The organism is Vicinamibacteria bacterium (assembly GCA_035570235.1).
Lineage (GTDB): Bacteria > Acidobacteriota > Vicinamibacteria > Fen-336 > Fen-336 > DATMML01.
The window spans coordinates 57,210-114,880 of the sequence record DATMML010000042.1; the positions used below are offsets into that span (position 1 = coordinate 57,210).

Below are 57,671 nucleotides of genomic sequence, written 5' to 3' on the forward strand. Positions count from 1 at the left end.
TTCTGCCCCGCTGTCAAGAAGATGGCCAACGTGGGCAGGGGTCTACCGTTCACGTGACAACGGGGCCTGCCTGGGGACCCATGCTCGCCCATGGGACCGCGCCGTTGACCCAAGAAGGCACTCCTCGTCGACCAGACCCTCTCGACGAGCCCTTGAAGAGGTCGCGAGAACGCGAGATGGGCGACAAGTTGTTGACCTGATTCGACTCCAGACAATTGACGGCCTTGAGGTCTGGGTGGTTCGCGGGGCGCTCGAGTCCGTGCTCCTCTCCGGCACCCGTCGTGGTCTAATAGAGAGGCGGTCCGTGCCGCTCTTTGGGAGGCGTTGTCATGATCGAAGGTTTGCTGCAGCCGATGCACTTGCTCCTGATCCTCGGCATCGCGCTCATCATTTTCGGGCCCTCGAAGCTGCCGGAGTTGGGCAAGGCCCTGGGTGAGTCGATTCGAGGGTTCAAGAGCGCGATGCAGGGGGACGAGCCGGGTGCCAAGAACACATCCCGGGACGACTCCGCGGCGCTGCCCGCGCCCCCCGACGACAAGAAAGCCTGATCCTCGGTTCTGCCGGCACCGGGGTCCGGGCCCGCCGCACTTCGTGCACGGTGGCGGGATCCCCCGCTTCGGAGCTCACCGTCGCGCGCCTCCTTGAGGACGGGCCTCGCTCGCCTCAACGCACGGAAGCGGGCACGAAGATCGCTTTCGGGATCATGGCATGCACTCCCTTGTTGCCATCCGCCAGCTGAGTGATGCTCAAATCGGCGGCCACGCTCGCCAGCATGTAGGCGTCGTCCCGGGACATGTGCTTCTCCGTGGCCAGGTAGTCGAGCATCTCCCGCAGCGCCATTCGCGTCGCTTCGGTGAGGTCTTCGTGCAGGCCCATGGTGATGACGTGGGTGGGGGTCTCCGCGCGCGGCCAGCGCAAGTGCAGGTCCTTTCGCACCACGAGCTGGAAGGTGCCGAGGAGCGAGGTCTCGAGGGCAGTGATGTCGACCTCGCCGTTGCCCTGCCCCGCGTGGCCATCGCCCACCAGTAGAAGCGCTCCCCGCGCGTGCACGGGAATATAGAGGGTCGTGCCCGCCACGAGCTCCTTGTTGTCGAGGTTTCCTGCGTGTATCCAGGGCGGTGCGCTGCTGATACGACCCGACACCTCCGGCGGGGCCACCCCAATGCTGCCGAAAAAGGGCCGCAAAGGAATCTCGACGCCGTCCGCGAAGCGCGCCACCATGCGCCGCTCGTCGAGGGGGATGATCCGCATCCGGGGGTAGGGGAAGTCCTCGGGCAGGAAGCCCCGACCGGGAGCAAACGCATTGTAGGCGTAGGGGAGGGCGAGGCGGACGGTCTTGATACGGACCTCGAGCACGTCGCCCGGCTCCGCTCCCTCGACGAAGATGGGCCCGGTGAGGATGTGTCCACCCGGGCCCTTATTCGTCACCTCTCGGTAGATCTCGCGCAGAGCCGGCTCCACCTGCTCCGGAGGGAGGCCCGCTCCCTCGAGCCGAGCCGGGCTCGAGGTGATCAGTGTCTTGATCTCGACCAGGTCGCCGGAAGCCACGCGTAGCGCGGGCGGCGTGGCCGCGTCGTAGTATCCCCAGGCCACGGTCCGCGGGGTGGGAGCTAGGCTGAGCGGCGTGCGGGCAGACTCCCCGCCCGAGGCCGGCTTTACCCATCCCGTGGAGGCCAGGCTGGCCAAGGTGGCCACGGCCGCGATCAAGGCTCGTGTCGACATAGATCCTCCTGAGCCAGGCGGAGAGGGGCACCGACCCACGATTCCGCGCCGGCCCGCGCTGAAGCCAGGGGGAGCTGGCGTCCCCGCACGCTACCCCCTTGCCCCAAAAAACGTCAAGCGGAGTCCCGAGGCAGATCGCGGCCCGACCGCGTAGAGTGACGCTCTCCCCCGGACGGGAAGCATGCTTCGCGCGCACCTCGCGCGAAGCCTACAAGATCCGTACACTGAGGGTGGTGATGACGAGCCTCTTCCGCCTACCCGGTCTGCTGTGCTGGCCCTTGGCCGCGTTCCTGGGCGGCCCCGCGACCCCGGGCGTCAAAGACTACCGTATTTTCTTCGCGACCTGCCGAGCACCACAGTGCGAAAGACCGTGGGTGTCGCTCCGGGCCTTCCGCCGGGGCGCTCAGGACTTCGTGCTGGTCGTCGACCCCGAAAGCCTCGACACCCTGCTCCTCCCCACCGCGGGCCTGAAGGTCAAGAAGTCGTCCTGGCGGGAGGTGCGGGACGCGACCAGAGCCACCCCCTTCGGACGGGCGCTGAGCGACGCGGAGAGGACTGCGACCGCCGAGCAGGATGCCGGCATCCGCCACGCCCTGCCCGCGGGAAAAGGTGTTGTGCTCACCATCGACCTCTGTCCGTCGACCCGCCCCCTCGACCAGCGCCTGTTTACGACCATCCTTGCCGAGTTCGAGCCCGAGGAGAGGCCGGTCCCCCTGGGGATCGCCATCACCGGCCGCTGGATGCTCGAGCACCCCAAGGACCTCGCGTGGCTAAGGGAGCTCGAGGGGGAGGGCCAGATTGCGGCGACATGGATCAACCACTCGTTCAACCACCGCTACAGCCCGGACCTGCCGCTGTCCCGGAACTTCTTACGCGAGGCCGGTACCGACCTCGACTTCGAGGTTTTGGCCACCGAGTCGGCAATGATCGACAACGGCCTCCGCCCATCCGCCTTCTTCCGCTTCCCCGGCCTCGTGTCCGACCCGAAGCTGGTTCACCGCGTGATCTCGTACGGCCTAATCCCGGTCGGATCCGACGCCTGGCTGGCCAAGAACCAGGCCCCGTTGCAGGGCAGCATTGTGCTCGTGCACGGCAACGGCAACGAGCCGATCGGGATCGCCAAGTTTCTCTCCCTCGTCCGGACGGAGCGGAAGGCCATACGCGAAAAGGACTGGCTCCTCTTTGATCTCAGGCAGAGCGTGTCCCGGGCGGAAGAGGTACCGTGACCCGGCCCGCGCGGGGGCGCATCTGCCCGTCCGTCGGCGAAGGCTTGGCCGCCGGAGGTTCCGCTCCCGATCCGCTAGCGTTTCTGGTAAGTGCCGACGAGGTCCGCTTGAGCAAGCACGTGGCCCTTCATCGCCTGTTCCAGCGCACTCTTCGTGGGCATCCCCAGATCGGCTAAGACCACGTCCAAGGCGTACAGCTTGTGAAAGTACCGGTGGCGTCCGATGGGCGGACACGGACCGCGGTATCCGCTGCTCTGCCAGTCATTCCGACCCTCGTGAGCGCCGGCCGGAAGGTCGTGGGCCCGGGCCCCCTCGGGGAGGCCGTTTGCGGCCGGCGGAATGTTGTAGACGACCCAGTGCACCCAAGTCGTTTGGGGCGCGCTCGGGTCGGGAGCGTCCGGATCGTCCACGATGAGGGCCAGGCTCTTCGTCCCCGGCGGGAGGCCGGACCACGAGAGGGCGGGCGAGGCGTCCTGCCCCTCGCACGTGTGTCGGGAGGGAATCTCTCCCTGGGGGGAGAAGCTGGAGGAGGCCAGGTTCATCGCCCGCGCATCCGCTCCGGCCAGCGCGAGGAGCCACGACAGAAAGACGGTGAAACCGGGGCGGACGAGTGTATTCATGAGGCCCCTCCCCGGGACCACGCTATGCAAGGCGCGGCAGTGCTGTCAAGAGCGCGTATCGAGCCATTCAAAATGAACCGGGGGAGGTATCGTCGCGCCATTCAAGAAGTAACCCTCGTCCTCGCGAATGGCGTTCGCGCCCTTGACCTCCGGAGAAGGAGCCGACTGATTGGTGGCGCCGCTTACTTCGACCCCCCGAACCTCCGCAGCCACCCCTCGATGTCATCCTCTCGATCGGGCTTCTCGGAAGACTCACCCCCGTCCCGCCCCCGACCGGGTTTTCGCTCAAGGAGATTCCACTCGTGGGCGCGGAGCACGGAGGCGCCCGCGGTCTTCGCATAAGAGTAGAGGGCCTTGTCCGAAGTCACTACGATGAGCTCCGCGGGCCGGGGAGCCCGGTCCAAGAGCTCGCGGATCACAGTGTCCGCGTCCACGCCGGCCGGGGGAACCCGCAGGGAGACGGGGCCCAAGTCCTGGGCCGCCATTTCCGGTCGTAGGGGATGCCCATCGAACACAATTGTTGCCTTTACATTGCGGGCGCGGCAAAAGGAAGCGACCCTCCGGACGACCTCGGCGCGACGGTCGTTCCCTCCGACCGGGCCGCCCCAAGAGCCAAGGAGATTGTTTCCGTCGATCAGGTAAGGCAAGGGCCCACCCCTCCGGGATGCCGAGGCTGTCCCCCCCGCGTGTTAATATACTGAATCTGCGCGTGATGCGCCCTTGGGTTAAGCCGGGTCTTCGGGCGCCGGGAGGGTAGATGGCTGAGGCGTTCCCGACCAGCGGGAACATCGATCCCAAAGTATTTCCCTTCATCCTCATGGATCTCCACCAGCGCGGGGCCACTGGCTCGCTCAAGGTGGACGGGCCAGCCTATCCGAAGGCCCTTTATCTCCGGGGCGGCCGCATCCTCTTCGGGTCATCCAATGATCCCAAGGACCAGCTCGGCTCGATCTTGATCGAGAACGGGAAGATCACGACCGAGCAACTGGAGGATGTCAACGTCAAGGTGGGGCCGGGCAACCCCCTCGCCAAGGTGCTGTCGGAGAGCGGGTACGTCAACCAGCGTGAGCTGGGTGAAGCGGCCCGGATCAAGGTGGAGCGGATCCTCTCTGACGTGATCGCCTACACGTCCGGGACCTTCGAGTTTGAAGACGGGGTCCTGCCGAAGGGGGCGGTGGATCTCAAGCTCTCCACCGAGCGTCTCCTCCTGGCCGCGGTGCGCCGCATCCCCGACCGGGGGTTCGTCTTGCGGCACTTGGAGAGCCTCGGGGTCGTGCTGAAGCCGGCCGAGGCCATGAATCCGCGCCTGCTCGAGATCGGGGCCGAGACCGGGGGCCTGCCCGAGCGGCTCGACGGGCAGCGCTCGCTGAAAGAGGCGGCGTCCCTCACCCGGCTGGATGAGTTCGAGGCGGCCAAGGTGGCCTGCGGCTTGCTTTTCCTGGGCCTGGTGACGCGGGCGGAGGACGCGGTTGAAGGGGGGGCGCCGCGAGCGGGGGCGGGTGGGGAGGGAGAGTTGGACCTGGCCCAGACCGCCCGCGCCGCCTTCGGAGACGACTCCCAGGGCGAGACTCCGGCCGCTCCCCACCACGCGGAAACGGATGCGCCGTTCTTCGTGTCCGAGCCGACCTCGTCTTCCCCCGAGCCGGCTCTCCCTCTCCCCGGTGCCGAGCCCCCCGCCTTCGCAGCGTCCGGGCCCGCGGGCTTCCCGATGCCCGAGCCCGACCCGAGCCAGTTCGCCATGGTGGAGCCCGGGTCGCCGGCGTTCGCCGATTCGGAGGCCCCGGTCTTTGCCGAGCCGGCAGCATTCGCGCCCCCCGCCCAGCCGGCGAGCCCCCTGACGCTGGGCGTGGAGCCTGAGCCCACACCCGCCGTCACTTTCGGCAGCATGGATTCCACGCCCTCCAGCCCGGGGCTGGCGGAATCAGCCCCCGGCTTCGAGATCGCGACCACTTCCGGCTTTGCCTCGAGCGCACCTTCGCTTGCTCCCCGCGCGGCACCCGACACGTTCGAAGACGTCACGCCCCCGCCGGCCGTGACCTACCCCGATCCGGGGCCCATCGAGGACCACACTTCCGAGCCCGTCCCCACCTCGCGCCCCTCCAGGGATGACCTGGCCGCCCTCGATGCCCTTTTGAACCCATCCGGCTCGGGGTCCGCCCTCGGTTCCGGGGAGAAGCCGAAACCTCAGGAGCGCTGGGAGCCCCAGTTCCGTCCGACGTCGGCAGGTCGGCCGAACCGCAAGCGGAGCTCGCCGGCGCTGGCCTGGGTCCTCGGGGGGCTGGGAGTGACGGCGGCGATTGCCGGAGCTGGGTTCTACTTCTTTGGATCGCAGATCCTGAGGGTTGTCGCCCGGGCCCGGCCGGCCCGTACCCCGGCGCCGGTGGCCGCCCCCACGGCCTCCCCGTCCGTGCCTCCGGAACGCCCGGTGACCCCTGCCCCTGCGCCCACCGCCAGCGCATCAGCGGCCGCTCCCGCCACCACCGCGCCTCCCCCTTCCCCGCCGGCCACGCCTGCTCCCGCCCCCACCGCCAGCCCTCGCCCGTCCACCGCGACCGCAGACGCGCACAGCCTGCTCCAGAGCGGCTCCTATCTGGAGGCGGCTCAGGCATTCGCCTCCGGCCTGAAGAAATCCGGGCCGCGGTTCAGCATCCAGATCCTCGTGGCCTGCTCCACCGAAACCATCCAGAAAGCCAACCAGTCCGTGCCGGGAGACGAGCTCTACATCCTGCCCGTCACCTTCAAGGGGCGGAGCTGTTATCGCATCTGCTGGGGCACGTATCCGACGGAGGAGGCCGCCGCTGCGGGTCTGCGCGCGCTGCCCGAATACTTCCGGAGGGGAGGAGCCACTCCCAAGGTCGTGCCCACGGCCGGGATGCTCAACTAACCTTGCCCCAGTTTTCCCCCCTCCCTCCCTCCCGCGCCCTCCGCGCGGGCCTGCTCGGCCTGCTGCTGGCCGCCCCGGTGGGGGCCGACGTCATCACCCTGACCAACGGGCACGTCATCGAAGCGGATCGGGCATGGTACGAGGGCTCGCAGCTACGCTACGAGAAGAACGGCGGGGTTTTCGGACTTCCCCGCGACCTCGTCCAGAAGGTCGAGGCCGGCCCGCGAGGGGAGCCGATCACCGACTCCGAGGTTCTCCGGAGCCGGGAGAAGCTGGCCGCCCAGGATCCGGGGGAGGCGCTGCGCTTTGCCCGCCTCGCCCTGTTCCATAACCCCCAGTCCATTCCGGCCATGCAGGCCCTGATCGAGGCGCAGCTCGCCTTGGGTGAGCTCCCCGCTGCCCGCGAAACGGCCGAGCGCGCAGTGCGCATGGACGAGCGGAATCCTCGGTCACGATCGCTTCTGGGCGATGTCTTGGTCGCGCTCGGAGACCGGGCACGGGCCGAAGAGGAATATCGCCACAGTCTGGTGCTGCGCCCCGATCCCCTGGTTCGTCGGAAACTCGCGGAGATCGCGGCCCCCGCGCAGACCGCAGCCCCCGAAGCGCAGTTCCGGATCCGCTACGACGGGGGGGTCAACGAGCCCCTGGGCGTGGCCGTTCTCAAGGCCCTGACCGAGAGCTATTCCGACTACACGAAGCGCCTCGGCTTCAGCCCCGACCTCCCCGTCACTGTCGTGCTCGAGACCAACGCGGGCTTCCGGGATACCACCCGAGCCCCGGAATGGGCAGAGGGGTGGAACGACGGGACGATCCGGGTGCCGGTCATGGGCCTGGACCAGCCCACACCCCGTCTCCTCCGCGTGCTCCGCCATGAGTTGGCCCACTCGTTCGTGGCCGCCCGTACCGGCAACAACTGCCCGGTCTGGCTGCAGGAGGGGATCGCCCAATGGCTGGAGGGCGGCGATCCCGCGCGGGACGACGCCACCCTGGCTCTCCTGGCCCGGGCTGGGCGCTTGCCCAATCTCTTGACCCTCGAAGGGCCGTTCCGCGGCCTGGCGGAGGCGGAGGCCGCGATCGCCTATGCGGAGAGCCTGTCCGCGGTGGCCCATATCCTGCGCACGCGTGGCGAGGCCGGGGTCGTTCGCCTGGTGGCCGCCCTCTCCGACCGCCTGCCCTCGGAAGAAGCACTGCCGGTGGCGCTGGCCCTCAGTTACGCCGAGTTCCAGAAGAGCTGGGAAGACTTCCTGCGCGGGACTGACAAAAACGGCCCCGTGGGCACGCCCGCGAGCCCACCGCGTTAGCTCAGGCGCCTCCGTCCGCCCCCCCCTCGCGATACCACTTCACCGTCCGTTGCAGACCGGTCTCGAGGTCCACCTGCGGCCGGTAGCCCAGCAGCCGGCGGGCGAGGCGGAGGTCGGCCAGGCTGTGGCGAACGTCGCCCGGGCGGCCCGGTTTACGTTCCGCGCGGGCCGGCTGTTCGGTGAGCCGGGCTAAGATCGCCAGCAGGCGCCTCACGCTCACCCGCTCTCCGAAGGCTACATTCACGGCCTGACCGGCGGGCTTCCGGACCTTGAGAGCGAGTTGGTTCGCCTCCACGACGTTCTCGACGTAGGTGAAGTCGCGGCTCTGGAGGCCGTCCCCGTAGATGAGGGGGCGGCGCCCGGCCAACAAGGCCCTTATGAAGAGGCTGATGACCCCGCTGTAGGGGGAGTCCGCCCGCTGGCGAGGACCGAACACGTTGAAGTAGCGGAGGGTCAGGGTTTCCATGCCGTAGAGGTTCGCGAAGAGGCGCACGTAGTACTCCCCCGTCAGCTTCCCAACCGCATAGGGAGAGAGGGGGCGGGGCGGCAGGGATTCGCGCTTCGGCAACTCCCGCGTGTCCCCGTAAACCGAGGACGACCCCGCATAGATGAAGCGGCGCACGCCCGCGTCCCGGGCGGCCAGAAGAACGGTCAGGGTGGCGGTGGGGTTGGCGCGGTGCGAGAGGGCGGGGTCCCGGACCGAGCGCGCGACGCTCGGCACCGCGGCCTGGTGCAGGACGGTCTCCATGCCCCGCACCCCCCGGGCCGCGGCCCGCGGGTCGGAACAGTCTCCCCGCATCACCTCCACGTCGCCCCTCACGGCTCCCAGGTTGCCGCGGCTCCCGGATGAGAAGTCATCGAGCACGCGGACCCGGTGGCCGGCACGCACGAGGGCCTCTACCAGGTGGCTGCCGATGAACCCTGCTCCGCCGGTGACCAGTATCCTCAGGAGTCTCTCCTCGGCGTCCGACATCGCCGTCGGGTCGGGCGGGAGGGAAAAGTGTCCGCAGAGCGGGTCTGTAAGCCGGATCCTGTCACCGCCGCCAAGCGAAGCCGGCAGCGGGAGGCGATCATTCCTCTAGCCCCGCGGTCACCCGTGGGGTCCAGCGACCTACCCGGGGGCTTCGGCCGGGCCAGCCTCAAGCGCCCCCCTATTTGGTCTTGCTCCGTGTGGGGTTTTCCCTGCCCGTCGTGTCACCACGCCGGCGGTGCGCTCTTACCGCACCTTTTCACCCTTGCCACCCCCGGTCGCCCGGGAGTTCGGCGGTGTGTTTTCTGTGGCACTTTCCCTGAGGTCACCCTCGCTGGCCGTTAGCCAGCACACTGCCCTTGGAGTCCGGACTTTCCTCCCCGGCCTGGACATCCGGCCGCGGCGACCGCCCGACCCGCTCTACGGACGACCCTAGAGTACGGTGCGCGCGGGAGGGGGTCAAGAGGGAGGGGCCGTCAGGTCGGGAGCAGGCAGTGTTACCCGCGCGTGTCTTCCTTGAGCCGCGTTCCCTGACCCGCGGGCGGGTGGCGCACGCCGCCCCTCGCAGCCAATCGCGGTGTTCGCCCCCGAAATGAAAAACCGCAAACCCGGTCATGAGCAGTGGGCACCAGGGAATGGCATGCCGCCGTCTCCGGTCAGGCTCTTCAGACCGACTGTGCACCCAGATACTTCTCGCGAACGCGCGGGTCCTGGCTGAGCTCGGCGCAGGGGCCGGAGAGCGTCACCCGGCCCGACTCCAGGACATAGGCTCGATCCGCGAGGGCCAGCGCGTGCGCCACATTCTGCTCGACCAAGAGCAGGGTCACGCCTTGCTCGCGAATCCGACCCAGGGCCTTGAACACCTCCCCCACCAGCCTTGGTGCCAGACCGAGGGCCGGCTCGTCGAGCAGGAGGAGCCGGGGCCGCGCCATCAGGCCCCGCCCGATGGCGCACATTTGCTGCTCGCCCCCGGACAGCGTTCCCGCCTTCTGGCGCGCCCGCTTCGCGAGCACGGGGAACATCGCGTAGACGGCCTCCAAGGTCTCGGCGCGTCGGGGCCGTGCGCCCGCGGCGTAGGCCCCCATCTCAAGGTTCTCCCGGACGGTCATGCCTGGCCAGAGCTGCCGCCCCTCCGGGATCAGGACCAGGCCCCGGGCCACCAGGCGGTGGGGCGGATGGCCGCCCGCGGCCTGCCCGTCGTAGAGGATCTGACCGCGGCGGGGGGGCAGAAGCCCAGCTAGAGTCTTGAGAAGCGTCGACTTACCGGCCCCGTTGGCGCCCACCACCGTCACTACCTCTCCCTCGCCGACCGCCAGGGAGACGTCCCAGAGGGCTTGGACATCACCGTAGGAGACATCGAGGCCGGAGACTTCGAGCAGGCTCACGCCCGCCCCCCGGGGACGGCAACGTCCCCCAGATACGCGGCGACGACGGCGGGGTCATTCACGACCGTGGCGGGCAGGCCCTCGGCGATCTTGCGGCCGAAGTCGAGCATGAGGATGCGATCGGAGACGCCGACCACCGCGTGGACATGGTGCTCGATCATGAGGACCGTTACTCCCTCCTCCCGGACCCACCGGATCAGCTCCATCGCCCCCTGGATCTCAGAGGGGTTCAAGCCCCCCATCACCTCGTCGAGGCAGATGACCGCCGGCTCCGTGGCGAGGGCACGCGCGATCTCGAGGCGCTTCAACTCGCCGATGGTGAGCGTGCCCGCGAGCGCGCCCGCCCGGTGCGAGAGCCCCGTGCGCCGCAGGAGCTCGGCTACCCGCTCCTCCGGCGCCCCCCGCCCTCGGCCCCGACTGCCGAAGTGGGCCCCGATGGCCACGTTCTGGGTCACCGTCATCTCCCGGAACGGTCGCACGATCTGATGGGTCCGGACGAGACCCCGCGCCACCACCTCGTAGTTGGGAAGGCCATCGATCCGCTCGCCCCGGAAGCGCACGGTGCCCGCGCTGGGGGCCAGCGCGCCCACGAGGCAGGCAAAGAGGGTCGTCTTGCCCGCCCCGTTGGGACCGAGGATCCCGAAGATCTCGCCCCGCGCCACATCGAAGTCGATGCCTTCGAGCGCGAGGAGCCCGTCGAAGCGCTTCGAGAGGCCGCGGACGGAGAGGATCGCCTCAGGCGGCACTCGCCTCCTTCGGCGGCCGGCGCAGAGCGCGCGGAAGCCGCTCCCAAAGGCCGAGAAGGCCCTTGGGCTCGAAAAGCATGATTAGGATGAGAAGCGTTCCGTAGAGAAAGAGATAGGAATCACGCAAGGCGGGAACGGAGAGCATCTTGATCTGCAGGTAGCTGAAGAAGATCGCCCCCCAAACCGGGCCTGCGACCGTTCCCACCCCCCCCAGGATGGGCATGAGCACGATCGAGAGCGAGAGCCGAAAGTCGAAGACAGACCCGGGCGAGATGTATTGGAAGTTGATCGCGAAGAGGCTGCCCGCCGCCGCCACCAGGCCCGCGGAGAGGGCGTGGACCGCCACCTTGTAGCGAGTCGCGTTGATCCCCAGGGCCTCCGCGGCGTCGATATCCTGCCGGATGGCGGCCAGGGCCGCCCCGAAGGCGCTCCCCCGGAGCCAGGCGGCCAGGGTCACCACCGCCACCGCCAGCACCACCATGCTGGCGTAGTTCAGTCCGAAGTCGAAGGAGCCGGGCGGCATCCGGATCCCGCTCGACCCGCCGGTGAAGGCGACTCCCCCCGCGAAGACGCGCACCGCCTCCCCCACCCCGATGGTGGCGATGGTGAAGTACGGCCCGCGGAGCCGGAAGGTAGGCAGCCCCACCACGAAGGAGAACCCCGCTCCCAGCAAGGCGGCCAAGGGCAAGGTTGCGTAAGGTTGCATCCCCCGCAGCGCGAGCAACGCCGTCGTGTAGGCGCCGATGCCCAGGAAGGCGGAGTAGCCGATAGAGACCTGCCCGGCCAGGCCGCCAAGCAAATTCCACGAAGAGGCGAGCACCACCGCGAAAGCGACGCTCCATATGTCGTTCAGAATGCCGCGCCCGAACACGCGCGGCGCGAGCAGCAGGAGCAGGCCGGCGGCGGCGACGGTGACGGAGGGCCGCAGCCGGGCGCGCAGCCCGGTCATTAGCGGAGGGCCGCCCGTCGCCGGGTCATCCGCAGGAAGGCATGGGGAAGACCCTGCGGGAAAGCCACCAGAGCGACCACAAGGAGCGTGAAGCTCACCGCATCTTGGAAGGAAGTTGGGATCCGCGTGAACGCGCCCAGCGCGTTCTCGAGGATGGCCAGGATGAAGGCGCCCGCGGCCACGCCCACCACGCTCTCCATGCCCGCGAGCACGATGATGCAGAAAGCCTTGAGTAGGAAGCTCCGTCCGAAGTCGGGGGTGAATGCGTACAGGGTGGAGAGCAAGCCGCCTGCCACCCCGGCCAGGGCCGTCCCCATGCCGAACGCCTGGGCGGAGATGCGATCGGCGTCTACCCCGCAGAGCATGGCCGCGTCCCGGTTCTGGGTCACCGCTCGCATGGCCCGGCCCAGGTCCGTGCGCTTCACGACCAGCTGGAGCCAGAGAAGGCAGACCGCGCCGGCCGCGAAGACGAGCAGGTTCGGAACTCCAACCCGCACTCCCGCGAGGTCGACCGCCCGCATGGTGTAATTGGTCAGGATCGACTGGGTGTCGCCGCCCCAGACCGCGTAGGCGAGGTTCTGGAGGACCAGCCAGAGGCCGAAGAGCAGGAGCAGAGACTCCATGGAAGGCGTTCCCCCCCCGGAGGGTAGCCGGCGCACAAGCAGCCGTTGCAGCACTACGCCGAGCAAGAAGAAAAGGGGTGCCACAATGACCAGGGAGAGGAACGGGTCCAGGCCAAAGCGATCGTAGAGCGTGAGGGTGACGTAGGCCCCGAGCATAAGGATCCCGGCGTGAGCGAGATTGATGATTCGCATCACGCCGTAGATGACGGCGAGGCCGTACGACATCGTGGCATACAGGCCCGCTGCGAGCAGGGCATTGACGACGACGGCAACGAGATCGTGCATGGGGCGTTAGGGGGGACCGTTTGCGAAAGCGGGACCGAGGAGGGCCGGGATCATGGACGGGGCCGCCCCGACCGTCAGCTCCGCGGGATGGGGCCGACCGCCTCCCCCGTCTTTGACTCCTTGGGCCATACGATGTCCACCTTGTCACCCGGCTTGTTCTGGGTCACCACGAAGGGCAGGATGGCCTGACCGGAGGCGCTGAACTTCAGGACCCCGCCGGGCAGGATCGAGTCCTTAAGCTCCACGGTGGCGAGCCCGTTGCGAATCGCGTCCGGCGACAAGCCACCGGCCTTGTGGATGGCGGCCGCGAGCGCGCGCACCGTCTCGTAGGCGGTCGCGTGGTACCACTGCGGGTCGCTGCCCGTCGCCGACTTCCATCTCGCGTTGAAGGCCTTGACCTGCGGATAGGGAAGGAGGTCCGACCACCACCCGCTCGCGAAAACGTAGTCGGTGGCCGAGCCCAGCGCTTTGCGGGCCGCGGCATCCGCGCCGCGGGCTCCATAGGTCACCATCTGGTGGTACAGGCCCATCTGCGTGTAGGCGCGGTGCATGGCGATGTAGTCTTCGAGGTGGGCGTCGGCCATGAGCACGTCCGCTCTAGCCCCCGCCACGCGCGACAAGAGGGGCTTGAAGTCAGGAGTGTAGAGCTCGAAGCTCTCTTCGAGAGCGACCACAAACTCCCCGGGATGGGCCCTGATGAAGTCCTGGACCCCCTGCGCATAGTCCTTCCCGTGTTCCGTGTTCTCGGTGACGAGTGCAATCTTGACCGGTTTCCTGAGCCTTCCCGCTCCCACCAGCGCGTCCAGGAAGTCCATCTGGGTCGAGGCCAAAACGTCCACCGGGGACAGGGTACCGAATACCCATTTGCTCCGCCCGTAGATGCTGCGCGCACCGGCGCCGCCCGCGAGGAACGGGACGCCGTAACGCTCGGGCATCACGCTCTGGGCCTGGACAAGCTGGGAGCCATAGCCGCCGATCACGGCGTGCACCTTCTGGGTGATGAGCTGCTCCACGAGCTGGGCGCTCTTGGCCGGGTCCGAGGTGTCGTCGAGGAGAGTGAGATCAACCTTGAACTTCCTGGCTCCAAGGTCGATGCCTCCCCCATCGTTGATCTCTCGGATCGCGAACTCGGTCGCCTGCTTGTAGGCGCTGCCGATCTTGGACTCCTTTCCGGTCACGGGCAGAACGGCACCGATCCTGATCGTCTGGTCCTCGGGGGCGCCGCCGGCGGGGGAAGCCCCCGAAAAGGCGCAGAGCGCTGCGAGCAGGAGCGGGGCCGAAACTGACTTCGGTTTCGATGGCATGACCTCGTCTCCTTACTGAGGGCGGGCGCATACCAAGGCGACCGCAAGCTCTGGGGAAAGGCGGCTGGGCACGAGGATATTACGGCGGCCGGGCTGGCGCCAGCCGGTAAGCCCCCCGCTTCCGAGATCGGCCGCTCGTTCTTGGAGCCCCCCAAGCGCGCCCGAGCTGCTCCGGCGGGCATCATGAGCCAAACCCTCCGGGGAGGCGGTTCCTTGACAAGCAGGGCTCGCGTGGACCACCTTAGATGCGACTGGGCTGGATGGAAAAAATAGGGACGACGCCTGCCAGGCTCCTCCCCAGTCCCGCCCGAGTGAGAGAGTGCGGGTTGCGGTCGTGAGCCGCCAAGACTCCTGGGGCAAGCGATGCTGGAAGGTGACGCACCAGATGGCCAGCGCAGCTCCTCCGGGACTCTAGACCCCCTGCGGGTCGGAGCGCGGCGGGCAGGGACGTGTTAGCTATGGTCAAGGGAGCGGCCAGGAGGCAGGGCCGCCCGCGTCCGCACTGGCACCTCGGATGCCGACGTCGGCTCGGGAAGATGTTGCGCCTCCTTCTGCCCGGCGTGCTCAGCTTTTCTTCGATCGCGGCCCGCCCTCTAACCGCCGACACCTCGTCGGGCGGCGGCCATCTCGAGGGCAGGGTAGTGGACCCCTACGGTACCCCGCTCGCCGCGCGCACCGTCACCGCCCGGAGCCTGGCAACGGGAATTGAGCGTCAACAGCCGAGTGACCCCTGGGGGCGGTTCGTCTTCCAGGGCCTTCCCCCCGGGGCCTACGAGGTCACGATTTCCGGGATTCGTTCCTGGGTCTTCACCTTTGACAGTGCCACCACGAGCCTCCTCGCCACCCGGACCGAGAGTGCGTTCGAGGCGTTCGAGCCGTTGCCCGACGTCCATGCTGCCCCCGCGGTCGCCCTGAAGGGGACCCTCGGCCGGGCGACCCGCCGGGGAGACGTCGCGAACGGCAGTTTCGTGGTCCCGGCCCGCGCCTTCGATGCCGAGCAAAGCGCCCCCGCGCTCCTCTCGTCCTCAGCGACCGAGAACCGCCATAGCGAGTTCGAGCCCGATCCCTCCCGGGACCACTGGCAGTCGGGATGGCCACCGGGCTTCCGGGAGGGCTTGGCCCCGACGGACGAGACCCATGCCAGCCCATCCCCACCAAACCTCCCAGAGGTGACTGTGACTCCCCAGGGAGCTTTCGGAACGGGCGGCACCGTTCGCCTGTCCATCGCCTTCCCGAAACGGACGGGACCAGACGCGTACCCCTTTGCCTTCCCCTCCCTTCCGGACCTCCCTCCCCCGACCGGGACGGCGACCGGCGAGGAGGTCGAGCGGCCCATCGACCTTATCGTCAAGGCGGGCACGCCCCTGCGAGTAGCGCTCGACGAGCGAGTGACTCTGCGGCGCGTCGGCCAACCGGTGCTGGGCACCCTGATCGAACCGGTCTACTCCTATGATCGCGTCGTGTTGCCGGCGGGAACGAAGGTGGTCGGACACGTGGAAAAGCTGGAGAGCGTCCGAGGGGCAACCCGACTGCGCGCGATCCTCCGAGGGGACCTGACCCCGCTTCGCCAAGCGATTTTGAGGTTCGACACCCTGGTCTTGAGCGACTGCACCGAGATTCCCGTCGCGACCCAGGTCGACGCGGGCCTCGAGAATGTCTCCCTTGAGGTCGCGGCGGCTTCCCAAAAAGCGGGAAAGCTCGCCCAGGCCCGGCAGGAGATCGCCCAGAGAATGGAGCAGATGTCGGCGTCCCTCAAGGCGCCCGACAAAATCGAGCGGCTCAAGGAGATGCTGGCCAACCGATTGCCCTACCATTTTCAGTATCTCCACCGAGGGACCGTCTACGCCGCGGAGTTGCTCGGTCCCCTCAACTTCGGCACCGTTACTCCAACTCCACGGGCCGCCCCCGGCACGCTTGCCCCCCCCGAGAGCGTCCTCGCGGCCCGCTTGGAAACCCCTCTCGACTCGGCCAAGACTCCCCGGGGAACGCCGATCCGGGCCGTTATTACCCAGCCCTTGTTTTCGTCGGATCAGCGTCTGATCCTTCCCGAAGGCGCCGAGCTCCAGGGCGAGGTAACCTTTGCCAAGGGAGCGGGGCGGTTCCACCACAACGGACAGTTGCGCTTCTTGTTTGAGACCGTGCAACTCCCCGGAGGGGTGGCCGACAAGCTCCTGGCCTCCCTGGTCACCGCGGAGCTCGGCCAGGACCAGCACCTCACCATCGACGAAGAGGGTGGCACCAGCGTTCCAAATTCGAAGTCACGGTTCATTTCGCCGGCGGTGTCCCTCCTTGCCCTGCGCGCCACGTTGGACCACGACCGCGGCGACCGCGATGATGTCGGTGACGCGACGGCGGGTGTGCAGCAGGGGAACGCGGGCGGCCGCGGCGTTGGAGGCTTCATGGGTTTGGGCTTCCTGGGCGCGGGGCTTGGGCAAATTTCCCGACCCGTGGCCGTGGCTCTCGGAATCCTTGGTCTGGTCCGGAGCGGCTATAGCGCCCTGCTCGGCAAGGGCAGGGAGGTCGTAATCCCCGCGCGCACGCCCATACAGCTGCAGTTGTCGCCCGCTTCCACAACCCCTTGACGTCGATGCGAGTCGCGAGATCGTCGCGGCGACGCCGGCCCCCGGCCCAGGGCATTTCCGCGATCGTGGCCCTGTGCTTGCTGACCGGGCCTCCGGTCGGCGGACAGGAGCGACCGGTCTTCCGCACGGAGGCGAAGCTGGTCGTGCTTCACGCCCTCGTCCGGAACAAGCGGGGAGAGCTGGTGACGACCCTGCCGCAAGATGCATTCACCGTCTACGAGAACGGCAAGCCGCAGACGATAGCCCTCTTCCACCGGGACGACGTGCCCGTCTCCCTGGGGCTCTTGATTGACGACAGCGGCAGCATGCGCAGGTTGCGGGCCAAGGTGGAGGCGGCCGCGCTTGCGTGCGTGCGGGCCTCGAATCCTCGAGACGAGGTCTTCGTGCTCAACTTTGCCGATAAGCCGCACATCGATGTGCCCCTCACGAGCGATGTGGGCGTCCTGGAGGCCGGCCTCGCCCGGTTGGACTCCATCGGGGGCACGGCCATGCGCGATGCCATCGTGGCCGGGGCCGACTACCTCAACGAGCACAGCCAGCGGGACCGCAAGGTCCTCCTCGTCATCACGGATGGCGTCGACAACGCCAGCATGGCCTCGATCACTGACATTCGGTCGCGGGCCGAACGCCACGAGATCTTGATCTATGCCATAGGCTTGCTCGGTGAGGAAGAGACGTCGAAGGCGGCCCACGCTCGTCACGACCTGGATCAAGTGACGGCAATGAGCGGGGGTGTGGCCTACTATCCTGCGGGCCCCGAGGCTCTTGACGAAGTCGCTCTGGGGATAGCGCGTCAGATTCGCAATCAGTACACGATTGGGTACACGCCGCCCGACCAGAGCCTTGATGGTTCTTACCGGTCGTTGCGGGTGGTGGCAAGAGGACAGGAGCGGCTCTTCGTTCTCACCCGCCCGGGCTATCGCGCCATACCCCCGCCCACGGCCAAGCCGGGGTCTTGAGAGCCAAGCTCGAGCTCGTCGGCGCGGCCCCGCGGCCAAGGTTGCACTTGCAGCTTTGCGTTCACGGCTTGACCCCGGTTGCCACAATCATCCCGCGGCTGTGGCTGAGGTTGTGCCCGCAGCGCGACCCGAGTTCGCGTCGCGCACTCTTGAGGAAGTCGCTCCAACCGGCCTCCCCCAGTGCCTGACGCGCCTGCCGACCCGCCGCGCTCAACTCGCGGTCGGCCAGGTAACGCTCCACCGAAGAGGGCCAGACGAAGGGAATGCGGGCGGCCTCCACACGTGTGAACCCCGCCTCCCTCAACGCCGCGCAAACGTTGTCCGGCTCACCGAAAAAGGACTCCCACGGAGCCACTTGCCTAGTGGCTCTTTCGACCATGTCCACCCCGACCGCCCCTCCCAGGAGCTCCCTCCAGGCCGTGCTGCAGGGATCGGTCGCGGGCGCCCAGTTCGACACCCCCAGGTTTGCCGTCGCTTTGAGCACACGAAAAGCCTCGCGCAGTGCCTCACGATAGTCCCGGAGATGAGAGAGCACGAAGTTCGCGGTCAAGAGATCGAAGGACTCGTCCCGGAACGGGAGCCCGACCGCGTCGGCGGCCACGACCTGGACCCCGGCCGCCGTCCGCCTGGCCCGCGCCAGCATGGAGAGGGACTGGTCGCAACCGACCAGGCTCACGGGTGCCGTCGCCCGTCGCCCGAGAGCTCTTGGCACCGCGCCCGTCCCGGTGCCGATGTCCAGCGCTCGCTTGATTTCCATTCCGCCGAGCCGCGACAGCAGTTGCTCGGCCGCGGCTTCGAAGCGGGGTCCCCATGTTTCGTCGTAGCGGGCGGCAATGCCGTCGTAGAAAGGCGGCTCGCTCTTCACTTTCGCGGAACCCGAACTCCCAAAAGGCCCGGGTCCTGTCCGGGCGGCCTAGGCGCCGCTCTCCTAAGGCCGCGGTGACCCTTCTCCATCACGCTTCCCGGGCAATGCAATAAGGACCAATCTCGAGCACGCGCCGTCCCTCATCTCCTTCTGGCCAGGGCGTAGATTACGTTCGTTTCCACGCTGTCCACTCTTCGGGCCGCGAGATGATGGAGCACCTCCTCCTTGACCCTCTGCCCCAGTTGCGGACCCATTTGGTCGATGGTCCAGCGGAGCCCGCTGCCAAGGGCAATGGTCCAAAAATCCTCCGGCGCCCGCAAAGGCTGCCGACCGTCCTCGGGAACGACCTCGCTCTCCTGCGCTCCTCCGTTGCGCAGCAGCTGACGAACGGCTTCGGGGGTAGTGATCCGGTCCCAGGGATTGAATGCGGTATGCAGATCTGGCCGCACCCGCCGGACCGCCTCCCGCCAGACCTCGTAGGCAGGGCTGAAAATTCGGGGTCCCCAAGTGGTGATGGCCAACTGCCCGCCCCGGGCCGTCATGCGCCAGAGCTCCGCCACCTGCCTCTCCATCTCGGGAACGAAGAAGATGCCAAAGACGCAGATGACGGCATCGAAGTGCTGATCGGGGAAGCCCAGACTTGTCATGTCGCCGCGTACGAACTCCACCCAGCCTAAGCCGTCTGCCTGGGCCTTTGCCCGCCCCCGCTTCAACAGCTCATCCGCCAAGTCCACGGCCACGACGTGCCCCCCGGGGCCGATCGCCCGCGCGGCGGGCAAGGCAGAAGCGCCCGTTCCACAGCACACATCTAGGACGCGCCCCCCGCGAGGCAGGCCCATTCTCTCGACGGTCCGGCGGCCGTACCGGCTCCAGAACGCCAAGGGATCCGCGTCAAAGGAGTCTGCAGCGGCGTTGTAGGTTTGTTCCGCCTTGAGCCTGGCCGCGTCTAGAGGATCGACCATGGGACTCTCGCCCGGAAAACAGCCGTGGCTCCGAGACTCAAGATTGCTTTCGTCGGGCCTACGCGAACGGCCCCGGTCAATGCCGGGCGAGGAAGCTTGGCGTGAGGTTTAGCCCGGCGGCGGGCCCTTCAAGAGCCCGCCGCCGGACAACGAGAATTGAATAGGCCGCGTCGCCAGGGGCGCTGCGGCCCACGCCGGGGACGGTCTAATCCTCTTCCTTGGAGAGCTCGAACATCCCGCGGCCGTGAGTCGAAGCAACGATTTGTCCGCTCGTCGCGTTGCGCTCGAGACCGAACACGGAGACAAAGGGCAAGCCCTTGGACACCAGCTTCCAGGTCTCCCCGGAGTCGCGGCTGCGGAACACCCCGATGTCCGAGGCGACGTACAGCACCCGCCGCGGGTCGTCGTGGCCCACGTAGTCGATCACGACCGCATTGATGGGCACATCGGGGAGGTTGCCGGAGATGTTGGTCCAGGTGGGCGTGGCCGACAGCCCGTTGGTGGTGATGAACACGTGTCCCAGCGTCGTCGGCGTGCTGGCCTCGAAGCCGGAGAACGTCACGATGGCGGTGTTGGCGGTCGCGTCCGTAGTGTCGGTGGCGATGCCGCTGACGGCGCGGTTCGGCAACGGCAAGGCGTCGATGCGGTTCCAGGCGGCGATGCCCGAGCCGTCGACCGACGCCGACGCGGAGAGCGCGCCGTCCGAGGAGCCTGCGTACAGCACTTCCTTGCCCCCCAACAACTGCGGGAACGCGGTGATCCAGCTGACGTAGTTCCCGACGAACTTGGTGAGCCGCGGGCTGACGGCGGTCCAGGAAGGGGTCTGGGCGAGTGTCGGCAGGGGGTTGGGAGAGCGGTAGACGCGATCCGAGCCGAAGTAGATCACGTTGGGCGTGAAGGCCACGTTCTGGGCCAGGGGCGCGTAGAACGAAACCGGGTCGGTGGGGTTCATTCCGTTGTAGTACGCGCTCCCGTAGCCATAATAGGCACCGACGAACGGCCAGCTCCCGGGTCCGCCCGAGCCCCCGATGTCGCTGCGCGCCGGTCCCATGAAGTTGAAGGCCTGGTTGAAGTAGGTGTGGTACATCGTCTGGGGGTTGGACTGGTCGATGATCGACTGCCCCCCGTCGCCGAAGTCGGCGTGGAACCACTTCGGAGGCTTCAACAGATCCCGGTTGCGGATGTTGGTCCCGTTGTCCTGGGTACCGCCCAGAACGGCCTTGCGCTCCGGATCTGTGGATACGCCCTGAAACTGCGTGATGGCCAAATCGGTGTTCATGGAAGTCCAAGACGCCCCGAGATCCGGCGACCGCCAGATTCCGCCGTCGTTGCCGTCATAGACCGAGCCGTCGGCTCCGAAAGCGTACGCGTGGTCATCGGTGTGAACGCTGTCCGACGTCCCGTTGCCCTGGGAGATCGCCCTCCAGTGAAGACCCCCGTCGTCCGAGCGCCAGTTGGTGTGCCCACCGGGGACCCCCGAGAGGTCGGCCGCGAAGGCGTGGGGGTTCCCGCCGATGAAGACGCGGTTGCCCGTGGGGTCACGCGGGTCGACGGCCACGGTCATGTCGTAGAAGCATTGTCCGCTGCAGTATGCGGGCACGCTCGCCACCGTGGACCATGTTGCGGCGCCGTCCGTGGTCTTGAAGAGACCGAGCAGGCGGCTGCCGCTGGTGTTCTCGACCGCGGCGTACAGAGTACCCGGCGCCCCCGGCCCCCCGATGGCGACATTGATGCGCCGTATGTTTGCGCTGGTGGGGAAGCCGACGCCCATCGCCGTGAACGTCGCGGGTGCACCCGTGGCCGCGTTGGTGGACTTCCAGACTCCAACCCGGCTCGAGCGGACCGCCGCGTACAGCGTCTCATGGTCGACTGGGTCGAGGACCATGTCCTGGACGGAAAAGGCGCCGGCACCTGGAACGGGAACGTTCTGCAGCTGCCAGGTCGCCCCGCTATCGGTCGAGCGCCACAGGCCAAAGGGGGCGGCGGGATTCGCGATCGAGCAAGTCGGGATTGTCCCCCCGCTTTGCACACCGATCGTGGTGGACGCCCACAGCGTCGTATGGCGGCGAGAGCCCGCGGTCTTGGGATCGATGATGATCCTCGCCACCGCCCGCCCGACGAAGGGACCCGGGTTATTGAAGACCGCGCCGCCCCCGCCCAGCAGCTTCCAGTTCTCACCCCCGTCGGTGGAACGCAGGATGCCCTGTCCATAGTACGAGTCGCAGGAGCGGTTGGGCTCGCCCGTCCCCACATAAACGATCTGAGGGTCGACGGGGTCGATGGCGATGGATCCGACCGCGAGAGATGCCTCGTGATCCGTCAGGGGTCGCCAGTGTGGGTTCGGGGAGGTGGCGTTCGTGGTCTTCCACACGCCCCCTTGCGCGCCCCCGACGTAGACGATGTCAGGATTCGTGGGGTGGGCGGCAATCGCGGAAACGCGTCCGCTCACCGGGGACTGCGCGCCGAGCGAGCCGTCGGTCTGGCCTTTCGGGATGGTGGACGGGCCGAGCGCGCGCCAGTGCCCCTCCGCGGGGTCATCGCTGTCGGAGCTGTCGTCATTGTCTTCCCGCGACCGGTTGAACGCCGACCCGAGCGCCCCGACGGGGATGCTGTCGGAGGGATACGCCCTCTGGGCGAAGAACCATTGGTTGAACAGGTCCCGCTCGCCCAGAGACTCCTCCTTGAGAGAGTCCCCGACTGCGGCCTGCGAGAACTCCTCCTGGAACCGCTCCTGGACGCTCCGGGGCCGCTTCCTCACTTCCGCCCTCTTAGTCGGCTTCGCAAGTGCCGATGGTAGCGAACCCTGGAAGAGGACAGAGCCCACCGCGAGCGTGACGGCGGCCGCCGTGAGGATCAGCTTTAGGCTTTCTTTGCGCACCACTCGAGCACCTCCAAGATCCAACAATTTGAATTTAATGCCAAGTCAGTGGGAAATTCTGGGCTGACGACAGAGTCACCTGCTCCAGACATGCTATCCCTATAACTCCAGGGCCAGGAAGTCAAGAACAAATTCGGTTGGATCTTTGAGGCACGATCACAAATTCGGAACCGTTTCAGACTGGGACACTTCCCGTAAACTCATCGGGCCGCGGACCTCAGGAACTGCTGGACGTCGGGCTGATCGGGGTCGAGGGCGAGGGACTGCTTCCAGAGGGCCACCGCGCCCGCCTTGTCCTTGCGCTCTCCGAGGAGCAGAGCGGCCAGGGTCTTGCAGGCTAGAGGCGTCGGGCCGAGCGCGACCGATCGCTGGTAGGCGGCAATGGCGCGGTCGAGCTCGCCAACCCGACCCCAGGCCGCCCCGAGCATGCCCCACAACCGCGCAGAGCGCGGAAGGCTCGCGACCGCCTGGAGCAAGACTTTCCGCCCCTCCGCTTCTCGCCCTTGTTTCTGGAAGAGCAGGGCAAGGTCTCCCAAGCCTCCCTCACGCTCCTCATCGGTCTGAGCTTTCACGACCGCTCCCCGGAACGCCGACTCAGCCGACGGTCCCTCGTTCGCCCCCGTCAGCGCTTGACCCAGCTTCCTTTCGAGCACCGAGTCCGTGGCGTTCGCGGCCAGCGCCTCTCGATACAGGATCGCCGCCTGCTTCCAGTCCCCGCGTGCCAAGGCCACGTCACCCCGCAAGGATGCCGGGACCGGCGACGGATCCAGCGATTGCGCCTTGCGCAAGGCGTGCTCGGCCTCGTCGGGGCGTCCGAGTTCGGCCGCTACCCGTGCCTGCAGCCAGAGGATTTCCGCGAGCAACGGCTCCGCATCGGCCAACGCCTCCGCCCGCCGCAGCTCGGACAGCGCCTCCTCCGAGCGGCCAACATGCTGCGCGACCCGCGCGCGCAGCAGGTGAAGCTGCGGGAGCCGATCATCGAGAGCGCCGGCCACGGCCAGCTCCGCCGCGGCCTCGTCCCAGCGCCGCGCCTCCACCGCCCAGGCCGCACGCTGGAGCCGCACGCCGATGCCATTCGGATCCAGAACGAGAGCCTGGTCCAGCAACTCCTTGGTTTTCGAGAGTTCGCCCCGGTGAATGTGGATGCGGGCGGCGAAAACGCGGGCGTTGACGTTGCGTGGATCGAGTTCAAGGGCGCGGGCGTAGTCGGCCAGAGCGCCCGCCTCGTCACCGTCCGCGGCACGGGAGGCCCCTTCATTCAAGTACGAGGTGGCCGTCCGGCCCGCCTCGTCGTGACCTCGGTTGGCCGAATCGCCAAGATAACCCAGCGCCCGCAAGCGTTCTATGCGCTCCTCGGAGTCCTCGTCGCGGGCCGTGGTCGCTCGGGGTGGGGTGGCCACGTCGACGGGATAGTGATCGACTGCCTTGAGCTCGCGCCAGCTTCCCGGCTCGAAGGCCTGCTTAAGGCGCACGCCGGGCAGCTCGCGCGACAAGGGGACGTCGAGCAGGCCGAGAACCGTGGGGGCCACGTCCAGGATGCTCGCGCCCTCGATCGTGGCGCCGCGCCGCACTCCCGGCCCGGCGGCCAGGACCACACCGCTCAGCTTGTGCCAGAGGGGGGCCAGCCCGGTGTCCGCGCGACCGGAGGTCACGGGGCGGCTATCACCGCTCTTAAAGCCGTGGTCGGACACGACCAGCGTCACCGTGCCGGCGTCAGCCCCCTCCAGGAGCTCCCCCAAGACCTCATCTTGATAGTCGTAGCAGCGGTCCACCGTCTTCGAGAACGCCTGGAAGTCTTCGGGCAGGATCCCGGGCCGCTGGGGCGGGGCGTCCTCCATGAAGAGATGCCCACAAGCGTCGACGAGCTCGAAGTACACGGCAAGCAGGTCTGGATGGCGCTGTCCGCCTAGGTAGCGCGTGACGCCGCGAAATAACTCGGTCGTGGCATGAATCTCCGCCAGGCGCGCCAACCGGCGGATCCCGTCCGGACTGGGGGTGGCGCCGGGTTCGACGAAGCGTGCGCGCGTGGCCTCGGTCTGGGCGGCCACCTCACCGAAGCGCACGCGCAGTTCTTGGGCGAGACCCTCCGGATAGGTCGATCCGGCCCCCCCGCTCGCGCTCTTCACTTGGTGAAAGCCTAGGTGATCCGAAACCACGAAGCCTCTCACGTGTTCCGCAGGATAGGTGGCATACCAGCCCACGACACCCGTGCTCTTCCCGGCATGATCGAGAATGTTCCAGAGTGCGGGGACGCGACGCCGGGTACTGGTGATGGGCATGAGCTTGCCCTCGGAAGAGACCTCCACGAAGTCCAGAATGCCGTGGTCCTGTCCCCGGCGACCGGTGGCAATCGTCGTCCACAGGATCGGGGAGAGTAGCGGTTCGCGCGAGCGCAGGCGACCGCTGGCCCCGGCCCTCTTCAGCCGCGCGAAGGTAGGAAGCCTGCCCTCACCAATCAGCCGTTCGAGAATGCCGGGGTCCGCGCCGTCCACTCCGACCAGCAACACCCTCTTAACCGAGCCGCCCCCGCCACAGCCCAGGCAGGTCAGGCAGAACAAGACGGCCACCCCGAAGCCTCGGCTCCTGTCCTTCACGGGCCGATCATAAACCGAGTGTCGGAGTCGGGGGCCCTCGGCGTGCGGTTCACGCTTCCCCTGGCGTCCGCCGGGGCGTCGGCGGGGTCTCGCTCCACGTGCTCTCGCTGCCGGCCCTCCGGGCCGTAGCGCCCCCATGGAGGCAGGTCCGGATGCCACGGCACGACGAGCCGACGCCGAGTCGGATTCAACGGCCGCTCGGTCGCAAGCGCCGGCTGCTTGTGGCGGGTAATAACCCAAGTTGAAGCCCTGTGTCCGTCGTCGAGCGGGGGGTCTCGGCAGGCGCTGCCCACCGGCCCTGGCGGGCGGGGGAAGCTTTAGCCGTCTTTTTCCTGGCTAATCCCGTACTGCTCGAGCTTCTTGTACAGGTTGGACCGCGGGGTGCCGATAGCGGCGGCAGTGGCCGAGATGTTCCATTTGCTCTCGCGCAACTTATCGACCAGGAAGGCTCGCTCCGCAGCCTCTTTGAAGTCTCGGAGGGAGGCCGCGGTGTCGGCTGCGGGCGGACCGCCGTCCGCGGGACGGCGCAATACCTCCGCTAGGTGCTCGACCCGAATTTCCTCGCCTTCGACCATGATGAGGAGCCGCTCCACGGCGTTCTTCAGCTCCCGCACGTTGCCCCGCCAAGGATGCCGTTTCAAGGCCTCGACCGCCGCGGGGGCGAAGGTCTTGGGGCGAAAGTTGCTCTCCGCGGAGAACTGTTTGACGAAGTGCTGGACAAGAACCGGAACATCCTCCGCCCGCTCCCTCAGGGGGGGGACGCGGATGGGGATCACGGACAGGCGGAAGTAGAGGTCCTCCCGGAAGTCGCCCTTCTCGATGGCCCCCTCCAGGGCCTTGTTGGTTGCGGCTATCACGCGCACGTCCACCTGGATCGTCTTTTGGGAGCCGATGCGCTCGACCTCTCCCTCTTGGAGGACGCGAAGGACCTTTGCCTGGGTGCGTAGGCTCATGTCCCCCACCTCGTCTAGGAAGATGGTCCCTTTGTGGGCTAGCTCGAACTTGCCGATTTGCTTCTCGGTGGCCCCGGTGAAGGAGCCCTTCTCGTGGCCGAAGAGTTCACTCTCGATCAGCTCCTCGGGGATGGCCGCGCAATTCACCTGCACGAACGCATCGTCTTTACGCAGGCTGTTGCGGTGGATGGCCCGAGCCACGAGCTCTTTACCCGATCCGCTCTCTCCCATGATGAGTACGGTGGCGTTGGTGGGGGCGGCGCGCTTGACCGCGTCCCATACTTTTTCCAGGGCCCCGCTCTGTCCGACCATTCGATAGCGGTCATCGAAGCTGAGCTTCAACCGGCGGTTCTCGTCGCTGAGCCGCTTCTGGCCGAGCGCGTTACGTGCCACCAGCAGGATTCGGTCACTCTCCGGCGGCTTCTCGATGAAGTCGAAAGCTCCGAGCTTTGTGGCCTCGACCGCGGTCTTGACGGTGCCGTGGCCGGAGAGGATGACCACGGGCAGCGACTCTTCCAGGGCCCGGATCCGCCTCAGCGTCTCCATCCCATCCATCTGCGGCATCTTGATGTCGAGAAAGACGAGGTCGGGTCCCTCCTTCTCCACCATCTTGATCCCCGCCGCCCCGCTCGCCGCGAGCAGGCACTCGTAGCCTTCGTATTCGAAGATCATCTTCAAGGAGGAGCGAATGGCCTCCTCATCGTCGATGATGAGGACCCGGGCCTTCACCTCGCATCCTCGACTTCGATCTTGGTCAGGAAGGAGCCGGGGGGCCGAGGCCGGTACACGTACAGCCAGGCCGCTTCCCCGTTGGAGAGGCTGCCCACCACGCGCTTATAGGCGGCGGCGTTCGGCGTGGCCTTGCGGTTCACCTCCACGATGATGTCGCCCTGGTCGAGGGCGTCGGTGCCGGGATCGACGCCCAGGACGTCCTTGACCACCGCCCCAACCCTGTCCACGGGGAGGTCTTTCTTGGCCTTCGGCCCCAGGTCGCCGACCACGAGCCCCAGCGCGTCGCCCTTGACGGAGACGCTGTCCGCGGCGGGTCGGGGTGGGGGGGTCGCGTCCTCGGGGGCCCGCTCCGTCAGCTTGGCTTCCAGCGACAAGGTCTTGCCGTCGCGGAATACGGCTAGGGTCACCGGGCTGCCCGGCTTGAGGGCCGCGATGGTACGCACGAGCTGGTCGCCGTCCTCGACGGGCTGGCCGGAGACACCGGTGACCACGTCGTAACGGCGGAGACCGGCTGTCTGCCCGGCGCTACCGGGCACCACCTCCAAGACTAGGGCCCCCCGCGGCTCCTTGAGGCCGAGTAGTTTCTGGAGATCCGGGTCCAACTCGTGGAGCTGGATTCCCAGGTAACCGCGGGAGACGTGACCGCTCGTGCGCAGCTGGTCGAGAACGGCACGGGCTAAGTTGATGGGCACCGCGAAGCCGATCCCCTGCCCCTCGCTGCTCACGGCGGCGTTGATCCCGACCGCCTCCCCGGAGACGTTGATCAGTGGTCCCCCGGAGTTCCCGGGGTTGATAGCGGCGTCGGTCTGGATGTAGGAATCGAAGGAGGCGTTGAAAATCTTCCGGCCCTTTGAGGAAACGACCCCCACGGTAACCGTATGGTCGAAATGGAGGGGGTTACCGATGGCGCACACCCACTCCCCCACCCGCACCCGGTCCGAATCGCCCAGGGGCACCACGGGCAGGTCACGGGCGTCCACTTTCAGGAGGGCGAGGTCGGTGCTGGGGTCCGACCCCACGAGAGAGGCCGGCAGCTCTCGCTTGTCCGCTAAGCGCACCCGGATTCGGGCGGGGCTGGGAACGAGGTGGTGATTGGTGAGGATGTAACCCGTGGAGTCCACGATGAAACCCGATCCCTCGCCGCGCCGCGGAACGTCCAACTCGGGGGCATCCTCGACCCCCTCGTGCGGATTCGAACCGTCTTTCTCGATGACGTCCACGTGTACCACCGCGGGATTCACCCGCTGGACGATATCCGCGAAGGAAGGAGCGCCCGTCGCGTAAGCACCCGGGAAGGGGACACTTCCACCCCCGCCCGCCAAGAGGCCCAGGAGGGCGGCCACCGAGGCGACCAGCGCGAAGGAGAGGGCGAGCGCGGCGCGCGTCATGAGGGAAGTATACCGCCGGGGGGGCCGGAGTCGGACGACAGCATGGCCTTGAAGGCGGCCTCGTCCACGCATTTCAGGCCCAGCCCGCGGGCCTTTTCGTACTTGGAGCCGGCCTCCTTGCCCACCACCACCACAGCCGTATTCTTGGAGACGGAGGAGGTCACGCGCCCTCCGCGGGCCTCGATGGCGGCCTTGGCCTCGTCCCGGCTCATGCCTTCGAGGGTCCCCGTGAGGACAAATTGCATACCTTGGAAAGCCAGCGCTCCGGGAGGGGCTTCGGGCTCTTCCGTCCGCACGCCCGCCTTGCGAAGGCGCTCGACCAGGCTCCGGTTGGCCTCGCTCCCAAACCAAGCGTGGACGGAGTTGGCGACCACGGGCCCGATTTCGTAGAGGGCGTCGATCTCCTCCGCCCGGGCTCGCCCCAGCGCCTCCAGGCTCCGGAAGTGCCGGGCCAAAAGCAGAGCTGCCCGCTCGCCTACGAAGCGGATACCGAGGCCGAAAAGTAGCCGGCGCAGCTCCCGGTTTTTGCTCGCCTCGATCTGCGCAAGCAGGTTCCGGCTCGACTTGTCCGCCATCCGCTCGAGGCCGATCACATCCTCGAGCCGCAACTGATAGAGGTCGGCGAAATCGCGCACCAGGCCCTTCTCCACAAACTGATGAACGAGCGCGTCCCCCAGACCCTCGATGTCCATGGCTTCGCGCCGAGCGAAGTGCTTCAAAGCCTCCTCAATCTGGGCCGGGCAGGAGACGTTGGGGCAGCGCCGATCCACTTCCCCCTCTGCCTTCACGGCCGGCGTCCCGCAGACGGGGCAGGCGGCCGGGGGCACCCAGGGTTTCGTGCCGGGAGGACGCCTTTCCACGATGACCGCCACCACCTTGGGGATGACGTCGCCTCCTTTCTCAATGATCACGGTGTCCCCCACCCGCACGTCCTTCCGCGCCACTTCCTCCTCGTTGTGCAGGGTCGCCCGGCTCACCGTGGACCCCGCCAAGAGCACGGGGTCGAGCCCAGCAACGGGGGTGAGCTTCCCGGTGCGGCCCACGTGCACCTCAATGGAGCGCACCCCGGTGGTCGCCTGCCGGGCCGGATATTTGAACGCGATGGCCCAGCGCGGAAACTTGCTCGTGAACCCCAGCTCCTGTTGGAGGGCGAAGTCGTCCACCTTCACCACCACGCCGTCGATGTCGTACTCCAGCGAGTCGCGCTTCCCCCTCCACTCCGCGCAGAACTCCAGCACGTCGGCCAGACCGCGGCAACGCCGGGAGTTGGGGTTGGTCTTGAGGCCCCAGGACCCCAAGCGCTCCAGGGCCTCCCACTGGCTCTGGAGCACGGTTCCCTTGAGGTGGGCCACCGCGTAAAGGTATGTGTCCAGCCCCCGCGCGGCAGCGATGCGCGGATCCAGGCTCTTCATCGTGCCCGCCGCGGCGTTGCGCGGGTTTGCGAAGGGCTCCTCCCCCGCCCGCTCACGCTCGCGGTTCATGGCCTCGAAACGGGAACGGGGTAGGAAGACTTCGCCGCGCACCTCCAACTCCGCCGGAGCATCGTCCCCCTGGAGGCGCAGGGGGACGGCCTTGATGGCCCTCACGTTGGGCGTAACGTCATCCCCGCGCACCCCGTCACCCCGCGTGACCCCCCGGAGGAGGCGCCCATGCTCGTAGTGGAGGGCCACCGAGAGCCCGTCAATCTTGAGTTCCGTCACGTAGACCATCTCCCGCGGCCCCACGAGGCGGAAGATACGCTCCTCAAACTCCCGGAGCTCGTCCTCGCTGTAAGTGTTGTCCAGGCTGAGCATGGGCACGCGGTGGGTGAAGCTCGGGAACTCCTCGGAGGGGCGCTCCCCCACCCGCTGGGTCGGGCTGTCCGGCGTAACCAGCTCGGGGTGCTGGGCCTCCAGGTCCCGGAGCTCGCGCTCCAGTCGGTCGTATTCCTCGTCGGAGATTTCCGGCGCATTCAAGACGTGGTAAAGCCGCTCGTGGTGGCGAATCTCCCGGCGTAAGTGCTCGACGCGTTGCGCGGCTTTCACGTCGGTCATTTCTGCCGTGCGCCGGCGATGGCGGCGCGGGTCCGCGCTTCCTCTTCCCGGGCCTCCGCGGCCAAGCCGGCAAGGCCCCGGCCACGCACCCTCGAGCTCGACAGGCGGTCAAGCTCGGCCCCGACCTCGCCGTAGAGGGCGAGGGCCGCGGCAGCGTCTTTAACCTCGATCTTGCGCCCGGAGGCCAGGACGAGCCGCGCCGCCTCCGCGGCGGGGGGCAGGGGCGCGGTTAGCCCCATCGCCCTCAGGCCCCAGCGCAGAGCCTGTCGGGCATGCTCGCCCGCCGGCGGCCCCGCGACCCGGGCCGCGTAGTGGCGCGTCCAGAGGAGGGCAGCATGGCCTTCCAGGAGCCGGGGAGCGACGAAGAGACCCGCGGCCAGAGCCGCGAGGAGGGCGTTCAGGAGCAGGCCGCCAACAACCGGCTTCCGCAACCGCCCTAGGCTATGGGGGGGGGTACCGGACACGATGCGCCCCTGCTCCCCTCCTAGTGGTCCCGGGCCAGGATGAAGTCGGGCAGGGCCTCGAGGGCCTCGCGGTAGGGGGAACGGTCGAAGACGAGGAGGTCCCGCCGGGCGGCGGCGGCGTATTGCTCGGCCAGGCCGCGGGCCTCGTCCAAGGCTCCGTGTTCACGGGCCAATCGCACAATCTCCTCCCTCGAGACCCTCCCGAATCCGCGGTCCTCGAGGACGGTGGAGACCTTGTCGATGCCAGTCGCGCCTGCCCTACGCAGGAGGAAGATCATGGGCAGGGTCAACTTGCCCTCGCGGAGATCGTTGGCCACGGGCTTACCTAGGGTCTTCTCCTCTGCCGTGAAGTCCAGGAGATCGTCGACCATCTGGAAGCAGGTCCCCAGATCCAGGCCATAGGCGGCCAAGGCTTCCTCTTTTTCCGGGCCGACCTCCCCCAGGATGGCGCCAATCCGCATGCAGCCGGCGAAGAGGTCAGCGGTCTTTCGGCGGATGATGTCGATGTGGTCCGCGGGGTTCACCTTGAGGTCGCCGTTGCGCTCGATCTCCAGGATCTCGCCCTCGATCATGCGCAGGGTCACGTCGGAGAGCAGACGAAGAATCTTGAGGTTGTCCTGGGAGAGGGCCATGGACATGGACTTGGTGTACAAGAAGTCGCCCAGGAGCACGGTGATGTCGTTACCCCAACGGCTGTTCACGCTGCGGCGGCCCCGGCGGACGGTAGCCTCGTCGATGATGTCATCGTGGAGGAGGGTGGCGGTGTGGATGAACTCCACTACCGAGGCTAGGAGGATCGCCCGACTGCCTCGGTAGCCGCAGAGCCGGCAGGCCAGAAGCAACAGAGCGGGCCGGATGCGCTTTCCCCCGCCCTCCTGGATATACCGTCCGATCTCGCTCACCAGCCTTACGTCGGAGCGGACTTGCTCCTGGAACAGCTCTTCGACGCGGGCCAGGTCGTCCTCCACGAGCTGGACGATGTCCCTGAGGTCTGCCACCCCGCGTCCGTCGAGAGGATCCACCGCGGCCAAGGGCTCCTACCTGTAGTTGGTGAACTGCATGTCGATGCCCAGGTCGATCTCTTTCAGGACCCGCATCACGCTCTGCAGGTCGTCCTTGTTCTTCCCGGAGATCCGCACCTGGTCGCCTTGGATGGCGGCCTGCACCTTCAGTTTCGTCCCTTTGATGACCTTCACGATCTCCCGGGCCTTTTCGGAGGGTATGCCCTTCTGCAGGCTGACCTTCTGCCGAGTGGTGCCACCCAAGGCTTTCTCGATCGTCCCGAACGTAAGGGCCTTTAGTGGCACGCTTCTCTTCACGAAGCGAGTCTCGAGCACATCGCGGACCGCTTTGAGCTTGAATTCGTCGGAGGAGGCGAGAACGACTTCCTCTCCCTGCAGGTCGATGACAGAACCGGTGCCTTTCAGGTCGTAGCGCGTGGTGATCTCCTTCATGGCCTGGGCGATGGCGTTCCTCACCTCTTGAAGGTCCACACTGCTCACGACGTCAAAAGAACTTTCAGCCATGGTCCGTAGAAGCGAGGCAGGAACGCTCGGAACGAACACGCGTAAGGTGACGGATTCGGGCGGCGTTGTCAAACGACCCTGCGGAATAGCCGGGCAAAGTTCTCAAGGGCGGCTGCGCCGACGGTCTCCGCGGTCTCGCCACGCAGGGCCGCAACCGTCCGCGCTACCTCCACCACAAAGGCGGGTTCGTTACGCTTGCCGCGGTGGGGCGGGGGGGCCAGGAAAGGAGCGTCGGTCTCGACGAGCAGACGGTCCCGTGGCACCGTCTTAGCCACCCCCTGGACGACCTCGGTGCGGGGAAAAGCCACGATCCCGGAGAATGAGATGTAGAAGCCCAGGGCCAGGGCCCGCTCCGCCAGTTCCCGACCGCCCGAGAAGCAGTGGATGACGCCCCCCACCTCGGCCGCCCCCTCCTCCTCCAGGATTCCCGCGGTCTCCTCGTCCGCCTCCCGTGTGTGAACGATGAGGGGCAGCCCCGCCCCGCGCGCCAGCTTCACCTGGCGGCGGAAAACCTCCCGCTGAACGGGTCGGGGGGAATGGTCGTAGTGAAAGTCCAGCCCCACCTCGCCGATGGCCACGATTCGGCCTTCTCGAGCCAAGCCCAGCAGCTCGTCATAAACGCGTTCGTCGGCAAGCTTCGCTTCGTGGGGATGCACGCCGGCCGAGGCCGGCACTCCGAGCTCCCCGGCCACGCGCAGAGCCCGGCGGTGGCCCTCCTCCTCGTCAACTCCGCCCACAATCAAGAGCTCGCGAACACCTTGGGCGCGCGCGCGGGCGACGACTGCCTCCCGGTCTCCATCGAACTGGGGCATGTCGATGTGACAGTGGCTGTCAACAAACTGAGGTGTCCGATCAATCACGCTTTGTCGCTCTAGATAGACTTAGGTTCATATACTTAGGTTGGTTCAGGACGTTCCAGAGCGTTCCAGGAAGTCCCATGGGGTAACAGGAATCGTGTTGCCCTGTGTTACCCCAGGGGCAATCAACTCCCCTCATGGGCTAAGTCATGCGCCTATAGACCGGCTGTCGATGTGTGAGGACCGCTCCTCAGCCAGTTGCCAGAAGTATAGCCAGATTCTCTGGAAGCATCCGCCCGGCGTGGGGTCGCCCTTCCCAGCGGGCTCGGCCGCGAGAACAGTCTTGCCCCCGTGTTACCGGGGCACCCTCCAAGTCATGGGGGTGCCCGTGAAAGCACGACTACCACATATCGATGTGGGTATGGCTGTCGACGAGTTGGATATTCGGTTCCGTCGGGGGCCGTCCATGCCGCGAAAAGGGTCTAGCTCCAGATCCCTGCGGGGAGGCCACGTCTTGCCGAACTCACGGTGCAGCACTGACGACCCCCGCGGTTGGACGCTACTTGGCGTTCGTGACGGCGACAGCCTCGATCTCTACGAGAAATTCCGGGCGAAAAAGCCTCGGAACCTGAATCGCCGTGCTGGTGGGTGGTTTGCTTGTGTCTATGTACTGGTCTCTTACCTCCCGAAACTCAGGCAGGTTCGATAGGTCGAGAAGGTAAATGTTGAGCTTGATCATGTCACGAAAGCTCCCGCCTGCTGCTTCGACTCCCGCCTTCAGGTTCTCGAAGACCTGCTTAACCTGAGAGCGAAAGTCATCTTTACCAACGAGGTTGCCGGATTTGTCCACTGCGACCTGTCCCGCAACGAAGACTGTCTTTCCGCCGCTCACTATAGCGAGCTGCGAGTAGCCAACGGACTTGGGCATCGTGTCCGGGACGATCAATTGAACAGCTGCGTTTTCAAGCATCTCTGCCGTAGCCTCCTTGGAGAGGAAGTTAATCCACGGGGGCGGCGCCAGGCCCACCCGCCTGCACTCCCGCGCGCACTTCACAGCTCGCAAAATAAGATCGTTTCCACTATTCTTCCAATCGATTCGTTGAATACCTGACATGCATGATGTGAATTTGGCCGCTCTGGACCTCAACCTCTTGGTCGCCCTCCAAGCACTGCTCGAGGAAGAGAGCGTCGGAGGCGCGGCGCGGCGTGTGGGGCGCTCTCAGCCTGCCATGAGTCATGCTTTGAGCCGGCTTCGCAGCATGCTCGGCGATGCCATATTGGTCCGTGTTGGTGCAGGCATGCAGGTCACCGTGCGCGGTGAGGCGCTTCGCCATCCCGTCCGAGATGCATTGGAGCGGGTCAAAGAATTGCTCGCCGGTGACACATTCGATCCTTCCCGCAGCCAGCGGACGTTTCGAATATGCGTAACCGACAATGCGAGCGATCTTCTCCTCCCCCCTCTGTTGGCCCGGCTGCAGCGGATGGCTCCGAGCATCCGGGTGGAGATCCAGCCGTGGCGTGGAGGCTTCACGAATCCCACGGAGCTGGCCCGCGACGTCGACGCCGTGATCGCCTGCATTCCCGACTCCTTCGCGGGCTTCCACCGTCGGCGCTTGTTCAGGGATCGCGACGCGTGCGCCGTCCGCAGGAGCCACCGGGCGGCGAGGCCGATTTCCAAGCCAGAGCAATTTCTCAACTGGAAGCAGGTGGCAGTGAGGCCGCAAGGACTCTTCGCGGACCCGGTGGATACTTGGTTGAAGCAGGAAGGACTCACCCGAAACGTCGTCCTGACGGTACCGCACTACCTGCAAGCCCTGCACGTCGTGGCCCGTTCCGACCTTATCGCCGTCCTCCCCGAGCGGCTGATAAGAACATATGCTTCTCAACTAAACGTAAGCGCGATGCCAGTACCCCTGGACGTCGGTAGTTTCGATGAGTATCTCCTGCATCCAGCGCGGACCCACACGGACACAGGGTGTGTGTGGCTGCGTAACGTGTTGAAGGACATCGGGCGAGAACTGGAGTCACAGTCACATGAGGCACGGAAGTAGAAGGTCACGGACAAAGGAGAGAGTTCGGGATCCGATCGTTCGCCGACTCATCCTTGCTGATCAGGGGTGCTCCGGATCTGACGCCCGAAGCTCACGGTTGCTTTCGCAGCATCGAGAACATCTAGGGCGTGCCCGTCCGGACGGGATAGACGCACCGAAAACCGACGAATCCAACTGCGTTCGACACCTCGTGGCTATCGCGCCATCGGGTGCGCAAGTTGACGACAGCACCACCGAAACTGCCGCCGCGTATGACTCGGCGGCCGCGCACAGTACGGATGTCGATGGGAAGCCCGCCGCCGGCCACGGGATCCAGTTGAGGTTCCGCCGGATACCCCGACTCCCATGCGTCCAGCACGAACTCCCAGACGTTGCCCGCCAGATCATATAGGCCAACGGGATTCGGCGGATAGCTGCCGACCTGTCTGGTCGCGCCGACTCCACTCGCCGAGTAGTTGGCAAGCTCGGGCGATGGCAACGCGTTCCCCCAAGGAAACTCACGGTCATCTCCAGCACGAGCGGCGAATTCCCATTCAGCCTCGCTAGGCAACCGGCCGCTCGCCCACTGACAAAAGGCTTCCGCAGCATGCCAGGTCACGAATACGACGGGGTGGTTCGCCTTGCCCGCTGGGTAGCCTCCATCTTTCCAGTGCTCGAGGTAGTGCCCGTTGTCCAACTCCGGGGGAAAGTGCGATCGGCCCCACTCGGGGTGGGTCACCGTGAATTGGAAGAAGCGCTCGTTTGTGACCTCGTAGCGGTCCATCCGGAAGTCGCCCACGGTGACGAGGTGGTCCGGGACCTCACTCTCGAAGGCTCCTGGGAAACTCACGACGTAGCGACGCTTCAGCTCGGGAATCGCGGACGATGCTGTCCCCATCCGAAATGTCCCTCCCCTAACCAGCACCGCCCCCTCCTGCTGTCCAAACACGCAGGTGCTGGTGGCCAGAGCTATCCCGACCGCAACGAACGCTTGGCATATGTAGCTATTCGACACCCTCGCCAGCGGCCTTCGGCGAGCCTGGCCCCGGGCCCGCCTGTCGAGCACCATAGACCGACGACAAGGACGGCGGTTTGCGTGACTTGGGATCGAGCTGGATCCCACATTGACCTGGGTATGGCCGTCGACGACTCCTGTTCTGGGTTCCGTCAAGAGCCCTCCACGACACGAAACGCGCCAGACGTCAGAGTCCGCCGGGGCCAAACCTGGTCGAATGCTCAGCATAGCCTGACCGCTTCCAGTGGAGGCCAGAAAAGCCTGCGCGAGCGGGGATTGCGGTCTAAGAGGTGTCCCCGCTCATCCGCCTCTTCGAGACCCATCGAGGGCTTGCCTGAATCCGCGGCTCATTGACATTCGTCTTTTCTTCGCCTAGGATAGCCGGCCCAGAGAGGTCGGGCGATGCTCACCCATGAGGAAGTCGAGCGAATCCGCTTAGGCGTCCGGGATGGAACTAGGGGTCCCGTAATGCTGTCGTGGGTAGAGAAATTGTTACAGGATCGAGACGAACGGATCCAGCGCGACCGGGCGCTTGCGGCTCAACTGCTTGCCGACGCCGCGACCACGCGGCCGGCGCCGCCGCGCTAGCGGATCTTGGGCCCGCTCGGCCTCATACCTCTGACAAGACTCGAACCCACGACGGGCTCGGAGGGATCCCGAAAAACCTCGGGCGACGGGATTTCTCTAGAAGTAGTCGCGACTAAGAGCTGGTCGGTCAGGAGCATGATGCAGGGTCGGGAACCGTGACTACGCCCACCGCCGGTTTCTCACCATGCCAGACTGCCTGACGCTTGGCACCCAAGTTGTTGGAGCGGGGGCCAGCGTTATCCCGACCCGCCCAGCACCTCCCTCACCTTTCGCGCGAGTGCCTCCATGGTGAAGGGCTTTTGCAGGAACGCGGCGTTCGCGGCGAGCACACCGTGGAGCACGACCGCGTCGTCGGTGTAGCCGGACATGTAGAGCACCTTCATCTCGCGGTGAGACCCTACCAAGCGGGCGGCCAACTCGCTTCCGCTCATGCCGGGCATGACCACATCGGTTATCAAGAGGTGGATGTGGACGGCGTGCGCTTGCGCGATCTCGAGGGCGTGCCCCGGGTGACGAGCTTCGACGACCGTATAGCCGCTCGCTTCCAGACACTCGCGTACCAGGCTCCGAAGCGACTCCTCGTCCTCCACGAGTAGGATTGTCTCGGAGCCCCGCTCGGGTTCCGCCTTGGCGGGGGCGGCCTTCACGACGGTCTCCGCCTCTTGGGTCCGCGGCAGGTAGACCTTGAATGTCGTGCCGTGTTCCGGCTCGCTGTACACAAAGATGTGGCCCGCGCTCTGGCTCACAATGCCATGGACGGTTGCCAGCCCCAGCCCTGTCCCCTTCCCAGCTTCCTTGGTCGTGAAGAAGGGTTCGAAGACCTGGGCGAGAACTTCCTGGTCCATTCCGTGACCGGTGTCGCTGACGGCCAGCATCACGTGGGGACCGGGCTTGACCCCAGGGCGAGACCGGGCATAGGCCGCGTCGAGGTCGACGTTGGCGGTCTCGATTGTGAGCCGGCCGCCTCGCGGCATCGCATCCCGCGCGTTCACGGCCAGGTTCATGAGAACCTGCTCGATCTGCCCGGGATCGGCCTGAACGCGGCCCAGAGACTCGTCGAGAACGGTGATCAGCTGGATGTCCTCACCGATCAGGCGTCGCAGCATCTTCTCCATCTCGCCGACTACCGTATTCAGGTCTAGGATCCGCGGCTGGAGAACCTGCCGGCGGCTGAAGGCCAGCAACTGGCGCGTCAGGCCGGCGGCGCGCTCGGCCGCCCGCATGATGTCCTTGATGTATTTCTGGGGGCGAGCCTCGTCGGGGAGCGACTTTTCGAGCAGCTCTCCGTAACCAGTGATGACACCCAACAGGTTGTTGAAGTCGTGGGCGACGCCCCCGGCCAGCCGACCCACCGACTCCATCTTCTGCGCTTGAAGGAGCTGGGCTTCGAGGCGCTTCTTCTCCGTAATGTCATTCGCGAGGGCGAGCCACGCTTTGCGTCCCAGGAACTCGATCGGACTCACCGCAATCTCGACGTCGATTAGGGTGCCGTCCTTCTTGCGGTGTTTCCAAACCCGGGGCGAGCGGAAGGCTTCCTGACCGGGCTCCCGCAGAGCCTCCTGAAAGTGCTGCTCGACGATCGGGATGTTGTCGGATGGATGCAGGTCGCGGATCGTTTTGGCGAGGAATTCGTCGCGGGAGTAGCCGTAGTGGGCGACCGCGGCCTCATTGACCTCGAGGAAACGAGACCCTTCCCCATCGAACACCCACATGGGGTGGGGGTTGCTGGCGAAGAGCAGTCGGAAGCTGCTTTCACTCGCTCGCAAAGCCTCTTCGGCCCGCTTGCGGTCGCTAATGTCGAGAATGACGCCCTGCACGAAGGGGGCCGTTCCTTCCGCGCTCCGCACAACCCGCGCCATGTCACGGACCCATGTCTGCCGGCCATCGCGGGCCACCAGCCGGTACTCCGCGCTTGCCGGGGTGCCCGTCGCCCGAAGGCCGCCAAACACCGCCGTGACCCGCTCCCGGTCGTCGGGATGAATCCGGTGCGTCCAGTGGTCAGGGTCGGTCAACCAATCCGCGGTCGGGAACCCGAGCAGGGTCTCGATCTGCGGGCTCATGTAGCGCGCTTGCCCGACACGTTCGTGCGCCGCCGTGTAGACCACCGCGGGCATCTGCTCCACGAGCGTGCGGAATTTCTCTTCGGCCTGCCGCAGCTCTTGAGTGCGCTCCTGCACCTTTCGCTCGAGGTCGCGGGCCTGCTCTTCCAGTTGCAGCCGTGCCGCCTCCAGATGCTTGTGGGACTCGGAGAGCTCCTCCGAGGTGGAGAAGAGCAGTTCGATCATCTGCTGCTTGTCGGCGTTGACGACGATTTCTCGGCCGCTGAGGCGCACGGCGACCTCCATCTCGAGGCCCCCCCTCTCCCGGTGCGCAAGGTTGTCGAAGATGCGCCGCACTCGGTCTACGAGATAGTCGTCCTCAAAGGGCTTCGTGATGAAATTGTCCGCGCCCTTCTGAAGTCCGTGGATGATGTCCATCGGAGTGCGCTGGCCCGTCAGAAGCACGAAGGGGATCCTTTTCGTGACATCCTCCGCCTTCACGGCTTGGCAGAAGGCGAAGCCGTCCATCTCCGGCATCACCACGTCGGAGACAATTAGGTCCGGCGGCCCAGACTTTGCGGCGGCGAGACCCTCCCGGCCATTCCTTGCCACCTCCACTTGGTAGCCCTGATCCTCGAGGAGGAGGCGGAGGCGCTCCGCCTGCGTGGGGCTGTCCTCGACGACCAGGATCCTGCGTGCCATAAAGGTCCCTAGACCCTCTCCGGCTCGGTCAGCGAGCGGATCAACCCAGCGATTTCCCTTGGTGAGAGAACGTGCTCCGCCGCCCCCCGGCGTAGGGCCTCGCCCGGCATGCCGAACACAACGCTCGTGGCCTCGTCCTGGGCCACGGTGACTGCTCCCGCCGCTCGGAGCTGCCCAAGGCCCTCCGCCCCGTCCCGACCCATGCCCGTCAGGAGGATCCCCAGCACGGAAGGGCCAAGAGCGCGCGCAAGCGACGCAAAAAGATGGTCCGCGCTGGGGTGTAATCCCTCGCCAAGATTCTGAGCCGTGAGGCGGATTCGCCCGTCCATCTCCATCCCCATCTCGATCCCATCCGGAGCGAGGTAGACGACCCCCTCGCGCGCCCGTTCCCCGTTTTCCGCGAGCTTTACGGGCAGACGTGTCTGGCTGGCCAGCCATTCCGCCAAGCCCGCAGTGAAGCCGGGAGTGATGTGCTGTACAACGAGCACCGGCACCGCGAGCACGTCCCCTAGACCGCCTAGAGCCTCTGCCAGCGCGGCGGGGCCACCGGTGGAGGCACCGATTCCGATGGCGCGTATCTTGCGGCCCGATAGTCTTCCCGCGAGGGAGGGTATTTCCGCTCGCTCGCGACGGGGCCAGCGGCGCACCACTTTCACTTCCGCCATGAGCTTGACCGTCCGCGTGAGGTCGCGCGCCGCCCGGTTGTCCGGACCCTGAGGCTTGTCGAGCACCGTGAGAGCGCCCGCCTTGATGGCCTCGAAGCCCAACGCAGTCTCGTCGCGGCTAAAGCCGGCGGTGGCGAGCACGATGGGGGCGGGAGCGCGGGACATGATCTGTCTCGTCGCCTCGAGCCCACCCATCCGTGGCATATGAACGTCCATCAGGATGACGTCCGGCCGCAGGCTCTCCGCCTGCTCAACCGCCTCCACGCCGTCGCGGGCGGTTCCCACTACTCTGATCTCCGGGTCCTCGTCGAGCGCGGCGGCAAGATATTCGCGGGTAACCGCCGAATCCTCCGCCAGAAGAACGCGAATCAAATTCCCCCCCGTAACTCTCTGATCACACCAGACGGCGAATGATTTCCAGAAGCTTCGACTGATCGAAGCCGGACTTAATGACGTACGCATTGGCACCCACCTCGATCCCACGTTCCTTGTCATCCCGCGACTCAAGAGCGGTGACAAGGACCACGGGAAGGTCCGCGAGCGTCGGGTCCGCCCGAACGCGGGCCGTGAGGTCAAAGCCATTCATCCGCGGCATGTCCACGTCCGACACCAACAGGTCGAAGTGCTCGCTCTTGAGGATCGTCCAGGCTTCCTGACCATTGGACGCTATCGCGACCTTGTAGCCCGCCGCCTCGAGGAGATTCCTCTCCATCGTTCGCGTAGTGATCGAGTCGTCCACGACGAGAATCACCGCTTGGGATGCCAACTCCGTGGATTCTGGGGCCCGCCGGGCGGGCAAGCCCTCCTGTTGGGAACGCAGCAGGTCCAGGGGCCGCAAGATGAGCGCCAGCTCACCGTTGCCGAGCACTCCTGCCCCCGCCACGTGGCGCACCCGGGTAAGCGGGGGTCTCAGCTCTTTGACCAGTACCTCGCTCTCTCCGACCACCTCATCCACCAGCAGCCCCGTCCGCTCCGCCCCCGACCGGACAACGACGCAGGGACGTTTGGGATCCGATTTGGTCGCCTCGGGGCCGGGGTCGAGTCCCAGCAGTTCGGCCAGGGGGGTGACGAAGAGGACGCCGCCGTTCAAGCGCGTGGCGGTTCGGCCACTGACGCTCTCGAAATCACTGGGGGCCACGCTGACCGCGCGCTCGAGTGCCTCTATCGGGAGCAGAAAGGCCTGTTGGCCGGCACGGACGAGCAGCCCGCGGAACGTGACCACGGTTGCGGGGAGGAGCATACGCACGCTCGTTCCCGCGCCCAGGTGAGTCTCTACGAGGATTTGACCCCCCAGTCGCTCCACCGCGTCCCTCACGATGGCCATGCCCAGACCATGGCCCGAAAGGTCGGTGACGACGGCGCTCGTGCTCACCCCCGACGAAAAGATGAGGTCGAGAGCGGCGCTGTCCGAAAGGGCCTCCGCTTCCTCGAGACTGACCAGTCGAGCCCGGACTGCTCCCGCCCTCACCCGTGCAACGTCAATGCCCGCGCCATCGTCCTCCACCCGGACCCCGACCCTCCGGCCTTCTTGAGGAGCAAATGTCACCCCGATCCGCCCGCGGGACGGCTTGCCCGCCCGCCGCCGGACCTCTGGGAGTTCGATCCCGTGGTCCAGGGCGTTACGGACCAGATGGATAAGGGGATCCTTGATTGCCTCCAGGACTCTGCGGTCCACTTCCTGATCCGACCCGAGCACAACGAAGTCCGCTTCCTTTCCGCGAGTGCGGGCCAGCTCGCCGACCATCCGTGGAAACGGCTCCAGCACCGAAGAGGCGGGCATCATGCGGATCTGCCGCGCCTCCTCTTGGAGCCCCTCCACAGCCGCGGCGATGAGGCGGCGGTCTCCGAGCAACCTGGCTAATTGGGTGCGCGCCTGAAGCTCGGCGGCCCGGATATCGGCGTCAAGGCCGTCTCTCGAGCTGACCCGGTTCCGGTCGTCCTTGTTGCCCGCGCGCGCTACCCGACCGCGGCTCAGCTGCTCTCGGCAACGAACAAGGACGTCGGCGAGCCGCCTGGCCCCGTGCACCCGCTCGTCCGCCGAGAGCTTCACGGCCAAGAGGTCTTCGACGCGGGAGTGGATGGTGTCCAGCCTGGCGGTGCTGATCCGGATGGTCTCCCCGACGGACCGGGCCGGCAGTGGTGACGGTGCGCTTGAGGAGGCGGGGAGGGCCGATGATGGAACGGCCGCCGCGGGTGCTTCGGGGGAGGGTGCCGCCTTGGGCGCGCCGAGCGGGCGCGGATCGTCGTTTCCCGGTGCTGCGGCCTGGGCTTCCGTCAACAAACGAGCCACGCCATCCATCACCGCTTGGACGCGACTGAGGACGTCTCCGGTCAGCGATTGTCGGCCGCCCTTGATCTGGCTCAGGACCGACTCCACGTCCTGGCAGAGCGCCTCTGTATCGCGGAGGCCCACCGAGCGGGCGGCTCCCTTGAGCGTGTGTACGGCCCGGAACATGGACTCCACGACCCCGGCGACTTCGGCGGCTGGCAATCCCCGATCCAAAGCGAGGAGGTGGGCGGAGATCGTCTGGAGGTGTTCCGCGGCCTCCTCCTTGAAGGTAGCCATGAGGCGCGATCGAATGTCGGCCTGCCTCGCCATCACTAGGAAACCCTACTCCGGAGACCCCGCCTCCAAGACCGTGCTCGCCATCGCTCGCTCGCCATGCCCCGAGCCCGTCACGAGCGCCTTAAACTGCTGAGCGATCGAACTCAGGTCCCTTGCCGCCCGCTCCATCTGCCGGGTTGCGGCCATGTTCTGGGTTGACACTTGCCGGATGTTCTCCATGGCCGTGGCTACCTGATCCACCCCCGCCGATTGCTCTTGAGCGGTTACGAAGATCTGCTGGGCGGCTTGAGCAGCATCCGAGAGGCTCTCGGTGAGCTGCAGGATGGCCTCTCCGGCCCTACGCGCCAGGCCCTCTCCCGCCTCCGAGGCCTTCACTCCCTGCTCGGTCGCCAGCACCGCCGTCTGCGTTGCCCGCTGGATTTCTCCCAGGATCTGCCGTACCTGCCCCGTGGCCTGCTTCGACTGCTCGGCCAACGCCTTCACTTCCGAGGCCACCACAGAGAAGCCCTTCCCCGCCTCCCCCGCCTTGGCGGCCTCGATGGCCGCGTTCACGGCCAGCAGGTTCGACTGCTCGGCGAGGCCATTCACGGTGGCAATGATTTCGCCGATAGCCTGGCCGTGCTCGCTCAGGCCCAAGACGCGCTCCGCGATCCCCTCCATCCGCGCCTTAGCCTCTTGCATCCCTTGTAGTGTCTCCTCCGCGGCCCGGCGCCCCTCCTGCGACGTCTGGGACGTTTTGCGCACCAGATCGGCCACGGCCTGCGCCTTCTCAGAAGAGAGCTGAGCGGTTTGCCGGACCTCGTGCACGGTCGTCGTGGTCTCTTGGACAGCCGCCGACTCCTCCTGCGTCCCCGTGGCTTGCTGGGTGGTCGCGGCGAGGATCTCGCTGGCGGCGGAAGCGATGCGCTGGACCCCGGCCTGGATCGGGCCCGAGATGCCGCGGATGATGAAAAGGCCAGCCAGGGAGACGACCGCGAATCCGAGGGCCGTCCCCCAGAGGGTGATGGCCTGCGTGGTGCGGATGCTGGATTCGCTCTCCGCTGCTCGTTCCTTGAGGAGTCGCCTCTCCTCCTCTTCCAGCTCCGTCCTCTTCTTCAGGAACCGATCGACGGTCTCTTGCGTCTCCTCGGTGGGAAGCGCCGACTCCATCGCTTCCAGGCCCTTGGCTCGGCGCAAGTCGCTCCTCTTCTTGAGTCGCAGCAAGAGGGCCTCGATCATAGGCTTGACCTCCTCCAGTCGCTGCTGCTGGCGCGGGTTGTCCGCGGTGAGCTCAGTGACCCGCTTGAGGATCACGGGGACGAGGGCGGCGCTCCTTTGGAAAGGCTGAAGGAACTCCTCCTTTCCCGTGATGAGGTAACCGCGTTGGGCGGACTCGGCCTCCAATAGGGAGATCTGAAGCTGTGCGAGCGTGTCCAAGACCTCGTAGGTGTGATCAACCCACCGGCTCGTCTCGACCGAGTTGTTCAGTGCGCGGTGGGATACCGCGCCCAAGATGACTAGAATCAGGAGGGGCAGGGCAAACCCTGCTCCCAGCCTCTGTCCGATCGACGACCTCATCACGCCCTCCCTTTCACCCCTCGTTCACCGTGATTCGCGGATCACGGGCGAGCTCGTCCAGATCCAGGACCGACACCATCTCGCCCGTCGTGCCGCGGATCCAGGCGGCCTGGCCTTCCCTTGTAATCCCTTCCCTGGTCGCGATTTCGTGGGCGTCCACGGGCACGATTCCCGTCACTTCGTCCGCGAGGAGGCCGAAGGACATCCCGCGCAGTTCCACCACCACGACGCGCCCCTCCGGCTTGGCGCCCGCGTTCTCCGGGCCCGGGCCTCCCAGCAGCCGCCGGAGGTCGAAAACCGCGCGGACCTCGCCCCGATGGTGGATCACGCCGACCAGGAATCGGCGGGCGCCCGGCAGGGGAGTTGGGCGGATGAGGGGCAGGACCTCCACGACAGAGAGAGGGTCCACTCCGTACCGCTCTCCGGCCCGTGAGAAGACGAGCACTGGCAGCTCCTCCGCGTTTGACTCGGCCTCCCTGGTAGGCTGCGCTAGTTTTCGGGCCCTCTCCTCCAGGATCCGGCGCGCGGCCTCGGGCGAGGGCTCTCCGCCGGATTCGAGGCTCAGCCGGGTCGCATCTAGCCGCGCGTGCACAGCCTGCCAATCAAAGCGGTCGCCCATCACGACACCTCACCGCTCTCCCCGAGCCGCGCCGCCGTCTCGAGGTGCTTGAGCCCGTGCCGGCGCTGGCCGCGCCTCACGAGCAGAAGGCCGAGCGCGAGATGGGCCTGCGCACAATCGGGATCCAGGTACACCGCGCGACGCAGAGCGGGAACAGCAGCGGCGACATCCCCGCGCTCTTGGTGGATCGCAGCGAGTAGCCGATGGGCCTCGGCGTCCAAGCGATCTTTCGCTATGGCGGCCCGGCAGAGCCGCAAAGCCTCCTCGAGGTCTCCCCCGTCGGCGGCGCCGCGGGCGCCCGCCAAGAGCACTGCGGCGGGAGGAAGGGGCTCTCCCTTTTCTTCCAATGGCGCCGCCGGCCTCCGGGAGGGCGACTTCGCCGGCGCCCGCGCCGGCACGGAGCGAAGGTCGATCGGCTTCGGGGAGGCTTGAGGGGGCGACGCGATCGACGACCCCGGACCGTCTCCCTTCCGGAAGAAGATGGTCTGGGGGAAGTTGACAGTGACGAGCGGCCGGAACCGCTGAGCGAAGGCCTCCGCCGGAGCGACCACCAACCAACCGCCCTCCGCCAGGGCGGTCTGGAGTCGACTGACCACCGCCTTTGTTGCCTCGGGGGTGAAGTACATGAGCACGTTCCGACAAAGGATGATGTCCATGCTCCCGCTCGAGGCGGCGCGAGGGAGTCCCTCCGCCAGGTTCCCCGGCTCGAAGCTCACCATGGCTCGGATCTTGGGGACAAGGTCGAACGCCCCCGAGCTACCGCCTTCGAAATAGCGGTCGCGCACGGCCGGGCTGACGTCGCGAAGGGACCATTCGCGGTAGGTGGCGCGTCCGGCCTTCTCCAGGGCCATGGGGTCGAGGTCGGTGGCTAACACCGTGACGTCCCAAAGAGTGCGGTCGGGGAGGAGTTGGTCCACTAGGATGGCTAGCGAATAGGCTTCCTCGCCCGTCGCGCAGGCGGCACTCCAGAGGCGGAGGAATTGCGTGCCTGCTAATCGTCGGGCCTTTATCAGCGCCGGGAGTACACGTTGCTCGAGGGCGTCGAAACACGGCCGGTCTCGGAAGAAGTAGGTCTCACCAACGATCAGAAGAGACGCCAAACGGCCCCATTCGGAGCGGTCTCCCGTGGCCAGCCGGCCAAGGTAGGCCTCGGGCGAGTCGGATCGGGAGAGGCGCACCGCCTCCAGAAGACCGCGGTCGAACTCAGCCTCACGGTTGGCGGGAAAGTCGAGACCCAGGCGACGGGCCACCAAGAGGCGCGCCTCGCTCCGCAGGGAATTGGAGACCCTCACCTCCGCCCCCCCAGAGCCTGATCGAGTTGACCCTCCTCATCCGGGGTGACAAAGGAGTCGATGTCGTGGATCAGCAAGACGCCATCGGGGAGCGCCGCCACGCCGGCGACGGGAGTGTGCCCGGCAAGGACGACGGTCGCGGGCACCACCGCGTCCATCAAGGCTTCGGCGAGCCCCAGGACCCCATCCGTGGCTATGGCAAGCGTGCGCCGCCGGGTGCGCACGATCAGGAGATGGGAAGAGAGCCCGTAGGCGCGGGGATCGAGGCCGAGCCGGCGGCCGGGATCCACAACCCCGACCACCCGGCCCCGAAGGTTGATGACGCCCAGCACGACCTCCGGAGCCCCCGGGAGCGGCGAGATGGCGATCATGGGGAGCACACGCTCCACACACTCCAGGGCCACCGCGTACCGCACCCTTCCCCCCAGGAAAACAACAAGGCGTCCGGATGGGCTCTGCGGTCTGTGGTCAGCATGCGGCGACGCATCCTCGACCGCGGGGCCGCTCTCGGCTTGGGGGACTGTCTCTGACATTCCAACCGCCCCTCTGAAAGGCAGCCGACAGGCTGCCGCTTCCGCCTGGTGGCAGGGGGCAAGTCTCATCATTTGAGCTTCAAGACAAGAGCGACTCGCTCCATACCGCACTCAAGAAGGAGCCGGAAGGAGGGACTCGAGGCCCCTGCGGGACACGACTAGGAACCTCGGAGGGAGGCAGGTTACGCGGCTCGGGTCCTTCTTGGCGTTCCCGTGACCGTCGACGGGGGGGGCCCCGCGGTGGACGCGAACCGAGGATAGGAACTCTCATGCGGCCCACCCTCCGAGGGGCAAGACCCTTTCAGGTGCCCCCATGCTCTCCACATTTTGGAGGGATGGCCTCTTTTCTGGTTCCAATGATCTCACATCCGCCCGCTGAAGTTCGGTTGCGATGCGGAATTTGCATAGAGCGGCCAGCGGAAGGGGCGACCCGCCCATGTGGAGCCGATGTTTGAGTTCCGTGGGCAAGGCCCCCCCATCCCTACTCGGGCCTTATCAGGCCCACCCTCACCGCGAACCGCACGAGGCCGGCAAGGTCGTGCACGCCCAAACGCTCCATGAGTTGGGCGCGGTGTGCCTCCACTGTCCGGTAGCTGACCCCGAGACGCTCGGCGATCTCCTTGCTTGAGTGTCCCTCCGCGGCTAACTGTAGGATCTCCCGCTGCCGCGGCGTGAGCGCATCGAGGGGATCCGTGGCCCCGCCCGTTCGGCTCACGTAGTCGTCGACCACGCGCTTGGAGACCGCCGGACTCAGATAGCTCTCGCCCCGAGCCACGGCCCGCACGGCAACCTCGAGCTCCGCCACCGCCGAGGCCTTGAGGAGATACCCGGCACATCCCGCACGCAGTGCCCTCAGCACGTACTCCTCGGAGGTGTGCATGGAGAGGATGATCACGCGGATGGAGGCGTCCAGAGTCGCCAAACGCCCCGCGACTTCGAGCCCGTTCAATCCCGGCATGCCCACATCCATGAGAACGACATCCGGCCGGAGCGCCTCGGCCAGCCGCAGGGCTTCCTGACCGTCGCCCGCCTCGCCCACAACCTCGACGCCCGGGAGTCCTTGGAGAAGACCCTGGATCCCGGCGCGAACGAGCGTGTGGTCATCGGCCAAGAGGACTCGGATGGGCGTCATGGCATCCGTGGGGCCCTCCCGCCCAAGGGGAGCCGGGCCCGCACCTCCGCGCCGGCTCCCGGGCGAGTCAAGAGTTCGTACTCTCCGCCCGCCAGCGAAATGCGCTCCTGCATCCCCAGGAGGCCGACCGAAGCCCCTCCGATCGCGCGCTTCCGGGCGATCCCGGCGTCAAAGCCAATCCCGTCATCGCGAACCCTCAAGTCCAGCGCCTCCGCCACGGAGTGTAGATCCACCCAAACATTCCGGGCCTGCGCGTGGCGGGCCACGTTGGTCAGCGCCTCCTGGGCCACTCGGAAGCACGCAGTCTCCAGCTCCGAGGGCAGGTGGGGAACCGCATCGATCGACAGGTGCACCTCGATGCGCGTGGTCCTTGCGAACCGATCCGCGTACCATCGGACGGCCGCCGGCAACCCGAGGTCGTCGAGCACCGACGGCCTCAGGTCCAGCGCCAGATCCCGCACCGTCTCCATCGCCCGATCGACGGAGGCGATGGCGTCCCGTAGATGGACGGGCGCCAGGGCCGCGGCGGAGCGCTGGAGGGACGCCAGATTGATCTTCACCGCCGTGAGCACCTGCCCGAGCTCGTCGTGCAGCTCGACGGCCAGCCGCCGCCGCTCCTCCTCCTGGGCGCTGAGGAGCCGTCGGGACAGCGCCTTCAGCTGCTCACGGCCGGCGCGCACCGCTTCGTCGAGGCGGCCCCGCTCGATGGCAGGGGCGACGCGGTCTGCGACCACCTGCAAGAGATGGAGGTCGCCTTCCGTAAAGGGCGCTACCGTGGACGTTACGCCCACGAGGCCGATGGGCTTCCCTTCCACGAGAAGGGGCGTGCTCATCGCGGCCCGGAGAGGCAGCCTCGGATCCGACCACATCTCTCCGTACCAACCGTCCCTCCCGGAAGCGGCCGGTTCTACGTCATTGGTCAAGAAAGGCGCGTCTAGGTGGACGGCGTCGAGCGGAATGCGCACTCCGGCCACCCGCTCGAAGGGTACGCCGTCGATCGCCCTTGCGTAGAGCGCCTTCCCTTCGTCGTCGATGAGCCGCACCGAAGCGACGTCCGCCCGCAGGGTGCCGCGCAGCCGGGCGAGGAGCTCGCGCAGCAGATCGTCCAGCCCGAGATAGGACAAGGCAGCGTCCGTGATTCTTTGGATGGCATGAAGCCGCTCCAGCGCCGCCTCCGCTTCAGCCCTGGCCTTGCTCTCGCTCTCCAGGAGGCCCGCGCGCTCTTCCTCGGCCTGCCGCCTATCCGTCACGTCCTCCGCGATCCCGGCGTAGCGATAGATCTGACCCGAGGCGTCTCGGATCGGGAAGCCCTGGTCACGAATCCACCGGATGGACCCGTCGCCACGCACCAGACGGTAGGTCTCGTCCAACTTGCCTCGCGCACCCTTCTCCTCGGCTGCGCGCCAAACCCGCTCCCGATCCTCCGGATGAACGGCCTCGAGCCACGACCTCGGATCACGATAGAGGCTCTCGCGGCTGCGGTTGAAGACCCGCTCGTAGGCGGGGCTTACGTAAAGCAGCTCAGTGTTGTCGCGGTTGGCGAGCCAGAACACCTCATTAATGCTTTCCGCCAGCTGCCGAAACCTTCCGTCGCTCTCGCGCAGCGCCGCCTCTGCCCGTTTGCGCTCGGTGATGTCCAGCCCCAGACTGATTCGCGAGCCGTCCGAGAGATCGAAGCATGCCCACGAGCTCTCGATAACCCGTTTGTCACGGGTGCGCATGCGGAAGTCCGCCCAGCGATTCTGCACCTGCCGGTAGAACTCAAGAACCGCTTCACGGCTCTCTGCATCCGGGTAACACTCGGTCAGGAGATCGACCTGCTGTGCCTCTTCCAGGGTCCAGCCGAGCGTTCGCTCCCACTCTCGGTTCACGCGCCAGAGCCGCTCGGATGTGTCGGTGATCGAGATCATCACCGGGATGTTGTCGAAGATGGCTCGCAGGGTCTCCTTCTCCCGCCGCTGCGCCGCCTCCGCCTCTTTGCGCTCGGTAATGTCCAACCCGAATCCTATTCGCGAGCCGTCGGAGAGGGCGAAGCGCGCCCACGAGGCATCGATGACCCTCCCGGACTGAGTCCTCATCTGAAAGTCGGCCCAACGACGCTCCGCCCGCCGGATGAACTCCTCTGCTATTTTCCGATCCTGGGGGTTGGGGTACGCCTCGGCCAGGATGTCCAGCCGTTGTGCTTCGGAGAGCGTCCAGCCGAGAGTCCGCTCCCACTCCCGGTTCACGCGCGAGAGACGACCGGACGCGTCGAAGCACGAGATCATCACGGGTATGTTGTCGAAGATGGCTTCGAGGGTCTCCCTCTCCCGGCGCTGCGCCACCTCCACCTCGTGCCGTTCCACCGCCAGCGACAACACGTTCGCCACCGATTGCAGGAAGTCAACATCGTCGGGGCTGAACGACCGGGAGCGCGTGGAGTGGACGGCGAGGCCTCCCCACGGAGCAGAACGACCCCGAACGACGACGCCGATCACGCTCACGACCCGGTGTTCCAAGGCAACTTGAGAGACGGCCAACCGTGACTCCGCTCCGATGTCGGGAACCACCAGGGGCGCGTCCGAGCCCAGCATGTGAGCGCTCATCAGGGCGTCGTTGGCGGCCAAGGTCATGCCGACGAGCTCTCCCCACCCCACGCCTGCGCGCAGGCGGGAGCCCTCTCCCCCTGGGAGCCACTCTCCTATGAGGGCGTGATCGGTGCCCAACGTTGCCGCGGTGATGACCGTGGCCTCGTTCAGCAGAGCGACCAGGTCCCGGGACCGGATCGCGATCTGGCCCAAGGCGGCGACCGCCGATTGCTGGCGGTTGCGCGTGCGCAGCTCTGCGTTGGCTGCTCCGAGCTCGGCCGTGCGCTCGACGACACGCCGCTGGAGCTCATCGTTTAGTTGCTTGATCTCCGCCTTGGCCTGGCGGAGCTCGGGAGTCTCGACAACCTCCCAGAGTCCATTCCGCTTGGCCAGGGCGAAGTTGTGCGTTCGCGCCACATCTAGGATATCGCCGGCGCCAGTCGTGGCCAGGGGGTAGGAGCAGGACACGACCATCCTCTTGTCGCCGACCCACTCCTCGAACTTTTCTTCGTACTCGCACAAGTCGCGCCAACCCTCTCTCTCCAACCAAGACGGGCTGCCGTTTACTCTCATGCCGAGGAAGCCCCTATCCAGGGCTTGCCTGAGCTTCTTGTCCCAGGCGCCCATCAGCCCCTTGAGATCAAGGGCGCCTGCGCTCAGATACCACTCCCGGCCTTGATGGATCTCGATGCTTCCGTCTGCTTCATAGCGTTCCAGGTCCGGGATAGCCCGTCTCAACGCACTGATCGCCTCGCCCGGCGTCGTGGGCTCGGGGACGACCCAGAGGCAGAACTCCCTCTGTTCGAGACCGGCCTTGAAGTAAGGAAGCAGGGTATCGAGGAGGTCGTCCTCCGTCTCGAAGAAGTGGCAGAAGTGCGTACCCCAGGGGACATCACCCACGAAGTCGATACCGGTCTTCCTCAAGGGCACCGTCGTCATCCTCTGATTATCCACCTCTAAGGAGCCGGCTGGGCGGGGTTAGGTATTCGCTCCCGTGGGAATAGGGGTTCGTACGCATAGAGAGTCACGGGCCGTCAGAATACGCTGGAGCCTGACGCTGTTACAGGAGACAGGCGCCCCGAGGACCGGAGCGTGGTGTCGCTACCGAGGCCTGAGGAACATGCTGAACCGACTGGTGGCAAGGGGTCTCGATCCGAGGTTTCGGCCGGGAGACAGGCTGCGGATCAACGCCGGCCCCAGGCCTGAAGAGCAGATCCTCCTGAACCTTGCCGGCGATGTCCCTCCCTCCACGCCGAATACGGGACCTCTCGCCAGCACGACCTCAGGATCTGACTACCTCCGGTCGATGCGGCCGCCGGCAAATACGTGAATTCCCCTCCGCCCACTGGCGAAATGGTGACCGTGCTGCTGGTCGAGGACGAAGAGAGCCTTCGCGAACTCATCCGCGAGATCCTGCAGGCCAACGGCTACGAGGTCCTCGAAGCAGAGGACCCGACGAAGGCGATCGAGACGGTGGCGAACTATGAGGGCGCCATCCATCTCCTCCTCACGGACGTGCTCATGCCGGGCATGAACGGACGGGCGTTGGCGCAGCGGGTGAGGGAGCGAAGGCCGGACATCCGGATCCTCTACATGTCCGGCCACACGGAAGACTCGATCGCCCAGAGTGGTTTGGTCGAACCGGGAGCCCTGCTGATCTCGAAGCCCTTCACCCAGGAGTCTCTCGCTCGCAAGCTTCGGGAAGCCCTGGGTCCCCGACCGCGAGAACAGGGTTGAGGGTCTCCTTTCCCAGGAGCCAACGGGTTCGGATCCCAAACGAATGACGCTCGCGCGATGAGTCGAGTTCTCATCATCGACGATAGCGAGGAAACGTGCAGCGTCATCGCCGACATCCTGAGCGGCGAAGGATACGACGTGAGCTCGGCAGCAGAGGGGGCGACCGGCCTTGCTCAAGCCATCGCCACACACCCGGATCTGATCCTCTGCGACATCATCATGCCGGGGATCAGTGGCTACGAGGTACTGAGCACTCTGCGCAGAGAGCCGTCGACGGCGGTGACGCCCGTCATCTTTCTAACCGGGGTGGGAGGGCCAGAGGCGGTGCGGGTTGGAATGAACTCGGGCGCCGACGACTATCTGATCAAGCCTGTTCTCCCCGCCGACCTGATCGCCACCGTAGCGGCCAGACTAGAACGCTCGGCGGCGGTGAGAAGAGAGGCCGAGAGCTCGTTGCTGGAACTGACCGAGGAGCTGGCGGGTTCTCTTCTTCCAGATCAGTTTTTGACACCCCTCACGGCGGTCATGGGCCTGGCCTCTCTGCTGATGGAGGAAGGTGCGATTCAATCGGGAGACATAAAGGAGGTGGGCCGGGGGATTCTCGAGGCCGGCCAGGCTCTTCAGGAGCTGATAGAGAGATTTCTCGCCTACGCCGAACTCCAGGCCGCGATGCCCGATGTTGCTCTGGTTCTTCAGGGCGATAAGGCCTTCGAGACCGCTCGTGAAGAGGCCAAGGGCCGAGCTCTGCGCGTACACCGATCCGATGATCTGCAGATCTCGGGTGTGCCTACTCAGGTCCCGATGGCATTGGATCATTGGCGGTCGTTGATCCGGGAATTGGTCGACAACGCTCTCAAGTTCTCGCGGGCGGGGTCTCCGATCGCCTTGGACCTGACCAGTAGCAATGGCGAGCCGACGCTGACCGTTCGCGACCACGGCCAGGGGTTGCCCGCCGAATATCTCGGGGGGCTCGCGCATCGCGCGCCCCTCCTGCGGCGTAGCCCAGACCAAGCTGGTCTTGGTTTGGGGCTCAGTGTCGTTCGTCGGCTACTCCAGCTGTACGCGGGCACTCTCTCGTTTGAAACGAGCGGCGGAAAGGGCACGACCGCCCGCGTGCGCTTCCATCCTCCCCAGGCTAAACCCTCGACGTCCTAAGAGAGTCCCGAAAAACGCCAGGTTCCTCATCTTCGCCGCGCCGCTCCCCCAATTCCCTCCTGTGGCTCACGAGGAAGGGGGCGGCTCTAAGTCGTTGAGCTCGTGCGTGAAAGCGCTGGCGGCGTGCCAGCCCAACTCGAACTCGATTGATTGCCCCCCCGGGGTGGTCAACGGGACCGCACGACCTACAGTACTCTCGAGGAGTCGACGGCTTCACTTCCCGATTCCGAGGGGGCAACCCACCGTCGACACGAGCGGCCCTTCGCATGAATCTCTACCTCGTCCTGCTTGTCGGCTATTCCGCGCTCCTCGTCGGGATCGGCATCGGGATCGGGCGGCGCACGCGCCGGGCCTCCGACTTTTTTGTCGCTGGCCGCCGGCTGGGACCGGGGCTCCTCTTCGCCACGATGCTGGCTGCCAACATCGGGGCGGGATCTACGGTGGGGGCGACCGGGCTCGGCTATCGGGACGGGATCGCCGCGTGGTGGTGGGTGGGATCGACGGCGATAGGCTCCGCGGTGCTCGCGTTCTGGGTGGGGCCGGCCCTGCGGCGGGTGAGCCAACGGTTGGACCTTCACACAGTCGGCGACTACCTGGAATACCGGTACGGCCCGGCTGTTCGCGTGGCCGAGGCGGTGATCCTCGGCTTGGCCTCGCTCGCTATCCTGGCGGGGCAGTTGATCGCCCTCGCATGGGTGCTCGAGGTGACGGTGGGCGTCCCGAAGGCTCTCGGTTGCCTCATCGGGGGCCTGGTCGTCACCGGGTATTTCAGCGTGGGCGGTCTCTCCGCGGCGGTTTGGGTGAACGTCGCCCAGCTGACGGTCAAGCTGGTCGGTCTGGGGATCGCGGTGCCCTTCGCCTTGCGGGAAGCCGGCGGCTGGCCCGGCCCTTCGTCCGTGCTCGCGGCAGACGCGGGCTACTGGGGCTTCTGGCACAACGCCGGCTCGGGGTGGCCCCTGCTCATGCTGTTGGCCCCGGCCTTTGCCGTCTCCCCCGGTCTCCTCCAGAAGATTTACGGAGCGCGGGACGACGCGGCCGCCCGCCTCGGAGCGGGCGCTACGGCCTTGGCCCTCCTGCTTTACTCCTGGGTCCCGCCCCTCCTCGGCATCCTGGCACGCTCACGGTTCCCCGACCTCGCTTCCCCCGAGCTCGCGCTTCCTATGCTCCTGAGGCACTCGGTGCCGCCCGTCATCGGTGGCCTGGGGTTGGCGGCTGTCTTCTCGGCGGAGATGAGCGCGGCCGACGCCGTGCTCTTCATGCTCTCCACCTCCATCGCGCAGGACCTCTACAAGCGCTTCTTCAACCCCGACGCTTCCGACGCTCGTCTCCTCGCGGCTGCCCGCCTGACCGCGTACCTTTCGGGTGGCGCCGCCATCGCGCTCGCGATCACGCTAGGCAACGTCATCGGCGCCTTGAGCGTCTTCTACACCCTGCTTACGGTGAGCCTATTTGTCCCCATCCTGGGCGGCCTCCTCATCCGTGGGGCCGGCACGGCCGAGGCCCTCGCCGCCATCGCCTTGGGACTCACCGGCGCCTTGGCGGTTCATCTCACGACCTCGTCTCGAGGCGAGGGGGCCCTCACGCCAGCCTGCGTAGGAACCCTCGCCGCCGCGGCCGGCTTCATCACGACCCGGCTGCTGCGCTTCTATTCGAGGACCAAGCCCTCGCCAATCTCTTGACCACCCTCCAACATTGGAACGCAGACGGAAGTTCGCGGATCCGCGGGGTATACTGGTCTCGCACCAAGCAGGAAGGGAGAGCGTAATGGCGCGACCCGGTTGGGATGGCGGCCCTATCGATATCGGCGGGGGTCGCAACATAAGGATTGTCCTCCCCTCGGTGCCTCCCAACGTGCTGCGGCTGGTCCTGGCCGCGGCCGCCCTCCTCATCGTGCTCGTGACCGGCTACTACCAGGTCGAACCCGATGAAGTGGGCGTCGTCCAGCGCTTCGGGCGGTTCGTCCGCACCTCGGATCCGGGCCCTCACATCAAGATTCCCTTGGGCGTCGAAACGGTGACCAAGGTTCCCGTTCAGGCGACGCTCAAGATGGAGTTCGGCTTCCGCACCGTGAGGCCGGGGATCAAGTCCACCTTCGCCCCCCCCACCCCGGAGACCGTAGGCGAGTCCGTCATGCTCACGGGCGACCTCAACGTGGCGGTGGTGGAGTGGATCGTGCAGTACCGGATCCGGGACCCGAAGAAGTTTCTCTTTCACGTGCGGGATGTCCCCCTGACCTTCCAGTACATGTCCGAAGCGGCCATGCGCCAGGTCGTGGGAGACCACAGTGTGGACGAGGTCTTGACCATCGGGCGCGAGACCGTCGCGCTTCAGGCCAAGGAGGAGCTCCAGCGGCTGTGTGACCTGTACGGGATCGGCATCGTTGTCCAACAGCTCATCCTGCAGGACGTGAACCCCCCGGACCCGGTCAAGGCCGCCTTCAACGAGGTGAACCAGGCCATACAGGAGAAGGAGCGTTCCATCAACGAGGCCTGGGCCGACTACAACAAGTCCGTCCCCCGCGCCAAGGGGGAAGCGGACCAAGCGGTGAGGGCGGCCGAGGGGTACGCCCTGGAGCGTGTCAACATCGCCGAGGGAGACGCAAAACGCTTTGATGCCCTCTACGAGGAGTACCGCAAGGCTCCCGCCGTGACCCGGAAGCGCATCTACCTCGAGACCATGCGAGAGCTCCTTCCGAAGCTGGGCCGGAAGCTGCTCTTGGATGACAAGGCCAAGGGGATTCTCCCCCTCTTTCAGCTCGATGGGGACCGGAAAGAGGTGAAGCCGTGAAGAACCCCCTGACCCTGTTCGCGGCCGCGGTCGTGGTCGTCCTCCTCTTCTCCTCCGTCTACACGCTCTCGGAGACCGAGCAGGCGATCCTCACCCAGTTCGGGCGGCCGGTGGGAGGATTGATCACGGACCCCGGCCTGCATATGAAGATCCCCTTCATCCAGGATGTCCACCGTTTCGACAAACGCTGGCTCGAGTTTGACGGCGACGCCCGGGAGATCACGACCAAGGACAAGAAGTACATTTGGGTGGACACCTACGCCCGCTGGCGCATCGCGGACCCCCTACGGTTCTACCAAGCGGTACGGGACGAGCGGGGCGCTCAAAGTCGGCTCGACGACATCGTGGACGGGGAGACCCGCAACGCCGTGGCCTCCTTCGACCTCATCGAGCTGGTCCGCTCCAGCAATCGCCCCTTCCAGACCACGGAGGAGCTGGAGGGGATCGGGGCCGCCGAGGCCATGGCCAAGATCAGCTCCGGGCGGGGTCAGATCGCCCAGATCATTCTCGATAAAGCCGCTAAGATCACCCCCGAGTTCGGTATCGAGCTCGTAGATGTCCGCTTCCGTCGCATCAACTACGTGGACACCGTGCAGCAGAAGGTGTTCGAGCGGATGATCTCGGAGCGGAAGCGGATCGCGGAGCGGAGCCGCTCCGAGGGCCAAGGACGCGCCGCGGAGATCCGCGGCGAGAAGGAGCGTGACATTCTCGCCGCCACCTCCGTGGGATACAAGAGCGCCCAGGGGCTGAAGGGCGCTGCCGACGCCAAGGCCACGGCCATTTACGCGAAGGCCTATGGGAAGGACCCGGACTTCTACCAATTCTCGAAGACCATGGAGACCCTCAACAAGAGCCTTGACGACAAGGCGTGGCTGATCCTTTCCTCGGACTCCGAGCTCCTCAGGTACCTCAAGGGGTCGGAGGGAAGGTAGTTCGGCCCCTCCGCGGCCTCGAGAGGGGCGGGGCTGACGGACCGGAGCCAGCTCTCTCAGATCAGGATGGGTTCCCGCGCGGGGGCCGGCGCTCCGCGACCACCGTCACCTGCATGTCCTTGGCGAGATGTACGACCCTCATGGCGGTGTGCCTCTTGTTCAGGAGGGGGATGAAACGCTTGGACGGCTTGGCAAGGAAGATCTGCGTGACCCCATTTCGGCGTGCGAAGTCCACCAGGACCTCCGCCTCGTCCCTCCCCTCCAGCACTCGGGCCTCGATGTGCAGCTTCCGCGCGAACTCCAGATGCCGCTCGAGCGCCTCGCGGGCCTCCTTCGCCAGCTCCTCGAGGCGGCCGGAGACCAACACCGACACGGCAAAGCAGTCGGCCTTTAGGTAGTCGGCGACGCGTCGGCCACGCCGGATCAGGCCCACGGTGGCGAGCGACTCCGTCAGGTGAATGAGAATCCGCTCCCGGGCCTCGGCCGTTGCCGTCGAGGGCAAGATGCTGGGCCTCGGGTCGGGCGGCGGAGCATCCAGGTCGACGGCGTCTCGTTGCCGCACATCGATTTCGTGCGCGGTCTGCCGAAGGGCCATCTCGCGTAACGCGGCCAGCGTGGACTCCTTGAAGAAGTTCTCCATCGCGCGCTCGGCCTTGTCCGGGCCATAGACCGCCCCCCGCTCCAGTCGATTGAGAAGGGCCCGCGGGGGCAGGTCGATCAAGATGATCTGGTCCGCTTCCTTGACTACCCAGTCGGGAATGGTCTCCCGAACCTGGATGCCGGTGATCTCACGCATCTGATCGTTGAGGCTTTCCAGATGCTGAACGTTCATGGTCGTGAGCACCTCGATGCCGGCCTCGAGGAGCATCATCACGTCTTCCCAGCGTTTGGTTCGAGCCGAGCCCGGCACATTGGTGTGCGGGAATTCGTCGACGGCGCAGATCTCGGGGTGCCGCGCGAGAATGGCGTCCGTGTCCATCTCCTCGCACTCGTGCCCGCGGTACTCC

Annotated in this window: 44 protein-coding genes and 1 other RNA gene (1 of these 45 only partly in view); 12 read left to right on the forward strand and 33 right to left on the reverse strand. The window is 66.5% G+C overall.

The features are described from left to right. Positions 1-329 precede the first annotated feature (329 nt). Entirely contained in the window at positions 330-548 is a 219-nt protein-coding gene (gene tatA / locus VN461_07465) for a twin-arginine translocase TatA/TatE family subunit (protein HXB54604.1), read from the forward strand. A gap of 115 nt (positions 549-663) precedes the next feature. Here the strand turns inward: tatA and VN461_07470 are convergent, their stop codons facing one another. Next, entirely contained in the window at positions 664-1,722 is a 1,059-nt protein-coding gene (locus VN461_07470) for an acetamidase/formamidase family protein (protein HXB54605.1), read from the reverse strand. A gap of 236 nt (positions 1,723-1,958) precedes the next feature. On the opposite strand from VN461_07470, the gene VN461_07475 reads away from it, so the two are divergent. Continuing rightward, the gene (locus tag VN461_07475; protein HXB54606.1) at positions 1,959-2,948 is read left to right on the forward strand and encodes a polysaccharide deacetylase; all 990 of its coding nucleotides are present in this window, start codon (positions 1,959-1,961) and stop codon (positions 2,946-2,948) included. Between the two features lie 74 nt (positions 2,949-3,022). On the opposite strand, the gene VN461_07480 is transcribed toward VN461_07475, so the two are convergent. Beyond that, a complete protein-coding gene (locus VN461_07480; protein HXB54607.1) occupies positions 3,023-3,490 on the reverse strand; it encodes a YbhB/YbcL family Raf kinase inhibitor-like protein in 468 nt (155 codons plus the stop codon). A gap of 260 nt (positions 3,491-3,750) precedes the next feature. Continuing rightward, positions 3,751-4,215 (reverse strand): NYN domain-containing protein, encoded by a 465-nt coding sequence (locus tag VN461_07485; protein HXB54608.1) that lies wholly within the window; start codon positions 4,213-4,215, stop codon positions 3,751-3,753. Positions 4,216-4,325: 110 nt separating this feature from the next. Here VN461_07485 and VN461_07490 point away from each other — a divergent pair, with 110 nt between their 5' ends. Continuing rightward, a complete protein-coding gene (locus VN461_07490; protein HXB54609.1) occupies positions 4,326-6,452 on the forward strand; it encodes a DUF4388 domain-containing protein in 2,127 nt (708 codons plus the stop codon). A gap of 2 nt (positions 6,453-6,454) precedes the next feature. Then, complete coding sequence (locus tag VN461_07495) at positions 6,455-7,753, forward strand: hypothetical protein (GenBank protein HXB54610.1); 1,299 nt, start codon at positions 6,455-6,457, stop codon at positions 7,751-7,753. A gap of 1 nt (position 7,754) precedes the next feature. On the opposite strand, the gene VN461_07500 is transcribed toward VN461_07495, so the two are convergent. The 7 genes from VN461_07500 to VN461_07530 all read right to left on the reverse strand — a co-directional run bounded on the left by VN461_07500 (position 7,755) and on the right by VN461_07530 (position 14,015). After that, on the reverse strand, positions 7,755-8,726 hold the full coding sequence (locus VN461_07500; GenBank protein HXB54611.1) for an SDR family oxidoreductase: 972 nt from the start codon (positions 8,724-8,726) through the stop codon (positions 7,755-7,757). Positions 8,727-8,757: 31 nt separating this feature from the next. Beyond that, positions 8,758-9,145: RNase P RNA component class A (gene rnpB, locus VN461_07505), an RNA gene on the reverse strand. 243 nt (positions 9,146-9,388) lie between these two features. After that, positions 9,389-10,108: an ABC transporter ATP-binding protein gene (locus tag VN461_07510; GenBank protein HXB54612.1), complete on the reverse strand. Its 720-nt coding sequence runs from the start codon at positions 10,106-10,108 to the stop codon at positions 9,389-9,391. Further along, complete coding sequence (locus tag VN461_07515; protein HXB54613.1) at positions 10,105-10,854, reverse strand: ABC transporter ATP-binding protein; 750 nt, start codon at positions 10,852-10,854, stop codon at positions 10,105-10,107. The genes VN461_07510 and VN461_07515 overlap by 4 nt, the downstream gene beginning before the upstream one ends. Then, positions 10,844-11,803 (reverse strand): branched-chain amino acid ABC transporter permease, encoded by a 960-nt coding sequence (locus tag VN461_07520; GenBank protein HXB54614.1) that lies wholly within the window; start codon positions 11,801-11,803, stop codon positions 10,844-10,846. Before VN461_07520 ends, VN461_07515 begins: the two co-directional genes overlap by 11 nt. After that, positions 11,803-12,711 carry a branched-chain amino acid ABC transporter permease gene (locus VN461_07525; GenBank protein ID HXB54615.1) on the reverse strand — a complete coding sequence of 303 codons (909 nt, stop codon included), beginning with the start codon at positions 12,709-12,711 and terminating at the stop codon, positions 11,803-11,805. The genes VN461_07520 and VN461_07525 overlap by 1 nt, the downstream gene beginning before the upstream one ends. A gap of 74 nt (positions 12,712-12,785) precedes the next feature. Next, a complete protein-coding gene (locus VN461_07530; protein ID HXB54616.1) occupies positions 12,786-14,015 on the reverse strand; it encodes an amino acid ABC transporter substrate-binding protein in 1,230 nt (409 codons plus the stop codon). A 536-nt stretch (positions 14,016-14,551) separates the two neighbouring features. Here VN461_07530 and VN461_07535 point away from each other — a divergent pair. Together VN461_07535 and VN461_07540 are read left to right on the forward strand one after the other, a co-directional pair. Continuing rightward, positions 14,552-16,597, forward strand: a complete 2,046-nt coding sequence (locus tag VN461_07535) for a carboxypeptidase regulatory-like domain-containing protein (GenBank protein HXB54617.1) — start codon at positions 14,552-14,554, stop codon at positions 16,595-16,597. Positions 16,598-16,602: 5 nt separating this feature from the next. Continuing rightward, complete coding sequence (locus VN461_07540) at positions 16,603-17,556, forward strand: VWA domain-containing protein (protein ID HXB54618.1); 954 nt, start codon at positions 16,603-16,605, stop codon at positions 17,554-17,556. Positions 17,557-17,617: 61 nt separating this feature from the next. On the opposite strand, the gene VN461_07545 is transcribed toward VN461_07540, so the two are convergent. From VN461_07545 to VN461_07600, 12 genes are all read right to left on the reverse strand, one after another. Continuing rightward, positions 17,618-18,421, reverse strand: a complete 804-nt coding sequence (locus VN461_07545) for a methyltransferase domain-containing protein (GenBank protein ID HXB54619.1) — start codon at positions 18,419-18,421, stop codon at positions 17,618-17,620. 140 nt (positions 18,422-18,561) lie between these two features. Continuing rightward, positions 18,562-19,383 carry a methyltransferase domain-containing protein gene (locus VN461_07550; protein ID HXB54620.1) on the reverse strand — a complete coding sequence of 274 codons (822 nt, stop codon included), beginning with the start codon at positions 19,381-19,383 and terminating at the stop codon, positions 18,562-18,564. A 205-nt stretch (positions 19,384-19,588) separates the two neighbouring features. Continuing rightward, positions 19,589-22,264, reverse strand: a complete 2,676-nt coding sequence (locus VN461_07555) for a hypothetical protein (protein ID HXB54621.1) — start codon at positions 22,262-22,264, stop codon at positions 19,589-19,591. Between the two features lie 197 nt (positions 22,265-22,461). Then, a complete protein-coding gene (locus VN461_07560) occupies positions 22,462-24,855 on the reverse strand; it encodes an alkaline phosphatase family protein (protein ID HXB54622.1) in 2,394 nt (797 codons plus the stop codon). Positions 24,856-25,172: 317 nt separating this feature from the next. Next, positions 25,173-26,537, reverse strand: coding sequence for a sigma-54 dependent transcriptional regulator (locus VN461_07565; GenBank protein ID HXB54623.1), 1,365 nt, complete (start codon positions 26,535-26,537; stop codon positions 25,173-25,175). Beyond that, complete coding sequence (locus VN461_07570; protein ID HXB54624.1) at positions 26,534-27,928, reverse strand: trypsin-like peptidase domain-containing protein; 1,395 nt, start codon at positions 27,926-27,928, stop codon at positions 26,534-26,536. Before VN461_07570 ends, VN461_07565 begins: the two co-directional genes overlap by 4 nt. Then, positions 27,925-29,961: an NAD-dependent DNA ligase LigA gene (gene ligA / locus VN461_07575; protein ID HXB54625.1), complete on the reverse strand. Its 2,037-nt coding sequence runs from the start codon at positions 29,959-29,961 to the stop codon at positions 27,925-27,927. Before ligA ends, VN461_07570 begins: the two co-directional genes overlap by 4 nt. Further along, a complete protein-coding gene (locus VN461_07580; protein HXB54626.1) occupies positions 29,958-30,425 on the reverse strand; it encodes a hypothetical protein in 468 nt (155 codons plus the stop codon). Before VN461_07580 ends, ligA begins: the two co-directional genes overlap by 4 nt. A gap of 20 nt (positions 30,426-30,445) precedes the next feature. After that, entirely contained in the window at positions 30,446-31,447 is a 1,002-nt protein-coding gene (locus VN461_07585) for a polyprenyl synthetase family protein (GenBank protein ID HXB54627.1), read from the reverse strand. Between the two features lie 15 nt (positions 31,448-31,462). Then, positions 31,463-31,951, reverse strand: coding sequence for a YajQ family cyclic di-GMP-binding protein (locus VN461_07590; protein ID HXB54628.1), 489 nt, complete (start codon positions 31,949-31,951; stop codon positions 31,463-31,465). 68 nt (positions 31,952-32,019) lie between these two features. Continuing rightward, entirely contained in the window at positions 32,020-32,811 is a 792-nt protein-coding gene (locus VN461_07595) for a TatD family hydrolase (protein ID HXB54629.1), read from the reverse strand. Positions 32,812-33,307: 496 nt separating this feature from the next. After that, positions 33,308-33,775 (reverse strand): RidA family protein, encoded by a 468-nt coding sequence (locus tag VN461_07600; protein ID HXB54630.1) that lies wholly within the window; start codon positions 33,773-33,775, stop codon positions 33,308-33,310. Positions 33,776-33,860: 85 nt separating this feature from the next. Here VN461_07600 and VN461_07605 point away from each other — a divergent pair, with 85 nt between their 5' ends. Further along, positions 33,861-34,799: a LysR family transcriptional regulator gene (locus VN461_07605; GenBank protein HXB54631.1), complete on the forward strand. Its 939-nt coding sequence runs from the start codon at positions 33,861-33,863 to the stop codon at positions 34,797-34,799. Between the two features lie 121 nt (positions 34,800-34,920). On the opposite strand, the gene VN461_07610 is transcribed toward VN461_07605, so the two are convergent. From VN461_07610 to VN461_07655, 10 genes are all read right to left on the reverse strand, one after another. After that, on the reverse strand, positions 34,921-36,021 hold the full coding sequence (locus VN461_07610; protein HXB54632.1) for a formylglycine-generating enzyme family protein: 1,101 nt from the start codon (positions 36,019-36,021) through the stop codon (positions 34,921-34,923). Between the two features lie 596 nt (positions 36,022-36,617). Then, on the reverse strand, positions 36,618-39,122 hold the full coding sequence (locus tag VN461_07615; GenBank protein ID HXB54633.1) for a response regulator: 2,505 nt from the start codon (positions 39,120-39,122) through the stop codon (positions 36,618-36,620). A gap of 8 nt (positions 39,123-39,130) precedes the next feature. Beyond that, positions 39,131-40,159 carry a chemotaxis-specific protein-glutamate methyltransferase CheB gene (gene cheB, locus VN461_07620; protein HXB54634.1) on the reverse strand — a complete coding sequence of 343 codons (1,029 nt, stop codon included), beginning with the start codon at positions 40,157-40,159 and terminating at the stop codon, positions 39,131-39,133. A 22-nt stretch (positions 40,160-40,181) separates the two neighbouring features. Continuing rightward, the gene (locus VN461_07625; protein ID HXB54635.1) at positions 40,182-42,386 is read right to left on the reverse strand and encodes a response regulator; all 2,205 of its coding nucleotides are present in this window, start codon (positions 42,384-42,386) and stop codon (positions 40,182-40,184) included. Between the two features lie 12 nt (positions 42,387-42,398). Continuing rightward, positions 42,399-43,910: a methyl-accepting chemotaxis protein gene (locus tag VN461_07630; GenBank protein HXB54636.1), complete on the reverse strand. Its 1,512-nt coding sequence runs from the start codon at positions 43,908-43,910 to the stop codon at positions 42,399-42,401. A gap of 13 nt (positions 43,911-43,923) precedes the next feature. Beyond that, positions 43,924-44,529, reverse strand: coding sequence for a chemotaxis protein CheW (locus VN461_07635; protein HXB54637.1), 606 nt, complete (start codon positions 44,527-44,529; stop codon positions 43,924-43,926). Beyond that, complete coding sequence (locus VN461_07640; GenBank protein HXB54638.1) at positions 44,529-45,821, reverse strand: CheR family methyltransferase; 1,293 nt, start codon at positions 45,819-45,821, stop codon at positions 44,529-44,531. The genes VN461_07635 and VN461_07640 overlap by 1 nt, the downstream gene beginning before the upstream one ends. Further along, positions 45,818-46,354: a chemotaxis protein CheW gene (locus tag VN461_07645; protein HXB54639.1), complete on the reverse strand. Its 537-nt coding sequence runs from the start codon at positions 46,352-46,354 to the stop codon at positions 45,818-45,820. Before VN461_07645 ends, VN461_07640 begins: the two co-directional genes overlap by 4 nt. 481 nt (positions 46,355-46,835) lie before the next feature. Next, entirely contained in the window at positions 46,836-47,486 is a 651-nt protein-coding gene (locus VN461_07650; GenBank protein ID HXB54640.1) for a response regulator transcription factor, read from the reverse strand. Continuing rightward, complete coding sequence (locus VN461_07655) at positions 47,483-50,977, reverse strand: PAS domain S-box protein (GenBank protein HXB54641.1); 3,495 nt, start codon at positions 50,975-50,977, stop codon at positions 47,483-47,485. Before VN461_07655 ends, VN461_07650 begins: the two co-directional genes overlap by 4 nt. A 402-nt stretch (positions 50,978-51,379) precedes the next feature. On the opposite strand from VN461_07655, the gene VN461_07660 reads away from it, so the two are divergent. The 5 genes from VN461_07660 (at position 51,380) to hflC (ending at position 56,664) form a co-directional block, all read left to right on the forward strand. Further along, positions 51,380-51,790 (forward strand): response regulator, encoded by a 411-nt coding sequence (locus VN461_07660; GenBank protein HXB54642.1) that lies wholly within the window; start codon positions 51,380-51,382, stop codon positions 51,788-51,790. Between the two features lie 57 nt (positions 51,791-51,847). Further along, positions 51,848-52,945 carry a response regulator gene (locus VN461_07665; GenBank protein ID HXB54643.1) on the forward strand — a complete coding sequence of 366 codons (1,098 nt, stop codon included), beginning with the start codon at positions 51,848-51,850 and terminating at the stop codon, positions 52,943-52,945. A 266-nt stretch (positions 52,946-53,211) separates the two neighbouring features. Next, the gene (locus VN461_07670) at positions 53,212-54,624 is read left to right on the forward strand and encodes a sodium:solute symporter family protein (GenBank protein ID HXB54644.1); all 1,413 of its coding nucleotides are present in this window, start codon (positions 53,212-53,214) and stop codon (positions 54,622-54,624) included. Between the two features lie 85 nt (positions 54,625-54,709). Then, positions 54,710-55,732, forward strand: coding sequence for an FtsH protease activity modulator HflK (hflK, locus tag VN461_07675; protein HXB54645.1), 1,023 nt, complete (start codon positions 54,710-54,712; stop codon positions 55,730-55,732). Continuing rightward, positions 55,729-56,664 carry a protease modulator HflC gene (gene hflC, locus VN461_07680; protein ID HXB54646.1) on the forward strand — a complete coding sequence of 312 codons (936 nt, stop codon included), beginning with the start codon at positions 55,729-55,731 and terminating at the stop codon, positions 56,662-56,664. The genes hflK and hflC overlap by 4 nt, the downstream gene beginning before the upstream one ends. A 61-nt stretch (positions 56,665-56,725) precedes the next feature. Here hflC and VN461_07685 read toward each other — a convergent pair whose 3' ends face one another. Next, positions 56,726-57,671 carry the 3' portion of a histidine kinase gene (locus VN461_07685; GenBank protein HXB54647.1) on the reverse strand. It continues 218 nt past the right edge of the window, so only the last 946 of its 1,164 coding nucleotides appear in the window; its start codon lies off the right edge, out of view; its stop codon occupies positions 56,726-56,728.

Excerpts from the sequence above, each read along its gene's own strand:
- VN461_07625 (HXB54635.1), bottom strand. The coding sequence starts at position 42,386 with ATGGCGAGGCAGGCCGACATTCGATCGCGCCTCATGGCTACCTTCAAG.
- VN461_07480 (HXB54607.1), bottom strand. The coding sequence starts at position 3,490 with ATGAACCTGGCCTCCTCCAGCTTCTCCCCCCAGGGAGAGATTCCCTCC.
- VN461_07535 (HXB54617.1), top strand. The coding sequence starts at position 14,552 with ATGTTGCGCCTCCTTCTGCCCGGCGTGCTCAGCTTTTCTTCGATCGCG.
- VN461_07635 (HXB54637.1), bottom strand. The coding sequence starts at position 44,529 with ATGGGCGACCGCTTTGATTGGCAGGCTGTGCACGCGCGGCTAGATGCG.
- VN461_07645 (HXB54639.1), bottom strand. The coding sequence starts at position 46,354 with ATGTCAGAGACAGTCCCCCAAGCCGAGAGCGGCCCCGCGGTCGAGGAT.
- VN461_07525 (HXB54615.1), bottom strand. The coding sequence starts at position 12,711 with ATGCACGATCTCGTTGCCGTCGTCGTCAATGCCCTGCTCGCAGCGGGC.
- VN461_07570 (HXB54624.1), bottom strand. The coding sequence starts at position 27,928 with ATGACGCGCGCCGCGCTCGCCCTCTCCTTCGCGCTGGTCGCCTCGGTG.
- VN461_07670 (HXB54644.1), top strand. The coding sequence starts at position 53,212 with ATGAATCTCTACCTCGTCCTGCTTGTCGGCTATTCCGCGCTCCTCGTC.
- VN461_07605 (HXB54631.1), top strand. The coding sequence starts at position 33,861 with ATGCATGATGTGAATTTGGCCGCTCTGGACCTCAACCTCTTGGTCGCC.
- VN461_07470 (HXB54605.1), bottom strand. The coding sequence starts at position 1,722 with ATGTCGACACGAGCCTTGATCGCGGCCGTGGCCACCTTGGCCAGCCTG.
- tatA (HXB54604.1), top strand. The coding sequence starts at position 330 with ATGATCGAAGGTTTGCTGCAGCCGATGCACTTGCTCCTGATCCTCGGC.
- VN461_07630 (HXB54636.1), bottom strand. The coding sequence starts at position 43,910 with ATGAGGTCGTCGATCGGACAGAGGCTGGGAGCAGGGTTTGCCCTGCCC.
- VN461_07490 (HXB54609.1), top strand. The coding sequence starts at position 4,326 with ATGGCTGAGGCGTTCCCGACCAGCGGGAACATCGATCCCAAAGTATTT.
- VN461_07540 (HXB54618.1), top strand. The coding sequence starts at position 16,603 with ATGCGAGTCGCGAGATCGTCGCGGCGACGCCGGCCCCCGGCCCAGGGC.
- VN461_07590 (HXB54628.1), bottom strand. The coding sequence starts at position 31,951 with ATGGCTGAAAGTTCTTTTGACGTCGTGAGCAGTGTGGACCTTCAAGAG.
- VN461_07665 (HXB54643.1), top strand. The coding sequence starts at position 51,848 with ATGAGTCGAGTTCTCATCATCGACGATAGCGAGGAAACGTGCAGCGTC.
- VN461_07475 (HXB54606.1), top strand. The coding sequence starts at position 1,959 with ATGACGAGCCTCTTCCGCCTACCCGGTCTGCTGTGCTGGCCCTTGGCC.
- VN461_07500 (HXB54611.1), bottom strand. The coding sequence starts at position 8,726 with ATGTCGGACGCCGAGGAGAGACTCCTGAGGATACTGGTCACCGGCGGA.
- VN461_07550 (HXB54620.1), bottom strand. The coding sequence starts at position 19,383 with ATGGTCGATCCTCTAGACGCGGCCAGGCTCAAGGCGGAACAAACCTAC.
- VN461_07530 (HXB54616.1), bottom strand. The coding sequence starts at position 14,015 with ATGCCATCGAAACCGAAGTCAGTTTCGGCCCCGCTCCTGCTCGCAGCG.
- VN461_07610 (HXB54632.1), bottom strand. The coding sequence starts at position 36,021 with ATGCTGAGCATTCGACCAGGTTTGGCCCCGGCGGACTCTGACGTCTGG.
- VN461_07520 (HXB54614.1), bottom strand. The coding sequence starts at position 11,803 with ATGACCGGGCTGCGCGCCCGGCTGCGGCCCTCCGTCACCGTCGCCGCC.
- hflK (HXB54645.1), top strand. The coding sequence starts at position 54,710 with ATGGCGCGACCCGGTTGGGATGGCGGCCCTATCGATATCGGCGGGGGT.
- VN461_07650 (HXB54640.1), bottom strand. The coding sequence starts at position 47,486 with ATGACGCCCATCCGAGTCCTCTTGGCCGATGACCACACGCTCGTTCGC.
- VN461_07615 (HXB54633.1), bottom strand. The coding sequence starts at position 39,122 with ATGGCACGCAGGATCCTGGTCGTCGAGGACAGCCCCACGCAGGCGGAG.
- ligA (HXB54625.1), bottom strand. The coding sequence starts at position 29,961 with ATGACCGACGTGAAAGCCGCGCAACGCGTCGAGCACTTACGCCGGGAG.